Origin of the sequence: Lysinibacter sp. HNR (assembly GCF_029760935.1) — a bacterium.
Lineage (GTDB): Bacteria > Actinomycetota > Actinomycetes > Actinomycetales > Microbacteriaceae > HNR.
The window spans coordinates 2,534,502-2,592,172 of record NZ_CP121684.1; the positions used below are offsets into that span (position 1 = coordinate 2,534,502).

46 protein-coding genes, 2 tRNA genes and 1 other RNA gene (2 of these 49 cut by a window edge) are annotated in these 57,671 nt (G+C 57.1%); 16 read left to right on the forward strand and 33 right to left on the reverse strand.

Annotated elements, in window-relative coordinates:
* Together FrondiHNR_RS11550 and FrondiHNR_RS11555 are read left to right on the forward strand one after the other, a co-directional pair.
* Positions 1-971 carry the 3' portion of an LCP family protein gene (locus tag FrondiHNR_RS11550; protein WP_279352924.1) on the forward strand. It extends 412 nt beyond the left edge of the window, so the window shows 971 of its 1,383 coding nt (coding positions 413-1,383); its start codon lies beyond the left edge, outside the window; its stop codon occupies positions 969-971.
* 21 nt (positions 972-992) lie between these two features.
* On the forward strand, positions 993-2,183 hold the full coding sequence (locus FrondiHNR_RS11555) for a putative peptidoglycan glycosyltransferase FtsW (protein WP_279352925.1): 1,191 nt from the start codon (positions 993-995) through the stop codon (positions 2,181-2,183).
* A 32-nt stretch (positions 2,184-2,215) separates the two neighbouring features.
* On the opposite strand, the gene aztD is transcribed toward FrondiHNR_RS11555, so the two are convergent.
* From aztD to aztB, 4 genes are read right to left on the reverse strand one after another with little or no spacing between them, the layout of a single operon-like run.
* Positions 2,216-3,418 carry a zinc metallochaperone AztD gene (gene aztD, locus FrondiHNR_RS11560; RefSeq protein WP_279352926.1) on the reverse strand — a complete coding sequence of 401 codons (1,203 nt, stop codon included), beginning with the start codon at positions 3,416-3,418 and terminating at the stop codon, positions 2,216-2,218.
* A gap of 22 nt (positions 3,419-3,440) precedes the next feature.
* On the reverse strand, positions 3,441-4,427 hold the full coding sequence (locus FrondiHNR_RS11565; protein WP_347567103.1) for a metal ABC transporter substrate-binding protein: 987 nt from the start codon (positions 4,425-4,427) through the stop codon (positions 3,441-3,443).
* A complete protein-coding gene (locus tag FrondiHNR_RS11570) occupies positions 4,427-5,761 on the reverse strand; it encodes a hypothetical protein (RefSeq protein WP_279352928.1) in 1,335 nt (444 codons plus the stop codon). Before FrondiHNR_RS11570 ends, FrondiHNR_RS11565 begins: the two co-directional genes overlap by 1 nt.
* The gene (gene aztB, locus FrondiHNR_RS11575) at positions 5,745-6,617 is read right to left on the reverse strand and encodes a zinc ABC transporter permease AztB (protein WP_279352929.1); all 873 of its coding nucleotides are present in this window, start codon (positions 6,615-6,617) and stop codon (positions 5,745-5,747) included. The genes FrondiHNR_RS11570 and aztB overlap by 17 nt, the downstream gene beginning before the upstream one ends.
* A 48-nt stretch (positions 6,618-6,665) precedes the next feature.
* Between aztB and aztA the strand changes: the two genes are divergently transcribed.
* Positions 6,666-7,358, forward strand: a complete 693-nt coding sequence (gene aztA / locus FrondiHNR_RS11580) for a zinc ABC transporter ATP-binding protein AztA (protein ID WP_279352930.1) — start codon at positions 6,666-6,668, stop codon at positions 7,356-7,358.
* Positions 7,359-7,392: 34 nt separating this feature from the next.
* On the opposite strand, the gene FrondiHNR_RS11585 is transcribed toward aztA, so the two are convergent.
* The 3 genes from FrondiHNR_RS11585 to FrondiHNR_RS11595 all read right to left on the reverse strand — a co-directional run bounded on the left by FrondiHNR_RS11585 (position 7,393) and on the right by FrondiHNR_RS11595 (position 10,610).
* Positions 7,393-8,871: an FAD/NAD(P)-binding protein gene (locus tag FrondiHNR_RS11585; RefSeq protein WP_279352931.1), complete on the reverse strand. Its 1,479-nt coding sequence runs from the start codon at positions 8,869-8,871 to the stop codon at positions 7,393-7,395.
* Between the two features lie 592 nt (positions 8,872-9,463).
* Positions 9,464-9,536, reverse strand: a tRNA-Thr gene (locus FrondiHNR_RS11590).
* 81 nt (positions 9,537-9,617) lie between these two features.
* Positions 9,618-10,610: an Lrp/AsnC family transcriptional regulator gene (locus FrondiHNR_RS11595; protein WP_279352932.1), complete on the reverse strand. Its 993-nt coding sequence runs from the start codon at positions 10,608-10,610 to the stop codon at positions 9,618-9,620.
* A gap of 143 nt (positions 10,611-10,753) precedes the next feature.
* Here FrondiHNR_RS11595 and FrondiHNR_RS11600 point away from each other — a divergent pair, with 143 nt between their 5' ends.
* Genes FrondiHNR_RS11600 through FrondiHNR_RS11610 form a run of 3 tightly spaced genes read left to right on the forward strand, consistent with a single transcriptional unit; the run spans position 10,754 to position 14,906 of the window.
* Positions 10,754-12,241, forward strand: coding sequence for a DUF3100 domain-containing protein (locus FrondiHNR_RS11600; RefSeq protein ID WP_279352933.1), 1,488 nt, complete (start codon positions 10,754-10,756; stop codon positions 12,239-12,241).
* Between the two features lie 56 nt (positions 12,242-12,297).
* Positions 12,298-13,569, forward strand: coding sequence for an amidohydrolase (locus FrondiHNR_RS11605; protein WP_279352934.1), 1,272 nt, complete (start codon positions 12,298-12,300; stop codon positions 13,567-13,569).
* The gene (locus FrondiHNR_RS11610; RefSeq protein WP_279352935.1) at positions 13,566-14,906 is read left to right on the forward strand and encodes an L-serine ammonia-lyase; all 1,341 of its coding nucleotides are present in this window, start codon (positions 13,566-13,568) and stop codon (positions 14,904-14,906) included. The genes FrondiHNR_RS11605 and FrondiHNR_RS11610 overlap by 4 nt, the downstream gene beginning before the upstream one ends.
* A 97-nt stretch (positions 14,907-15,003) precedes the next feature.
* On the opposite strand, the gene FrondiHNR_RS11615 is transcribed toward FrondiHNR_RS11610, so the two are convergent.
* The 10 genes from FrondiHNR_RS11615 to FrondiHNR_RS11660 form a co-directional block, all read right to left on the reverse strand.
* Positions 15,004-16,542 carry an alpha/beta hydrolase gene (locus FrondiHNR_RS11615; protein ID WP_279352936.1) on the reverse strand — a complete coding sequence of 513 codons (1,539 nt, stop codon included), beginning with the start codon at positions 16,540-16,542 and terminating at the stop codon, positions 15,004-15,006.
* A 17-nt stretch (positions 16,543-16,559) separates the two neighbouring features.
* Positions 16,560-17,711, reverse strand: a complete 1,152-nt coding sequence (locus tag FrondiHNR_RS11620; RefSeq protein ID WP_279352937.1) for a DNA polymerase III subunit delta' — start codon at positions 17,709-17,711, stop codon at positions 16,560-16,562.
* Between the two features lie 64 nt (positions 17,712-17,775).
* Entirely contained in the window at positions 17,776-18,399 is a 624-nt protein-coding gene (tmk, locus tag FrondiHNR_RS11625; RefSeq protein WP_279352938.1) for a dTMP kinase, read from the reverse strand.
* Positions 18,396-21,284 carry a type I DNA topoisomerase gene (topA, locus tag FrondiHNR_RS11630; RefSeq protein WP_279352939.1) on the reverse strand — a complete coding sequence of 963 codons (2,889 nt, stop codon included), beginning with the start codon at positions 21,282-21,284 and terminating at the stop codon, positions 18,396-18,398. Before topA ends, tmk begins: the two co-directional genes overlap by 4 nt.
* Before the next feature lie 152 nt (positions 21,285-21,436).
* On the reverse strand, positions 21,437-21,787 hold the full coding sequence (locus FrondiHNR_RS11635; protein ID WP_279352940.1) for an Rv3654c family TadE-like protein: 351 nt from the start codon (positions 21,785-21,787) through the stop codon (positions 21,437-21,439).
* A gap of 73 nt (positions 21,788-21,860) precedes the next feature.
* A complete protein-coding gene (locus FrondiHNR_RS11640) occupies positions 21,861-22,196 on the reverse strand; it encodes a TadE family type IV pilus minor pilin (RefSeq protein WP_279352941.1) in 336 nt (111 codons plus the stop codon).
* A gap of 36 nt (positions 22,197-22,232) precedes the next feature.
* Positions 22,233-22,559 (reverse strand): DUF4244 domain-containing protein, encoded by a 327-nt coding sequence (locus FrondiHNR_RS11645; RefSeq protein ID WP_279352942.1) that lies wholly within the window; start codon positions 22,557-22,559, stop codon positions 22,233-22,235.
* Positions 22,560-22,753: 194 nt separating this feature from the next.
* The gene (locus FrondiHNR_RS11650; RefSeq protein ID WP_279352944.1) at positions 22,754-23,734 is read right to left on the reverse strand and encodes a type II secretion system F family protein; all 981 of its coding nucleotides are present in this window, start codon (positions 23,732-23,734) and stop codon (positions 22,754-22,756) included.
* The gene (locus tag FrondiHNR_RS11655) at positions 23,724-24,719 is read right to left on the reverse strand and encodes a TadA family conjugal transfer-associated ATPase (RefSeq protein ID WP_279352945.1); all 996 of its coding nucleotides are present in this window, start codon (positions 24,717-24,719) and stop codon (positions 23,724-23,726) included. Before FrondiHNR_RS11655 ends, FrondiHNR_RS11650 begins: the two co-directional genes overlap by 11 nt.
* Before the next feature lie 109 nt (positions 24,720-24,828).
* Entirely contained in the window at positions 24,829-25,899 is a 1,071-nt protein-coding gene (locus FrondiHNR_RS11660) for a hypothetical protein (protein ID WP_279352946.1), read from the reverse strand.
* Positions 25,900-26,553: 654 nt separating this feature from the next.
* Between FrondiHNR_RS11660 and acs the strand changes: the two genes are divergently transcribed.
* Positions 26,554-28,527 (forward strand): acetate--CoA ligase, encoded by a 1,974-nt coding sequence (gene acs, locus FrondiHNR_RS11665; protein ID WP_279352947.1) that lies wholly within the window; start codon positions 26,554-26,556, stop codon positions 28,525-28,527.
* A gap of 13 nt (positions 28,528-28,540) precedes the next feature.
* On the opposite strand, the gene FrondiHNR_RS11670 is transcribed toward acs, so the two are convergent.
* Positions 28,541-29,014, reverse strand: coding sequence for a RidA family protein (locus tag FrondiHNR_RS11670; protein ID WP_279352948.1), 474 nt, complete (start codon positions 29,012-29,014; stop codon positions 28,541-28,543).
* On the reverse strand, positions 29,011-29,202 hold the full coding sequence (locus FrondiHNR_RS11675; protein WP_279352949.1) for a DUF4177 domain-containing protein: 192 nt from the start codon (positions 29,200-29,202) through the stop codon (positions 29,011-29,013). Before FrondiHNR_RS11675 ends, FrondiHNR_RS11670 begins: the two co-directional genes overlap by 4 nt.
* Positions 29,203-29,342: 140 nt before the next feature.
* On the opposite strand from FrondiHNR_RS11675, the gene FrondiHNR_RS11680 reads away from it, so the two are divergent.
* Positions 29,343-31,862, forward strand: a complete 2,520-nt coding sequence (locus FrondiHNR_RS11680) for a transglycosylase domain-containing protein (protein WP_279352950.1) — start codon at positions 29,343-29,345, stop codon at positions 31,860-31,862.
* Between the two features lie 44 nt (positions 31,863-31,906).
* Positions 31,907-32,821, forward strand: coding sequence for a metallophosphoesterase (locus tag FrondiHNR_RS11685; RefSeq protein ID WP_279354552.1), 915 nt, complete (start codon positions 31,907-31,909; stop codon positions 32,819-32,821).
* Position 32,822: 1 nt separating this feature from the next.
* Here FrondiHNR_RS11685 and FrondiHNR_RS11690 read toward each other — a convergent pair whose 3' ends face one another.
* The 7 genes from FrondiHNR_RS11690 to ffs form a co-directional block, all read right to left on the reverse strand.
* Complete coding sequence (locus FrondiHNR_RS11690; protein ID WP_279352951.1) at positions 32,823-33,875, reverse strand: aspartate-semialdehyde dehydrogenase; 1,053 nt, start codon at positions 33,873-33,875, stop codon at positions 32,823-32,825.
* Between the two features lie 93 nt (positions 33,876-33,968).
* The gene (locus tag FrondiHNR_RS11695) at positions 33,969-35,246 is read right to left on the reverse strand and encodes an aspartate kinase (RefSeq protein WP_279352952.1); all 1,278 of its coding nucleotides are present in this window, start codon (positions 35,244-35,246) and stop codon (positions 33,969-33,971) included.
* 177 nt (positions 35,247-35,423) lie between these two features.
* The gene (gene recR, locus FrondiHNR_RS11700; protein WP_279352953.1) at positions 35,424-36,020 is read right to left on the reverse strand and encodes a recombination mediator RecR; all 597 of its coding nucleotides are present in this window, start codon (positions 36,018-36,020) and stop codon (positions 35,424-35,426) included.
* 8 nt (positions 36,021-36,028) lie between these two features.
* Complete coding sequence (locus tag FrondiHNR_RS11705) at positions 36,029-38,614, reverse strand: DNA polymerase III subunit gamma and tau (RefSeq protein WP_279352954.1); 2,586 nt, start codon at positions 38,612-38,614, stop codon at positions 36,029-36,031.
* 10 nt (positions 38,615-38,624) lie between these two features.
* Positions 38,625-39,833: an acetate kinase gene (locus tag FrondiHNR_RS11710; protein ID WP_279352955.1), complete on the reverse strand. Its 1,209-nt coding sequence runs from the start codon at positions 39,831-39,833 to the stop codon at positions 38,625-38,627.
* 5 nt (positions 39,834-39,838) lie between these two features.
* Complete coding sequence (gene pta, locus FrondiHNR_RS11715) at positions 39,839-42,031, reverse strand: phosphate acetyltransferase (protein ID WP_279352956.1); 2,193 nt, start codon at positions 42,029-42,031, stop codon at positions 39,839-39,841.
* Between the two features lie 81 nt (positions 42,032-42,112).
* Positions 42,113-42,209: signal recognition particle sRNA small type (gene ffs, locus FrondiHNR_RS11720), an RNA gene on the reverse strand.
* A gap of 238 nt (positions 42,210-42,447) precedes the next feature.
* On the opposite strand from ffs, the gene FrondiHNR_RS11725 reads away from it, so the two are divergent.
* Positions 42,448-42,535 (forward strand) — tRNA-Ser (locus FrondiHNR_RS11725).
* Positions 42,536-42,740: 205 nt separating this feature from the next.
* Here the strand turns inward: FrondiHNR_RS11725 and FrondiHNR_RS11730 are convergent.
* Both FrondiHNR_RS11730 and FrondiHNR_RS11735 read right to left on the reverse strand, forming a co-directional pair.
* Positions 42,741-43,601 (reverse strand): serine protease, encoded by an 861-nt coding sequence (locus tag FrondiHNR_RS11730; protein ID WP_279352957.1) that lies wholly within the window; start codon positions 43,599-43,601, stop codon positions 42,741-42,743.
* A 195-nt stretch (positions 43,602-43,796) separates the two neighbouring features.
* Positions 43,797-44,393, reverse strand: a complete 597-nt coding sequence (locus tag FrondiHNR_RS11735) for a hypothetical protein (protein ID WP_279352958.1) — start codon at positions 44,391-44,393, stop codon at positions 43,797-43,799.
* 215 nt (positions 44,394-44,608) lie between these two features.
* Between FrondiHNR_RS11735 and FrondiHNR_RS11740 the strand changes: the two genes are divergently transcribed.
* The 3 genes from FrondiHNR_RS11740 (at position 44,609) to FrondiHNR_RS11750 (ending at position 49,427) form a co-directional block, all read left to right on the forward strand.
* Positions 44,609-45,832: an MFS transporter gene (locus tag FrondiHNR_RS11740; RefSeq protein WP_279352959.1), complete on the forward strand. Its 1,224-nt coding sequence runs from the start codon at positions 44,609-44,611 to the stop codon at positions 45,830-45,832.
* 153 nt (positions 45,833-45,985) lie between these two features.
* Positions 45,986-48,550, forward strand: a complete 2,565-nt coding sequence (locus FrondiHNR_RS11745; protein ID WP_279352960.1) for a helix-turn-helix transcriptional regulator — start codon at positions 45,986-45,988, stop codon at positions 48,548-48,550.
* Positions 48,551-48,761: 211 nt separating this feature from the next.
* Entirely contained in the window at positions 48,762-49,427 is a 666-nt protein-coding gene (locus FrondiHNR_RS11750) for a lipase (protein ID WP_279352961.1), read from the forward strand.
* 40 nt (positions 49,428-49,467) lie between these two features.
* Here FrondiHNR_RS11750 and FrondiHNR_RS11755 read toward each other — a convergent pair whose 3' ends face one another.
* The 3 genes from FrondiHNR_RS11755 to FrondiHNR_RS11765 form a co-directional block, all read right to left on the reverse strand.
* Positions 49,468-50,238: a hypothetical protein gene (locus tag FrondiHNR_RS11755; RefSeq protein ID WP_279352962.1), complete on the reverse strand. Its 771-nt coding sequence runs from the start codon at positions 50,236-50,238 to the stop codon at positions 49,468-49,470.
* Between the two features lie 48 nt (positions 50,239-50,286).
* Positions 50,287-51,465 (reverse strand): multidrug effflux MFS transporter, encoded by a 1,179-nt coding sequence (locus FrondiHNR_RS11760; RefSeq protein ID WP_279354553.1) that lies wholly within the window; start codon positions 51,463-51,465, stop codon positions 50,287-50,289.
* A 195-nt stretch (positions 51,466-51,660) separates the two neighbouring features.
* Positions 51,661-53,775, reverse strand: coding sequence for an FAD/NAD(P)-binding protein (locus tag FrondiHNR_RS11765; protein ID WP_279352963.1), 2,115 nt, complete (start codon positions 53,773-53,775; stop codon positions 51,661-51,663).
* A gap of 192 nt (positions 53,776-53,967) precedes the next feature.
* Between FrondiHNR_RS11765 and FrondiHNR_RS11770 the strand changes: the two genes are divergently transcribed.
* Genes FrondiHNR_RS11770 through FrondiHNR_RS11780 form a run of 3 tightly spaced genes read left to right on the forward strand, consistent with a single transcriptional unit; the run spans position 53,968 to position 56,807 of the window.
* On the forward strand, positions 53,968-54,942 hold the full coding sequence (locus FrondiHNR_RS11770) for an amino acid ABC transporter permease (protein WP_279352964.1): 975 nt from the start codon (positions 53,968-53,970) through the stop codon (positions 54,940-54,942).
* The gene (locus FrondiHNR_RS11775) at positions 54,939-55,766 is read left to right on the forward strand and encodes an amino acid ABC transporter ATP-binding protein (protein WP_279352965.1); all 828 of its coding nucleotides are present in this window, start codon (positions 54,939-54,941) and stop codon (positions 55,764-55,766) included. Before FrondiHNR_RS11770 ends, FrondiHNR_RS11775 begins: the two co-directional genes overlap by 4 nt.
* Before the next feature lie 36 nt (positions 55,767-55,802).
* Positions 55,803-56,807, forward strand: a complete 1,005-nt coding sequence (locus FrondiHNR_RS11780; RefSeq protein ID WP_279352967.1) for a transporter substrate-binding domain-containing protein — start codon at positions 55,803-55,805, stop codon at positions 56,805-56,807.
* Here the strand turns inward: FrondiHNR_RS11780 and FrondiHNR_RS11785 are convergent.
* Together FrondiHNR_RS11785 and FrondiHNR_RS11790 are read right to left on the reverse strand one after the other, a co-directional pair.
* Positions 56,779-57,366, reverse strand: coding sequence for a GNAT family N-acetyltransferase (locus FrondiHNR_RS11785; RefSeq protein ID WP_279352968.1), 588 nt, complete (start codon positions 57,364-57,366; stop codon positions 56,779-56,781). The two genes, FrondiHNR_RS11780 and FrondiHNR_RS11785, sit on opposite strands and share 29 nt — an antisense overlap.
* Before the next feature lie 31 nt (positions 57,367-57,397).
* Positions 57,398-57,671 carry the 3' end of an NtaA/DmoA family FMN-dependent monooxygenase gene (locus FrondiHNR_RS11790; protein ID WP_279352969.1) on the reverse strand. 1,091 nt of this gene lie beyond the right edge of the window, so 274 of the gene's 1,365 nt are visible here — the last part of the coding sequence; its start codon lies beyond the right edge, outside the window; its stop codon occupies positions 57,398-57,400.

Below are 57,671 nucleotides of genomic sequence, written 5' to 3' on the forward strand. Positions count from 1 at the left end.
CCGCGGGCGGTGGTAAGGCGGTGGGGATATCCATCCCTCGCGATAACTATGTTGAGCTTGTGGGTGCCCCGATGGGGGTGACTAACTCAAAAATTAAAGAGGCCTATGGCCTGGCGCTTAACGAAAAGCTGGGTGAACTCCAGTCGAGAACCGATATGACCGACGAGGAGGCCTACCAGGAGGCACGCGCCGCCGGTCGTCAATCGCAGATCTCCACGGTGTCACGTTTTCTTGGTGATGTTCGTATCGATCACTTCATCGAGGTAACCATGGGCGGCTTTTATCGTATTGCCGAGGCAGTGGCCCCCATCCAAGTGTGTCTGAATCAGGCAACGGAGGACATCTACTCTGGCGCAGATTTTCCAGCGGGTATTCAAGATATCAGCGCGGAGCAGGCCATTAGCTTTGTTCGCCAACGCCGTGACACGGGTAACGCTGAAATAGAGTTCACTGACTTTGACAGGACCCGCCGCCAGCAGGCATTCCTCGTTTCGCTAGGACTTAAGCTCAAAGACAAGGGAACTCTGAGCGATCTGGGAACACTGCGCTCCCTTATCGACGTCGCAAAAGAACACGTTGCCCTCGATAGCAGCTTTGACCTGCTCAGCTTTGCATCCGTTGGATACAACCTTTCTTCCGGAAATATTAGTTTTGTTACGCTGCCAATCGTCGAGTTCGGTACGATCAACGGCAGTTCAGTGAACATTGTCGATCTCCAAGAAATACACAGCACGGTGGCCGCGCTCCTCAATCCGGAAACGTCCGGGGCAACGGCAACCCCCGATGCACCAGACGGAGCGGACCCCGGCGACAGCGTCGACTCAGACGAGAGCACCGATAAAAAAGACAACCGGGAGCAGGGACCGTCCGCACCACCCTCTGCCAACGACGGCCCTTCAGACAACGGCCCCACCGTTTATGAAACATGGGAGACACCGCTTAACGCAGGATCTGTACCGTGTGTAAAATAGCGAAGTAGTGGACTCCTCACCATGAAAGCTACAATCGCCCGGTTGCGACTGCCGCGCTCGGAATCCCCCCTTCCGGTCGCCTACTTTCTGGTGACAAGCGCAACCATAGTGCTGGTGGTTCTCGGGGTTATCATGGTTCAATCCTCCACCGCCGTCACCGCGCTCACGACGGGCAATTCTCTCCTCACCGGCCTCAAACGCCAGGGACTCTTTGCCCTCATCGGCGGCATAACCATGGTGGTACTCAGTAGAACACCACAACACATCGTAAAAAAATACGCCTGGGTAGCCCTGGCGGCAGGACTTTTCCTACAGTTGCTCGTCTACAGCCCCCTCGGATACGAAGCCGGGGGTAATCGCAACTGGATCAGGATAGGCCCTATCTCGGGGCAGCCGGCGGAACTTATGAAGTTTGTATTGGTTATCTGGATCGCCACGATACTCTCCAACAAAGAACGATTAATCAGCTCTTGGAAACACGCGCTCATACCGGTGGTTCCGGTTGTTATTCTCTCGATTTTCATCAATATTGTTGGTGGAGATTTGGGAACCATATTGGTTATTGTCTGTTTGCTCTTTGGCGCGCTATATTTTGCACAGATCAAAACCCGGATACTGCTTGGACTCAGCGTATTCTTTGCCGCCGGGGTGGCGGTCATGACGGTCATAAAACCCAATCGGGTGATGCGAGTTATTCACTATCTTGAGACCGACTGTGTCACCGATGTCGAAAGCTATCACGGGCTCTGTTGGCAACCGTTACACGGCCTCTGGGCGATGTCCCACGGCGGAGTTTTTGGTGTGGGCGTGGGGAACTCAATAGCAAAGTGGTCGTGGCTTCCCGCCGCCGACAACGACTATATTTTTGCAATTATCGCTGAGGAGTTAGGCTTGATCGGCGCTCTCTTTACCCTCGGAGTTTTTGTTCTCCTCATTTTTGCTATGGTATGGGCCCTGCGAAAGAGCCGGGATCTTTTCTCCACGGTTGTTTTGGGGGCCGCCATGGTGTGGATCGCCTCCCAGATGATCGTTAATATCTCTGTTGTCCTGGGATTTATCCCCGTTTTGGGCGTCCCCCTCCCCTTTGTTTCCTCCGGAGGGACATCGCTTCTTGCCGCTATGGCCATGATGGGGGTGGTGCTTTCCTGTATCAGAAACAACGCGAGGGCCGACGACGATTTTTCTATGGGATCGGGAGTGCCACTTCGCTAAAGATGTGCTGGCGACCCCGTGGAATATACCGGCTATAGTCTCGCTATGCTGGTGGGGGCTTTCTCGAGCGTGGCGGAAGCAACAATCTCACCCGTAACCAGGTTGATCGAGTGAACCGACCTGGTCTCCGGATCCATTACATAGGCGGTTCCATCGCTAATGGTCAGTGCGGGGTGCGCTTCTTGCCAATCAGAGGGACCCTCCCAGGAGCCAATCACCGCAAAGGAGTCTGTGAATTCACCGGACTGCACATCGAGCCGGTGCAGCGCACCGTCGGTTCCCAGGACGTACGCTTCGTCTCCGGTACCGCGGTCAACACCACGCCATGTGTATTCAACCCCGTCGGGCAGGGTCAACAGCCGAGAGGTTTTTAGGGCGGTGTCTATGATAACAAGCTGATCCCTCGCCATGGTCTCGGCATCCGGGTTGCTACTGTAGTCTCCCACCGTGAAGGTTGAGGTTTCACTGGCGTATTGATCGCTCGTTCGGCCGTGCTCGTCGGGTGCGGCTACCTTGGTAAACTCGCCGCTGTCGTAGATAAGCACCCCGTCTCGGCACCCAAATACGGCCCGCTCTCCCGCGGCCACCCCCTCACCGTGGATGCCCGGGCACTCCTCGCTCCGGCTTATCTCCGTCCGAGACGGGTCGAGAGCCCGCACCCCCACACGGTTCTCCGAGTCTCCTAGCGTGGTTAGCAGGGTACCGTCAGACAGGGGAACAGAAACACCGTGGTGAGGTGCAGCGGAGGGAACGGTCTCAACCCGAGGAAGAGAATCTCGAGACTCCCCCAGCTCACCCGAGTTAAAAACGGTGGTGTCGCCCGTCCCGTCGGCAAAGAGCGCAGTCTTACCCTCGTGATGCACAACGTGAGCTCCTCTCTCGGCCGCAAAAACGAGATCCGTCAGGCGCGGCCCCTCAGAGGTTCCGGTGCCGGTGTCTAACACACGAAACCCCTCGCTAGTGGTCACCAATACGTGTCGACCATCCCCCGCCGCGTTGACCGAACTGAACTCATCAAGAGGTATATCTTCCCTGACCACCAGGGTATCCGGGTCCAATAAGTAAAGCCCTTCCTCGTGGGGGAGGATTAGCGCGGTGTCGCCCAGCCTCGGTTCGGGTGACGAGGGAATAATCGCACCGGGATTCTCCCCCGGCGTGGAACAGGCCGCAAGTAAGATCGTACTCGCGGCAAAAAACGCAGTGGTAGCGGAGCGTATTAAGTGTAGGTTTTTCATCGTTGCTTTCATTGATCGGGGCCTACTCGGGGGGAGACAAGCCAGTGACGATGCGCTCCGTGTTGGTGCGCATCATGGCCAAGTAGGTATCGGCAGGACTCCCTTCGACATCCAGCGATTCCGTATAGAGTTGAATGATTGTGACGTCAAGGTTGACCTCATCCGCGAGCACACGAATGAGCTTGTCCGACTGCGAAGATTCCGCAAAAATCGTCTCCACCCCGGCATCGTTGAGAACCGAAGTCAGATCGTGCAGATCAGCAGCGCTGGGTGCGGCCAGAGTTGTTGCGCTGGGAATCACGGCACCCACGAGGGTAAAGCCAAATCGATCGGCAAAATACCCAAACACGTGATGGTTTGTCACAAGTTTGCGTCTTTCCGGCGGTATCCGTGAAAATGCCTCTCCCATCTCCCTGTCGAGGGCAACAAGTTCAGCGGTGTACGCGTACTCGTGATCACGAATTGCGCGCTCGTTCACGTCCCGCACGTTCTTTCGCACACCCTCTGAAATTGCGCGAACAACCGTGATCATCTGCTGCGGATCCGTCCAAAAGTGTGGATCGGGCATCGCCTCGGCGCTCTCGTCCGGGTTACCCGCACCGCCTTCATCCCGAGGTGGGGGCCCGTGCGCATGTCCGTGATGCGCCTGCGATCCTGGCGCCGGAGGCTCTAGGGCGTCCCCCACCGCCAGCATCGGGACACCCTGCCTGCGCGCGGCGTCGAGGTGATGCTCCAGCCCCACTTCGAGGCCGAGACCGTTGTGAACAATCAGGTCGGCGGAAAGAATTCGGGAGGCCTCACGGGCCGAAATCTGAAACGAGTGCGGATCCGCTCCGGGCTTCATGAGGGTGACCACCGTCACCTCATCCCCCACGACGTTTTGCACCACATCACCCAGGATGTTGGTGGTGACCACCACCAACGGCGGCTGATCTTCACCGGGGGAACACGCGGTAAAACCGGCGAGAAGAAGGACAGAGGCGCTCAGCGCGGTAAAAAGACGACGCATCATCCCACCCCGACCAGAAAACGCGGATCGCTCATATTATCGATGGTGCGCGAAATTCTTGCGGAGTCCTCATAGTCAATCTCGTAGATTACCCCCTCCGCGGGAGCATTCACATAGGCTCTCTTCTCCAGGATAATGAGGTTGGGTAGGTGTGCAAGTTCCCTTTCTCCCATGGTCTCGGCAAGAATCGGCTCGGTGCTTGCAAGCACCGCTCCCGTCAGCGCGTCGAGAACCTGAACCGTTCCATCCGAGGTCAGGGCCACGAGTTGTCCCCCGCTATTGTCAGCAGCAACCACCTGGAGCAGGGGCTGCTCAGTGGGGATCAGGGAGAGCTCTCGAGTTCTCACATTGATAACCCAAGCCCCGGAGTCACCCGCCACGGCGGCAACTGTGGGACGGCCCGGTCTCCCGTGAAATTCGCGAACCCTGTGCATCTTGGAGGTTCCCTCGGGGTAGGGAAGAAACCCAAACGCGACGGGTTCTCCCGTTCTTACCGTGGCAAAGAGCACACCGTTTTCACATCCAAAAACCGCTCCCGCGCGCGTGGTGATACCGCCCTCCAGCGCGAGGCATTCAGCCTGCTGACCGGGGAGTTCGTTACCCGCATCGTCGTAGGCTTGAACACCGTTTATCTCACCCGTGGCGGAGGGTACACCGGCAAGTATCCGGGAGGAAAGGACAGACACCGCTCCCCCGCGCGACTCCGATCCTATGCCCGGCTCCCCGCCCGGCTCGAATGATTCGTTCATACCCGACGAGTTATCCGAGCCGGAGGCCCCATCTTGTTTTATCTCGGCAACCCGCTCTATCTCTCCGCTCCCCAGGGCAGCCGAATCGAAAAGAGTTACCTCGCCACTCGCCTCAGACTGCACGACGGTGAGAACCGAGGATGAGGCCACACGGGCAGCACCGGCCCCCAGACCCGCGACGCTTCCAACGGTTCTGGGCTGAGCGAGATAGTGATGAAGGTGATCCCCGTGATCCACCGTCCACGCCCCGGAATCCAACACGGTGAGCTCGTTACGTGAGTCCGCAGCAAAAATATAACGCCCATCCGTTGTTATCGCGGTGATACCGGAGAGATCTCCGAGAGGTTTTATCTCCTCCGTGGCCAGGTCAAAAAGACTGAGAGAGTTGGCACCATCAACAACCACCAGGTGCAACTGGGCCTCAGGTTTCTCTTGCGCCCCCGCGACATACCCGTGCGTATCCTCCTGCGAGCTTTCTAAGCCTTCCTGAGGTTCCTGAGCCGCACACGCCGCGCCGAGGAGCAGCACACAGACCGCCACTAGAGATCCGAAGACGACATATTTTTTTCTAGGATATCTGGTCACTTTTTATACTTTCCATTGCAACTTTGCGAGTTGAACTCGGGAGAGAGCGAACTGCTCGCTTTACCAGGCTGGAGAGGATACCCACCAGGATGGAGCAGATAACTATGGTGGCTCCGGCCGCCGTTTCCCAGTACCACGAAACGAGGAGTCCCGAGACAACCGCCAGGCATCCCACAATCGAGGCGAGAAGCATGATGTGCGGGATACGCTTTACCCAGTAACTCGCAGCAATAACCGGGGAAACCAACAGTCCCACAACAAGAAGCGACCCCACTGCTCCATAGGAGAACACAACCGCGATGGTCACTAAAACCACCAACATGACGTTGGCCGTTCGTGGGCGCAGCCCCAGGGTGTGAGCCACTCTCCGGTCAAAAGTCAGGGCTACAAAAGCGCGATGCCACCGCAGGGCAACCACGCAGATCACGGCGAGCGCAATCGCGAGCAGCAGGATGTCGTTGTTTGAGATAGCTAAAATATCGCCAAAGAGGATGCTCGTCAGATCGATAGCCGCACTGCGCGAGTGCGATACGATAATCACGCCGAGAGCAAGCATTCCCACAAAGAACAGTCCGATGCTCGTGTCCTGCGAGTGTCTACCCCGACGGGACATGTAACCGACCCCCAGGCTCATGACGCTGGCGCTGATGTAGGCCCCGATAATGGCTGGCAACCCCACAATTCCGGCGAGGGCTACGCCGGGGAGAAGCCCGTGAGCCATTGCCTCGCCCAGAAATATCATGCCGCGAATCACTGCCCAGGTTCCCACAATCGCGCAGATAACCGCCACAAGCATCCCACCGAACAGGGCGCGCATCATAAAGCTTGTGGAGAGGGGTTCAAAAAATTCAAACACCCTTCTAGGGTATACGAAATCGATAATGATTATCAATAAAATAGGAGAATGAAAATAGATCCCGCCGAATCGACAACAATACCCAATGGCCCCGTGCTCACAGCAACAGACATCACAGTCACTTTCGGAAACACCACCGTAATCGAAAACATCTCACTTGAGATACGAGCAGGGACCACCACCGCCCTGGCAGGACCCAATGGCTCCGGAAAATCAACGTTCCTCGCGGTACTCACGGGAACACTCCAACCAACCCGCGGAACGGTAACTCGCCCCACCAACACAAGAATCGGCATCATCCCGCAGCGCAGCACAGCCCCCGACAACCTCCCCCTTAACGTCTACGATACAGTCGCCATGGGAAGGTGGGGCATCCGCGGAACATGGCGCCCGCTTCGCCATATCGACCGCAGCGCTATCATTCAGAGCATCAAAACCATGCATCTCACCCACCTCACCAAGCGATCACTCCGCACCCTCTCCGGCGGGGAACGCCAACGCACCCTTATCGCCCAGTGCCTCGCCTCGGAAGCTGACATCCTCCTCATTGACGAACCCGCAACCGCCCTCGACGAGAACTCACAACAGCTCATCCGCCAGGCAATCAACTCCGAGCGGCAGCGCGGCGTTGCCATCATTCACGCCACACACGACCCCTCGGTCATCGCAGAAGCCGACTATCTTCTCCGTCTTGCACCGCCAACCACCGACGCCCCAGATTCCGCAAAAACCACACAGTGAGAGTGCCTGGCGGGCGCGGTCACGGGTCGGGTAGCTACTCACCCCGCAGGATCTTATGGCTTGTGGAGCTTGCGGAAGAGGTGCAATAAAATCGCCGAGGTGCTGCCGCAAGAAACCGTGATTTAAGGTCGTGCGCCTGTAATACCGATGTGCGTATGGCATTAACAATTGGGTATCGTCCGCGGGTGGTATTTCCAACAGCCCAAATGTGCGGTAATGGTTTTCCGCTGGATCGCTCCACCGCTAGACGTCTACTCACGGGGAGAGCGCCCACCTCTTCGTCATCTCCAGCAAGTTCAAGAACGCTCCGGCCATCAAATTTCCAGTTTGAACTTTTGAACCCAGCAGCCCACACAAGAGCGTCAAGCTCCTCTATTTTTCTCCCGGGACCGTGGAGTTCAAATTTTTTATCGCCGCGATGAATAAAGTGATCACTCCCGTGCACAACAAGACTCCCCTCCCTGAAGGCAAGGTCAAGAAGGATTGCATTTTCTAGCGGCATCGCAGAAACGTATCGCACTATCCAACGGTATATCGCCTTCTTCAGAGCAAACATCTTACGCGACGACAATTCGCTCCAATGCTCATTAGCAAGGTCAACAAACTCCCCTACGGCAAGCTGCCAATGAGATTTCCCCTCGCTCGCCGCGACGATGTCACTCCTCAACTGCGAGCTCGCCGACTCTTCAACCCGCTCTCCCAGGAGCTCGGATTTACCGTAGTTTTCCCCAAACTGTGCCAGATAATTGCTGAGCCCTTGACAGAACCTTTGGGGCGAAGAACTCCAGTCTTTAAAACGTCGAATCCCTATGGGAAAAGGGGAACCAAGCGGATTCTCCTTTCTCACAGCCGGGAGCTGACCACTCGGGCTCACCATGACGACTCGTGACGACGCAGCTAAAACTGACCTAGCCGCGTCGATGGCGCTGAGCTTTGTGCCGAGAACCCCAACAACACTTCCCGGGTGTTCTTGAAGAAAACGTTGAAACCCCGGGTCATATGGCGAATTATACTCACGCAAACTAGTTGACCGGTCAGTAATACCGCTCGGACGGTTTAGTGCGCTTAACCCAGGAGCCAGAACCACCTCATCAAACTCATGCGGGTTTTGCGAACTTCCAACCAGGGCAACACCCGTATCCCGGATAAATATTTTGGAAACTTTTTCGTTTGTAATGTTAACCTGCTGACCAGAGTTTCCCAGCCGAAGGTTTTCTAAAGAGGATCTTAAATAATTACGATATAACTGACGAGGCACAAACTGTTCTTGGAGCGGGGAGTTGTTGTTACCGCCTAGCCAGCGCGAGAAGTGAAAATCATCATCCGCGCGAAGCGACATTCCAGCCACGCTTGTGTTGCATAAGTGACCCTGATCCGGGGTATCAAAAGCTTCCCCTCCGATCCCACCCTTTTCTTCAAAAACTTCAAGATGCTCGACGTCGGGCAGATCTGCAAGCGCAAGCGCCGCAGCAGTTCCGGATCCCCCCGCACCAATGATTGCAATTCGAGTCACTCTATTGTCCTCCCTCTGATCGAAAAGAATTTTGCACCGGTCTCGTGCTCGCGGGCCTCAGCCAAGTCGTTTGAGACTGTGTTTTCTTGCACCACCCAAAAATCAAAGTCCACCCTGTCCATTTGTCGTGGGATTTCCAAGAGAATCTCGCCTCCCGACAAAAACACTCTCACCGTGCCCGAAAAAGGCGAAAAACCTCAAGGAGGTTCGCGTTGTTGTCGGAACAAGTCCAGCCCGTTGGCGGACAGCCCGCGTCTATCAGCAACAACATTGGAAAATGAAACTGAATCAACAGTGAGCATCTTCAATGGTTTAATCTTTGAGGCGGGTTGCATCTGACTCCAACTTGTCAAATCACTCCATCGGGCATCACGTTTTCTAGAGTCTGTTCAGATTACGTCCGCTCGAACGGTTCAGTTGATTGCTACTGCGCGACGGCCAGCATTTTCAATCATGTAAAGCGGCAATCGACACATATTTAGCTTAGCTTAAGATTATATTGCCTTAGTTTTCATATTCTAAATAAAGAGTTAATTTAGAAAAAAGGCCACCCGGCAAGATTTCTCAGTATCTTGCCGGGGCCATCCATGGGAGCCGCCTGCGGGAATCGAACCCGCGACCTTTTCATTACGAGTGAAACGCTCTGCCGACTGAGCTAAGGCGGCCTCTAGTGTCACGCACAAGTTGTGCTGCACAATCAACTAGCATAGCGGAAGTTTTCACCTCCTCCGAAACCCCCTTCCCGACTAGTCGTTAGCATCGGAAAAATGTCGCCCATGGGCATCGAGGTTTCGCCGGAGATGAAACGGCGTACGAAGCACAATTGACCGATCAAGAACCGTTACCGAGGGGAAAGCCGTGGAAAGATACACCTCAAACCTGTCAAGATCAGTGATCGACTTCAGCCACACGGCAAGAACAATGTCGTAGCGCCCAAGGATGGAGGCGACCAGGCGCGACTCCCGGAGAAGAGTGAGCTGCTGCGCGGCCTCCGCCCGGTGCTCAGGCGGGACCCGTAGGAAAAACCACGCGTATACCGGCCACCCGGAATACGGTCTTGCTATTTCGGTGCGAAGAACCAGGTTGCCGCTAGAGAGCTCACCGTGCAGGAGGGCCCGGGCCCTTCCCTGCGTAACATCTAACTCGATGGCCAGGGACTTCATAGTGATCCGAGGCTCACGATACAGCGCTCGATACAGCGCTGCTTCCTCCTCGAGCGAAGCGTTGGCAACACCGTGAGGTGGCTCCTGACCCTCGCTCAGCACATCAACTTCGGACGGGGTAAGCACGCGGAGCCTCCAGTTACGTGCATCGACAAACGCCGTGGTGATCATCTGGGTGCGCAGGGTGGTGATGCCGGGGAGCGACCCCATCCGTTCCAAAACGTAACCGCTCAGCTGATCGACGCTGTCGCACATGACCGTGACCAGTAAGACCCGCTGTCCGGTGGTGAGGTCAATCGACAAAACCTCTGGGTCACGCGCAAGCTGCCTGGCAATATCAAGGGTGGACGCGGGAGGACACTCGATTTCGAGCAGGGCCGCGCTGGGCCGCCTCATCACCGAATAGTAGGCGGCGATCCAGGCGATGCCCTGCTCACGGAGTCTTTCCCAACGGCGCGAGAGGGTTACCGGATCCGCCCCCAGACTACGACCGAGCAGGAGCCACGAGGCGCGAGGACGAACCTGCAGCGCATTGATCAGTCGAAGATCATCGATTGATAATTCTTTTTTCTTCATAGAGAAACCCTAGATCTAGCTTTTCCATCAATTTACCAAGAAATTCACGATAGATACGTTACTTTGCTTTAATTGAACAACCGCATCCTGAGTGTCGCGATTTTAAGGTTCTTGTAGATGTATCGTCGAAGGAGACGCCCACCATGTCCAATCAACACACAGTTCCACAGAAAGAACAGACAGCCACCACGCAGATGACCACTCCCACAATCCGCCCCAGAATGCTCTGGGCACTGGTTGGTCTAATTCTTCTGCTCGGAGCGGGTGCTCAGCTCATCGGCCCCGCGGTAATTCCGCTGGGCTTTGCCTCCCTCACCATACTCCCTATGGTGTGGGGGCTTGTCGCTGGCGCGGTTGTCTCCGGTCAGCGAGTAAAGCCAATGCCCCTCGTCGCCCAGTATGCGGCCAGCACCATCATGTCGATTGCCGTGCTCCTACTCTGCGCGCGCCTCGCTTTCACCATCGGCCCTAACCTGGGGCTGCTTTTCGAGGCGGGACCGGCGCTGTTACTCCAGGAGGCCGGGCACCTCTTCGGGACGATACTCCTAGCGCTTCCGCTGGCCGTTCTTCTGAAGATGGGCCCCGCCACCATCGGAGCCACCTTCTCGATTGATCGCGAGGGATCGTTTGCCATGGTGAGCGAACGCTACGGCCCCAACTCACCGCAGTATCACGGTGTGCTCTCAATGTATGTTTTTGGTACCGTTTTTGGGGCGATTCTGATCAGCCTTTTCGCCTCGATCGCCACTTCGCTGGGCATATTTGACCCCCTCGCCCTGGCCATGGGGGCCGGTGTAGGATCGGGCTCCATGATGGCGGCCGGGGCGGCTAGCGTTGCCGCAGCGCATCCCGAACTCAGCGACCAGGTGCTAGCACTTGCCGCAACCTCGAACCTGATAACAAGCATTCTCGGAATCTACGTTGGCATGTACGTAGCGCTCCCACTGGCCGGGAAGCTCTACGGTTTCCTCACCCGGCGTTCCGTCGCCCCACGGACGACCGCCGCAGCAACCGCAACAGCACAGGCAGCCTCTCCCGTAAGAACCACACAGGCCACAGCCGAGGGCACCACCCCAAATGTCGAAGCTGCACGTTCCGCCACGGATTCCAAGACCACGAGCACCACCCCAGGAACTGAGGCCGCGCCGCCGGCTCCCTCCGCATCCGTAATCGGATTCCCCGAAAAAATGGATGTCACGATCCCCCTCTGGACAACCCTGATCGCCCTCCTTATAGTAGGCATCCCCATCTCCTCCATTGCGGCGGGGCAGTTCTCGCTACAGATCGTTGGGGGCTACCTCATCATGGCGGCCCTGGTAGCTATCGGGGTTTTGATCTCCCGAGTAAGCAGAGGTAAAGTTGCTGCAATCATCAGTGTCATCACGATCGGAGCCCTCGCCAGCAGCTCCCTCTCTCCCATTGCGGGCGTGCTGGGCGAGATGGTGGCAACCATCGACTTCCTCTCGGTCTGCACAGTGGTGCTCACCGTTGCCGGCCTCAGCCTAGGTAAGGATCTGCCGATGCTCAAGACCATCGGATGGAAAATCATCCCGGTGGGCATCGTATCAATCGCGGCCTCATATCTCCTCTCCGTCTTCATCGCCGAGTTTGCGCTCGGCTTCTGGGGCTAGGTTCACGTACATATTTACAGCCCCTGCCTCCCACACCCTATAGAAAGAGACAAAATATGCCCACCCGCGCGATCAACGTTGAAGACAGCGTGAGCAGAATAAGCGAGCGCCTCATCGAGGTAAGCCACACCATTCATCAGAACCCCGAGCTTGCGTTTGAAGAGCATCAGGCGATGGCTGTTCTTGCAGCCGAGATTCAGACACACGGTTTTACGGTAGAACGGGGCGCCTACGGCCTACCGACCGCTTTTGAGGCCGTGCGAGGAACTGGAGACTTTCGGGTGGTGATCTGCGCCGAATACGACGCCCTCCCCCAAATCGGGCACGCGTGTGGCCACAATATCATTGCCGCAGCCGGGCTCGGAGCGGCAGTCGCCCTCGGCGAGGTGGCTGAGGACTATGGGCTCACGGTGGTGCTTCTGGGCACACCGGCAGAGGAGCACGGCGGGGGAAAGGCCCTCCTACTCGAACGTGGTGCGTGGAACGGAGCCACAATCTCGCTTATGGTTCACGGCGCGGCGGGCGAAAACGACGTGAGCTGCTCGCTGGTGAACACCCAAGCGGTAGACAGGTTTGATGTCACGTACACAGGTCGAGCCGCCCATGCCGCTGCGGCCCCCCACGAGGGAATCAACGCGGGAGACGCCGCAACCGTAGCGCTGGTTGCTATCGGACTGCTCCGGCAACAGCTCCGGGACGGCATCCGCCTGGGAGCTTTTGTCGACCACGGCGGAGAGGCTACAAACATCATCCCCGCAATAACCCGATTGCGAGCCGAGGTAAGAGCATTCGACAGCGTCACGCTTGAGGATGCCAAGGAACGTATGCTGGCCTGCTTTGAGGGTGGAGCCATTGCGACGGGGTGTCAGTGGGACGTACAGCGGTCTGAGCCGAGATACGAGGAGCTTGCTCAGAATCAGGTCCTCGCGGAAATCTGGGACGATCAGCTTCGTGCTCTTGGCCGCACCGTTGTGAGCGCTCACGCTCTCACCGGTGGTTCTACCGACATGGGAAACGTATCGCAGGCAGTCCCGTCGATTCACCCCATGATTATGGTGCGGGGAGCAACGGGTGTTCCCCACACTGAACAGTTTGCCCGTGACGCCGCAACCCCGGCGGCGGATGAGGCGATGCTACACGGTGCGCTAGCCCTGGCAAAAACCGTGCTCTCCGCCGCGTCCGAACCGTCCCGGTCACAGCTCATCAAGGAGGCCGCCCGGCAGCGGGACACAAACGCACGGCAACAGGAAGCAGGATCATCGCGGCAGCAAATAAACTCACAACCAGAAGATTTTACTGGCAACCATCAGGCATGCCCTATAAAATGACAGCCGTGTATGTCTCTGCGCTTGAGCTCTTCTCCATAGGGATCGGACCGTCAAGTTCGCACACCGTGGGGCCTATGCGGGCCGCGGCGGCATTTATCGAAGAGCTTACACCCCTGGGATTACTGCCCGGGGCATCCCGGATCGTCTGCCGGCTACACGGCTCTCTTGCCGCAACGGGCGTTGGACACGGCACTCCAGATGCCGTCATCGCGGGTCTCCGACTTCTTCGCCCGGAGAGCTGCAACCCCACCGAGGTTCACGGACAGTGGGCTCTCCTTGAGCAGGGCGAAAGCGTTCTTACAAGCGGCATCCGACTCACGCGCGAAGATTTTGTTTTTGAACCGTTTGAGCGAAGCTACGGTCATCCCAACTCAATGACTCTCCAATTGTGGGATGAAACGGGTCGCATCTTTGAACGCACCTACCTCTCAATCGGCGGAGGATTTATCGCCAGGGCGGGCGAAGAAGAAAAACCGCAGGACTCTTCTCGCATCCCCCAGGCACGCTACAGCAATGCCTCGGAACTTCTTGAACTCACCATCGACACAAGCATCGCCCAGGTAGCGTTCACTGACGAGGTGGCTTTTCACGGGAATGACGCGGCAATCGCGGGTTTGGACGCCATTTGGAATGCCATGGAGTCCTGCATTCAGACTGGGCTGAAGGGCGAGGGGGTTCTCCCGGGTAGTCTCCGGGTTCCGCGTAGAGCCGCGGGGGTTATCGCCCAATTACAAGGTAAGAAGGGCACCACATCTAGCGAAAGACTGATGGCGTATGCCCTGGCCGTAAACGAAGAAAATGCGGCCGGGGGGCGCGTGGTAACAGCCCCCACAAACGGTGCGGCGGGGGTTATCCCGGCGGTGCTTTATCAATACGTCACCGAGCACAACGCAGAACCAGAGAAAATTCGTGAGTTCTTGCTCACGGCAGCCGCCATCGGCTCCATCATCAAGGCAAACGCGTCCATTTCGGGGGCTGAGGCCGGCTGCCAGGGTGAGATCGGCTCCGCCTGCTCAATGGCGGCGGCGGGACTGTGTGCCGTTCTCGGAGGAACACCGCAGCAGGTCGAAAACGCCGCAGAGATTGCAATCGAGCACCACCTGGGGCTCACCTGTGACCCGGTAGGGGGTCTGGTACAGATCCCCTGTATCGAACGCAACGCTATCGCCGCCTCAACCGCGGTTACTGCAGCCCGCATCGCACTTTTGGGAAATGGGCAGCACGTCGTCTCGCTCGACACCGTTATTGAGACTATGCGCCAGACCGGCGCCGATATGTCCTCTCGCTACAAGGAGACAAGCCAGGCGGGACTTGCGGTTAACGTTGTTGAGTGCTGAGCGACGAGGTCACCTCCGGTAGTCACCTCGGCTGCATAAAACCCTATTTCACGGTCGGACTATGCAGAACACGCTATCCCGTGCACACTGCGACGACTCACTGCGACTCGCAGCGGGGGTCGGTGTCGGGCACCGTTCCCCGCAGAAAGTAGCTCTCTACCACGTCCGCGACACACGCATTCGAGGAGCTGTAAGCGGTGTGCCCCTCACCTACGTAGGTCACCAGCACCCCGCTATCAAGCTGCTCCGATAGCGCTACCGCCCACTCGTAGGGTGTTGCGGGGTCGTTGGTCGTACCAATAACCAGGATGGGGTCGGCACCCTCGGCATGCAGTTCACCCCGCGGAGTGGTGTTTTTGTAGGGCCACTGAGCACAGCCGATATCGCCATACCCTTGGAAACGCCCGAAGGTTGGTGCTGCCGCCGCCAGTTCCGAGGCCTGGGCGCGCATCACGGAGACATCGTCGTTGTACTCGTAGTCGAGACAGTTAATCCCCATAAAGGCCTCAAACGAGTTGTCCTTGTATTTTCCATCCTCGCGACCGTGGTAAAGGTCGGCCGAGAGAAAGGCGAGGTCGGCGTTACCCGCAATTGTTGCCGTGAGAATTTGCTTGAGGGCGGGCCATGCTTCCTGACTGTAGAGCGGGGTGATGAGTGCGGTAAGCAGCGTTCCCGAGGATAGCCTGCGCCCGTCGGAGGCCGTGATCGGGTTGTTCTGCACCGAATCGAGAAGAGATCCCACCTGCGCCATTGCCTCGTCTACCGTACCGCGATAGGGGCAACCGGAGGACCCTATGCAGTCCGCGAGGAACGCCTTCATCGCGTTCTCAAAGCCGATTGTCTGTGTTTTGATCACCTCAAAGTTGCTCGTGGCGGGATCGATAGCCCCGTCGAGCACCAACCGTCCGACGTTCTGCGGGAAGAGTTCGGCGTAGTGAGCCCCAAGGTAGGTGCCGTAGGAGTAACCCAGATAATTGAGCTTGGAGTCTCCCACAACCGACCGAAGCATGTCGAGGTCGCGCGCCGCACTCACCGTGTCCACGTACTGCAGTAGCGCTCCGGTATTTGTCTGACAGGCCTCTCCCAATTCGCGGGCCGATTCGCGGGTTTCCTGAATCCACGCGTCGGTTCCCACGGGGTTATCGGCAACACCAAAAAGATACTCGTCCATACGCTGAGCATCAAAGCAGGCAACCGCGGAGGATTGTCCCACGCCCCGCGGGTCAAATCCGATCACGTCAAAAGCCTCTTGAAGGGGTTTACCTACCGCCCCGCTAATATTTTGGCTGATGTAGTCCACTCCCGAGGCTCCGGGACCGCCAGGGTTCACAAAAAGACTACCCTGTGCCGTGCCACCCAGGGCGCTCTGCCGCACGAGGGCCAGTTGAATCTTCTCCCCGGAGGGTTCTGCCCAGTTAAGCGGGGCTTCTGCCAGCGCGCACTCCATATCGTCGTCACAGGACGTCCAGGTGAGTTCCTGGCCGTAATATTCCTGCAGCTCTGCGGGTACGGAACTGTCTGCGGCGGGGGTTGATGTGCGTTCCACCGGGGCAACGCTGACGCATCCCGCCAGAAAGGTAGCAACAACACCAAACGCAACAAGGACTCCTGCGCGACTAAAGCGGGTTGGGTACATCGGGGTCCTTTCGAGACTTAGTGAACGAGTGAGCAGAGCAGTGCTTCCAGGGACAGCAGAGGGGTGACGTTGCTCGAGATTCTTTTTTGAGCGATAGCTATCTCCTCGATAAACACCAGCACATCGTCGGGTCGCATACGCTGGGCTGCGCTACGAATCTCTGTGTTAAATTCTCTGTTAATCAGCTCTTGTTTTCCACCCAATTGGATAACCAACACGTCTCGATATGCGGAGAGCAGGTCGGTGAAGATACGATCAACCCCGTCGCGAACACTGCGGGTTGCGCGTCTTTTTTGGTCTTCTTCTAATTGCCTCACCTGTGACCGGAGGGCCGGGGGGATAGCCGCGCCGGGCGTCACCCCCAGGTTACGCAGCGTTTCCTCGCGCTCTCGTTCGTCTCGCTCTGCCGAGACGGCTTTGGAGTCTTCGACGGCGATGTCGCTGAGTTGGCGCGCAACCTGCATGGCATCGGCCACACCGCGAATCCCAAATACGCGTGAGAGGGTTTGTTCTCGGCGCTGCCGAGCCTCTTCGTTGGTGGCCAAGCGACGGGCCATCCCGATGTGGCTCTGTGCCTGGCGCGCGCTCCGCTCTGCGGTTTCTGCGTCGATGCCGTGTGTTTCAACCAGGAGCCTGGCCACATCGTTCACTGCGGGAACCCGGAGTCGGACACTGCGCACCCGCGAACGAATGGTTGGTATCACATCGGCTTCACTCGGAGCGCAGAGAATCCACACGGTGCGGGCGGGCGGTTCTTCAAGGGCTTTGAGCAGCACATTTGAGGTGCGCTCCGGCATACGATCCGCGTCTTCTATAACCATGACTCGGTAGCGACCGACCGAGGGAGAAAAATGAGAGCTGGTTACGAGCGAACGCACATCCTCAATGCTGATGATAACCTTTTCGCTCGTGAGTGTGCCCAGGTCGGGATGCGTTCTGGCCTTTACCTGTGCGGTGGTGAACTCAATATCCGCAGGGCCTCTGGAGAGCAGCGCCGCTGCAAAGGCAAAGGCCAGGTTAGAGCGTCCAGACCCTGCGGGTCCGGTGACGAGCCAGGCGTGTGTCATCCCGTCAGAATCGTCGTGGGAACCAATCAATTCAGACTCCGCCGCTTTTTGTAGAACGCGGACAGCGTCGTCTTGGCCCACCAGTCCCCGCCATACGCTCATCTCTTTAGACTACCCGTCACGTTCCGGGGAGAACACGGAAAACGGATTTTCCTCTCGTGATTGTTCATGACCGAAGAAGAGGCTCGACCCTCTCCCGGATTTTTTGTGCAATGTTTTTGATGGGGAGGCCTGCGTCAATCGTGAGAAACCGCCGGGGATGGGCCGCCGCACGGGCACGGTAGGCCGCCCTAACCCTCTCGTGAAATTCAAGTTTTTCCGATTCCAAACGGTCAAGAGCGGCACCGGTGTTGGTGATTCGTTGACGCCCCACGGAGGGGTCTAAGTCGAGCAGGACTGTCAGGTCGGGAACCAGTCCACGAGCCGCCCACAATGAGAGCTTTTCAATCTCTTCGGCCTCAAGAACCCGACCCGCGCCCTGGTATGCCACGGAAGAATCGATATAGCGATCCTGAATCACAATCTCACCCCGCTCAAGTGCGGGCTGCACCAGCGTTTCGATGTGGTGTGCACGATCCGCTGCATAAAGGAGGGCTTCCGCACGGGGGGAAACGTCCCCCTCTCGGTGCAGAAGAATCTGACGAATCTCAAGCCCCAGATCTGTGCCGCCCGGTTCCCGAGTGAGCAGCACGGTTCTGCCCCGTTGCGTCACCCACTCACCGAGAAGGCGCGCCTGGGTTGATTTACCGCTCGCGTCCCCTCCCTCAAACGTGATAAACACTCCGGTCACTCTGCGCTTCCCTCCACATCAGCTTTTTTTGTTGCTGGCTTTTTTGTGGTGGAGGTCTTTGTGCCAGCGGTTTTTGCGGCACTCGCCTTTGTCGTGGTCTTCTTTGCCGGAGATGCTTTTGCCGCCGTCGCCTTTTTGGCGGTGGTGGCCTTTGCCGCGGCTGTTTTTGTAGCCGTTGTTTTTGCCGCCGGTTTCTTAGCCGTGGTCTTTTTTGCCACCGCTTTTTTTGCCCGGGGTTTTGCCGGACCTTTAGCACGCTTAATCTCTAACAGTTCAACGGCACGTTCAAAAGTAATACCATCGACGTCATCGCCCCGGGGAATGGTGGCATTGGTTTCACCGTCGGTGACGTAAGGGCCAAAACGACCGTCTTTCACCTTGATTGGTTTACCGCTCACCGGGTCCGCCTCGAATTCTTTGAGCGCGCTGGAAGCCTTGCGTGCACCATATTTGGGCTGCGAGAAGAGTTCAAGCGCCCCGGGCAGATCAATGCTGAGGATGGCGTCTTCATTGGGAAGAGAACGAGTATCGGTTCCTTTTTTAAGGTAGGCACCGTAACGACCGTTTTGAGCGGTGATGTCCTCACCGCTCTCGGGGTCTTGACCTACCGTTCGAGGCAGATTAAGCAGGGTGAGTGCTGTCTCCAGATCGATAGTTTCTAAATCCATGGATTTAAACAGCGATGCGGTGCGCGGTTTGGGAGCCGTTTTGCTCTTTTTAGCGGGCGCCTCCTCAGGTTCTGGTTCGACCTCGGTGATGTAGGGGCCAAAGCGTCCGTCTTTGGCCACTATATTTTTGCCCGTTTCTGGGTTAACCCCAATCACGCGGTCCACGACCACGGGTGCGTCCACCAGTTCTTGGGCTTTGGCCGCGGTAAGCTCATCGGGAGCAAGGCCCTCGGGAATGTTCACGCGGCGAAGGGCCACGCTCCCCTCCTCGGTAAGGGTACCGTTCTCATCGGGAACTTCAAGGTAGGGACCGTATTTTCCAATACGAAGCGTGATGGTGTCGGTTACAGCAATTGAGTTGATCGCTCGGGCATCAATCTCACCCAGGTTATCAACAATGCTTCGAAGCCCCGGATGTTCTTCGTTACCAAAGTAAAAACCGTTTAGCCACTCGTTACGATCCTCAGAGCCAGCCGCGATACGGTCTAGATCGTTCTCCATGGTGGCGGTGAAATCGTACTGCACGAGTTCCGTAAAGTGCTCTTCGAGGAGCCGCACCACCGAAAAGGCGATCCAGCTGGGCACAAGCGCCTCGCCTCGCTTACTCACATAACCACGATCCATAATGGTTGAAAGGATTGCGGTGTACGTTGAGGGCCGTCCTATACCCAGCTCTTCGAGCTTTTTTGTGAGGCTGGCCTCCGTGTAGCGAGGTTTGGGAAGGGTGTCGTGTCCCTTTGCCTCGATCTCTGCGAGAACGAGTTTCTGGCCCGTCTCAAGAACGGGAAGCTTTTCGTCAGAACCGGAAGAGACCGCGTGCCTTTTTTCATCGGTGCCCTCTTCGTAGGCGAGCAAAAATCCACGGAACGTAATAACAGTTCCGCTCGCTGTAAACTCGGCGGTTTTTTTCTCAGAGGTGGGGCCCGCAGCAACCGTAACTGTTGCCGTGGAACCTTTGGCGTCCGCCATCTGCGAGGCAACCGTTCGCTTCCAGATCAGCTCGTATAGCTTAAGCTCGTTTCCGGTGAGTGATGATGCTGCCTCAGAGGGGGAACGGAACGTCTCCCCGGCGGGGCGAATTGCCTCGTGAGCCTCCTGTGCTCCCTTGCTTTTACCCTTATAAAGACGCGGGGCCTCGGGAACGGTTTCTGCTCCGTAAAGCTTAGCGGCCTGCGTTCTCGCGGCATTAATAGCCTGAGCAGAAAGGGAGGGAGAGTCCGTACGCATATAGGTGATAAACCCACGTTCGTAAAGAGCCTGCGCGGTTGACATGGTTTGACGCGACGTAAATCTGAGCTTACGGGATGCTTCCTGCTGAAGTGTCGACGTGGTGAAGGGAGCGGCGGGACGCCGCGAGTAGGGTTTGGTCTCGAGAGAGGTAACCGCTATGGGAACCTGCTCCTCGCGAAGCTGATCCACCAGTTCCGTCGCAGCGGTCTCGGTGAGGGAGACAACACCCGCTTCGGATGCCTTTTTGGTGAGTTCCCCCCGGTCATCGTAGTCTCGCCCGGTGGCAATAGGGCGACCGTCAAGACGTACCAGCCGCGCAGAGAATGTGTCATCCACACCGTCACGCGCCGTGTCAAACATACCCGTGAGATCCCAGTAGTTTGCGGAAACAAACGCTAGTCTTTCGCGCTCGCGATCAACAACAAGCCGTGTCGCCGCTGACTGTACTCGCCCGGCAGAAAGCCTCGGCGCAACTTTGCGCCACAGGACGGGCGAAAGATCGTATCCGTAGAGGCGATCGAGAATACGGCGAGTCTCTTGCGCATCTACGAGCGAGAGATCAATATCACGCGTGTTCTTCTTTGCGTATTCGATAGCCTCCTGAGTGATCTCGTGGAAGACCATGCGGCGTACCGGAACTTTGGGTTTGAGAACCTCTAGGAGGTGCCACGCAATTGCTTCACCCTCGCGGTCTTCATCAGTTGCGAGCCACACCTCATCCGCGGCCTTCAGCGCCCGCTTCAGTTCGGAAACCGTTTTCTTTTTATTTTCCGCGACAACATAGTACGGGCTGAAGTTATTCTCAATGTCCACGGCAAACTTACCAAACGGACCTTTTTTCATGTCTGCCGGAAGCTCAGACGGCTCAGCCAAATCACGAATGTGACCGACCGAAGCGACAACCTCATACTCGTCACCCAGGTAGGCCCCAATGGTTTTTGCCTTGGTGGGTGACTCGACAATCACCAACTTCTTCGTGCTCGGCACGCGACTCCTTACTCATAAGCTATGTGAGCGATATTAGTCTCACACAAAACAACACTGGCGGTTACACCCCGCGCTTCACACATAGGAAAAACGCACGGCCCTAGCCGACACATTACACAGTTTCGGTGGAAACATACTCATTTTCTGTGATTTTACAAAGGATGCGGAGGACCGGCGTTGGCCGATACCCGAACCGTAATTCCCATAATGTAGCGAGAAACCGAAACATGAACGTGAAATCCGTCAACAGTACAGCTCTCTATTGTGGCACGATTCCTGATCGCTATCTGCGCAGCACTCTCGCAGGGACTACCGAACACAAACCCCGCCGCCACATCCGCAGCTGCAAGAGCGGCGTTATCTGCGGTACCAGCGACCTGACGATGTGTAACAAAAAGCGCATGAGTCATAACAAAAGCCCCCGTGAGCAGCGTAACAGCAAGAACTATTGCGATAGCAACTACGGATGCCCCACCCTCCTCTCTCACGAATAAAATTCGCATAAGCCTCTCCCTAAAACAAAACACCGTTTTAGCCAGGCCCTCACCTCGTGCTTTTCTCAATCCGTCACAGACTTTATTCGGGCCAGGCAAGAGCACACGCTCGAGCAAAAATGATCACAGAGTTTAACGGGGGAGAGTCAAACCCGGGAGCACTAAGCTCCACGCACACAAAGCCTGATTCACGACTCTGCTGCACAGAGACATCACCCCCTATCGCAGCGAGTCGTCGAGTGATCAAAGTTGGGTCGTCGTGGCGGGCCAGGAGCCGCGCAACATCCGCCGCAGCGTCTGTGAGCCGAACCTGACTTGCGATGAGTGCCACCACGGCTAAGCAAATACCCAGAACAGCAATTGCCACAGGCAGGACAATCGCAAACTCAGCCGTAACGCTACCTCGATCTGATGGCACACCGATCGTTCGAAGGCTTACCACACGAGCACTCTCTCAGCCAGCCGAGTTAAGCGCCCGTGTAACCAGGTCTGTCAATAAGTTTTTAATCGCGTTGCCTTTGAGAATTACCACCAGCAAACCCGCAAAACCCACCGCAGCCATGATCACCACCGCATACTCGGCAGTTGCAGCTCCGGCCTCATCGCGTAACAGTTCTTGCCAATGCTTGCGAACGGCACGGACAATCGCTCTTACACGGTGGGTACTATTCTGTGGCGCCAACTTGTCGGCTGCCCCGACGTCCTGCACGGTGGCAGAACTTTCACAGACACCCCTACTGGGATGGTCAAAATGTGGTGAAGGAAAAGGAAGAAGTGACACGTTAACCCCGGCTCTCTGGAGAGGCTCTCTCTATCAGAATTGGCAAATGTAAGAAGATCGGGCACAAGTTCTTAGGTTCTATTCTGCTAGCCAATCCCCGACGAATAAACGACGGACCACAAGTCTCTGGATAACTCGCAGGCTCTGCACCATGTGGAGGAGCATCGAGAGAAAGCCAGAGCGTGCCAAACCCGCTAAACAACCACCGACACGATGGAGAGTATGAGGGGTACCACACCCAGAAGAACAAAAGCCGGCAGCGTACACACTCCCAGCGGCAACATAAGCCTCACCGCCAATTGAGCGGCCAGCCGTGAACCCTCTGAGCGCTTTTCTGCCCGCACCAGATCGGCATCAGCGTGCACGAGATCTGAGGCAGGGATACCCGCGGTCGTCGCCAAATCTAACGAACGCTGAGCTCGCGATAATTCGTCATGCTCTTCCACATCACAGCGTTCTATAGTATCTGCCACGAGCATCTGTGAACGCTCCAACGAGCCCCCTCCGCTCACCGCCAATGCAATGAGATCGAGCACCAAACCGGGAGTGTGACACCGAGGCTCGGCACGCCGAACCAGGCCCGCACTCCACAGAACAGCCACGAGGCTCAGGATCACCCCCAGGACCCCACAGGCGATACCAAACCCGGTGCCAATGAGTATTCCCACAGAGTTAAAACCCAACAGTGTACTCATTCCCAGACTTGCTACGGGAAGAACAGCCATAAGACCGGCGGTGGAACGGGGCGCTGCGAGCGCCGCACGAACAGCCCTTCTATGAGAGCTGTTATCGTCGTAACTACGGGCAAGGCGCGTGAGGCAGGTGGCAAGGGGTGCTCCACACTCCTGGGCTACCGTGAGCGTGGCGGCAAGTCCTAGCCAGGATGCGTAGGCTGCACCAGAGGGGGCACCCCGCACTGCAACTACACCCCCGTAGCGCATCATAAAGTGGTGTTTCACAGAGGCACGCATCGCTTCGGCGATATCGTTTCCCACCCGAGCGGCATCATCACAATCCCTGATAATGGAAAGCGCACGAGGGGAAAGATCGCCCGCTCCCGGCACGTGTTCCCAGACACGAGAAGCCGGTAGCCCGGCACTCACCATAACGGCGATGCGACGCACAATTGTAACCACCTCGTGCGCCTCCTCGGTGTCTTTCAACCTACGTCGCACTGAGCTTTGAGCCTTCAAATCGATATTCCCTCACACCGAGAACACCCGTCTCATCACAAAAGAAACTGCCAATTCCGCTAATACTGCGTACACCGCCGGTGCGTTCTAGCTGAACCACCAGGTGAATCGCACTCACCACCTGGCGAGCAAGCGTATGAGGGAGAAAACCGGCAACCGCCCCCAGGGCCTCAAGCCGGGCTGGAACATCGGCAAGTGAGTTTGCGTGAAGGGTACCCGCCCCGCCATCGTGTCCAGTGTTAAGGGCCGAGAGCAACTCCCGTAACTCTGGCCCCCGGCACTCACCCACAACAATGCGGTCCGGTCTCATTCGCAGAGCCTCTCGCACGAGTTGGTCAAGGCCCAGACCACCCGCACCCTCTAGATTTTTTTGCCGCGCCTCCAGGGAAACGCAGTGGGGATGGTGGATGTTCAGCTCTGCCACATCTTCGATGGTGATGATGCGCTCCACCGCTGGAACACAACCCATCAGAGCGGCCAGTAGCGTGGTTTTCCCACACCCGCCGGCACCGGTAATCAAAATATTTTGTCGATTCTGAATGGCTCGAAGCAACACTGCACGTACAGCCTCCCCAAACATACCGGCTGTATAAAGGTCGTCCAGGCTCAAAGCGCGCTCCCGGGGAACACGGATAGAAAGCAGTGGTCCCTCACGCGCGATTGGCGGAAGCACAGCGTGGACCCGAAGCCCCCTCCCGAGCCGAACGTCAACACACGGGGTGGTCTCATCAACGTGCCGCCCACCCCGGCTAATGAGCCGCACCGCAAGACCACGCGCTTGCTCCCGATTGAGGGTGAGCGAAGACTCACGAACCGCGCCCGCTCCGCGATCAACCCACACCCCAGATCCACCGTTCACAAAGATATCTGTGACCTGGGGATCGTCTACTAAGTAAGCTAACGGTCCCAGAAGCGCTAGAAGTTCATACGAAGAAGCCACCATGGGTTTGACGATAGACCAGAGCATACCGGGCGGTCAGTGGCGGCGTCGCGTTGTGGACAAGGTGTTCTCGCACCTCGTCTGTGGAGGTGTTGTTTGTGCTGTGCACCCTCACCCGATGGTGTGACACACCACCTCAATTGCCCAAACGCACACCCGGGGTTTTAAAAGGAAGCTCAATAAGGTCACCGGGGCCGTGAACGGTCCAGGCGGGTAGTTCAGCAAGCTGAGCAAGAGTTCGGGCACGTTGTTCGCTCTGCTCCGCCCGGCGATCCGGAATAAACCGCATCCAATCGGCGTGCTGACCGCTAAACGCCGATTCGTCGTGCGTGTCAAACTCCTGAACCCTCTCCGAGACCGATTGCCGCAACAAGCACACAACCGTATTTTCCCCCGGCCCAATACTCGCGTGGAGTATCCCCCGAGGAACCCACGACCCGTTACCCAGCGCGCTCGGAAACCTCGCCCGAAACCCCGCCGGGTCAACCGCGTATTTATTGTAGGGAGAGAACTCGTGCCCCTCGGGAGCCGCCGCCGCGGAGATCCCGGCGATAGCGGACAACCCCGGATATTTCATGATGGTGGCGTATCCCAGGTGTGGATAGTCGGGCCAGCCCCGAACGCTGAGCCCCCGCTCACCCTCGGTTACGAGCGTCTTGTCACCGCTTAGAATCTGGTACCCGAAATGCTCGACCAGTTCGAGCAGGATAGTGCTTTTGCCCGCCCCCTTCGAACCGCTCACGAGCATCACCTCACCCGCGTGCGCGGCAGCCGTTGCGTGCAGGATGACCGCTCCGCGATTCTCCTGGTCCCGCAGAACAAGGTCACGGATAAGCTCCACCAGGTCAAACCATCCGTCAGACCCAATCTCAACGTCGATGTGTCTCTCGGTTTGGTCGAAGCGAAAAGTCGTTTGGGTACGGTCACAGATCACCGTCTCCGTACCGCCTATTTCTCGCCAGCGTTTCGCGGCAATTGTAAAGAATTCTCCCGCGCTCTTTCGCATGTACACGGACTCCCCCGCGCTCTCTGGTACGTCTCTTCGCAGCGGGGTCACTCGCAGGGTAGCCAAGGGGGTGCTCAGCATATCCGGCTTCTCAACCCAAAAGTGTGTGTCGAGAAAACGAAGCGTCTCACCAAGATCAACACCGGGGACAAGATGAAAACGTAAGCGAGAACTCGCATAAACCAGATCAAAAATTTCCACCCTTACTCCTCATCATTGCACCGGTTATCTTGTACAACAGTCATCTTCGATCAACGCATGATATCAAGATAGCCGTCTTCTGTTACTCCTGACCGGTGCACTCAGGGCCCAGGTGAGCTCAGCCCATAATCACTCACAGACTAGCGCTTTACCGCCAAGAAAGCGCAATAACCACCGCTTATGCCACAAAAGGAAGCAATAAAAATGTGATGGGAAGAACCAACCAAGAGCTCAATCGGTGGAGAGAAAGTAAGGGGAGGCGGTACCGGTTAGGGGCTCGGTACCGCCTCGACAACGCCGGACTTTGGGGAAATCCTAGAAAGCGTCATCTTTCTATCGCGCAAAGAATAGCGCGATTACCACCATTCTAATCATTAAGGTCAACAATCTGCTAGCGGTTCGGACAATTTTCAGCCTATTTTCATCTGTCAGTAAACCTCAAAGATATTTCCGACTCATACTTCCGTGCAATACGCCCAAAATCCGCACCCGTTATATTGCTGTCATTTTTGCCCCTATAAGCCTTTTCCCCTACCGTGCAGTCACAAACTTCGGGCTCACCCTCACGACGTGTCAATTAAAAGGTCACACACCGAACAGAATTTGCTACGCTACAGGAATCAATTAAAAATCTCACGTACAGATTGGATAACGGTGTCCCCAAACAACAAGACCCCCGGCGTTATCGAAAGCCTCCAAACCGAGGTGGAAAATTTTCCCGCGCCCCCACATTTTGTTGAAACCGCACAATTTGGTCCAGAGATTTATCAGCAGGCCACACAAAACCCCGAAGAATTTTGGGCAGAGCAGGCACGTGCACTGCACTGGCATAAGCCCTTCACCCAAACCCTTGATTGGAGCAATGCTCCCTTTGCCTCGTGGTTTGGAGACGGTGAAATCAACCTCTCATACAATTGCCTTGATCGCCATGTTCTCGCGGGTAATGGCGACCGCGTCGCCATTCACTGGGAGGGTGAACCGGGAGATACCCGCACCATCACCTACCACCAACTTCTGGGAGAGGTCAAGAAGGCCGCAAACCTACTCACCAGCCTCGGGGTCACCCGGGGAGACAGGGTCGCTATCTATCTGCCCATGATTCCCGAGGCCGTCATTGCGATGCTTGCGGTTGCGCGCATCGGAGCCATTCACTCGGTTGTTTTTGGCGGATTCAGCGCAGAAAGCCTTCGCGCCCGTATCGATGATGCCCAGGCAAAAATTATCATCACGGCTGACGGCGGGTGGCGTAAGGGCAGGGTCTCACCCCTCAAACCCGCGGTGGACGAGGCGCTTGCTCTCGCCACAGAGACTCCCCTGTCGGTAGAACACGTGCTAGTGGTACAGCGCGGAGAAAACGATATCGCCTGGGAGGAGGGCCGCGATCTCTGGTGGCACGAGGAAATCGCTCAGGTCGATGATCAGCACACCGCCCAGGGTTTTCCCGCGGAGAACCCCCTCTTTATCCTCTACACTTCCGGCACCACGGGAAAGCCCAAGGGGATCCTGCACACCTCTGGCGGCTACCTCACGCAGGCAAGCTTTACCCACCGCGCGGTGTTTGACCTTCGCCCCGAAACAGACGTGTACTGGTCAACGGCCGATATCGGCTGGGTCACCGGTCATAGCTACGTCGTCTACGGTCCGCTGAGTAACGGAGCCACCCAGGTGATGTACGAGGGCACCCCCGAAACCCCCACCTGGAGCAGGTGGTGGGAAATCGTGGAGCGCTACGGCGTCACCATCTTCTACACGGCACCAACAGCCATTCGATCCTTCATGAAGCAGGGCCGAGAGGTTGCCCTTAAACACGACCTCTCCACCATCCGCCTCCTGGGAACCGTGGGTGAGCCCATCAACCCCGAGGCGTGGCTGTGGTATCGCGAGGTTATCGGAGCGGGCACCGCTCCGATCGTGGATACCTGGTGGCAGACAGAAACCGGGGCAATCATGATCTCCCCCCTACCGGGTGTTACCGCAACCAAACCGGGCAGTGCGCAGGTGCCCATCCCCGGGATCAGCATAGATGTGGTTGACGATAACGCAGACCACGTTGGCAGGGGTAATGGCGGCCTTCTCACCGTCACTAAACCGTGGCCCAGCATGCTGCGAGGCATTTGGGGCGATCCCGAGCGTTTTATTGCTACCTACTGGCGCACATTTGGCGATAAGTATTTTGCCGGCGACGGAGCCCGTCTTGATGCCGACGGTGACATCTGGCTGATGGGTCGAGTCGATGACGTGATGAACGTCTCCGGACACCGCCTCTCCACCACGGAGATTGAATCGTCACTCGTCTCACACCCGTCGGTGGCGGAGGCCGCGGTTGTGGGGGCCCAGGACGAGGTCACGGGTCAGGCGGTGGTTGCATTTGTCATCCTCAAGAAAAACCAAACGCTCATTGGGGATTCAGACCAGGCTTCAGCCATACTCACTGCCCATGTTGGCAATCATATTGGGGCAATTGCCCGTCCCCGCCAGGTCTTTGTTGTGGGCGAGCTCCCCAAGACCCGTTCGGGAAAGATTATCCGCCGACTACTTAAAGACGTTGCCGAAGGGCGTGAGGTGGGAGACACCAGCACGCTCGCCGACACCAACATCATGCAGCTCATCACGGAGAAGCTGCGATAGACAAAAACGGTTGCTAGTCCCTTACCTCAAACACAAACTCAACCTCCACCGGGGCGTTGAGCGGAAGAACCGCTACCCCCACGGCGGATCGAGCGTGGACACCGGCATCCCCAAATATTTCTCCCAGCGCGAGAGAGGTACCGTTGATGACCCCGGGCTGCCCAAAAAAATCTGGATCTGAAGCGACAAATCCCACCACTTTAACCACGCGGATAATTTTGTCAAGATCCCCGAGAATACCCTTGGCGGCAGCAAGCCCGTTCAGGGCACAGACCTTAGCGTAGGCGTTGGCGTCTTCCGGACTCACCAGGCCCTCACCCTCACCCACCTTTCCGGCGGCTGGAAGCTCACCCTTTACAAAGGGAAGCTGCCCCGAAGTGTAAACGTAGTTCCCGGTACGCACAGCAGGCACATAAGCAGCTACCGGAGCCGCAATAGCGGGAAGTTCAAGACCCCGTTCTGCTAGGCGCTGCTCGATCACACTCATGCTTGCACCGCCTGACGCTTCATGTAGGCGACGTTACCGCCCGCAGGCCCGGCCACCACCTGAACCAGCTCCCACCCCTCGGCACCCCAGTTATTCAGGATCTGTGCCTCAGTGTGCAAAATAAGCGGAGTCACAAAATACTCCCACACGGGCGGTTTTTCTCGGTTATTATCAGGAATTTCAGTCATTATTTCTGCTCCTTAAACAGTAATCTTCGGTGATCTACGGGGTAATAATAGGGCGTTTTTCAGATTTGTCACTTATGTTTGATTCTATGATGACTTCTCCCTCCTCATATAAACGCGTTTTAAAAGGTAGAGTGAATCCCGTGAAATCTCGTACAGCCAGCGGTGCCATGGGAGGAATTCTCGGGTTTGTATCAATGAGCGCGGTGGCCGGAGTGCTGGTTACAGCCTCCGTTGTTCCCGTGGTTGCCCTCAGTAGCAGCGGAGCCGACAGCGTGGTGTCAATTTTTGACAATCTGCCTGAAAATATGCAGTTCGGTCAGCTCGCTCAGGCATCCACGCTGTATGCAAAACAGGGTGAGGACTACATTCCCTTCGCCACATTCTTCGACCAGGATCGTATTGAGGTCGGCGCCGAACAAATCCCTCAGGCGGCTAAAGATGCTGCGATCGCGGTGGAGGACCCCCGCTTTTTTGAACACGGCGGCGTTGACATGATCTCGATGTCCAGGGCTCTCGTCACAAACGCCCTGGGTGTAGGCAAGGTGAGTGGGGCTTCAACCATCACCATGCAGGTGGTGAAGAATATCCTGGTGCAGCGTGCCGAGGGAGAAACCGATGAAGAAGTACGAGCCGCAGCGTACAAAGACGCCACCCGCAACGACGCTGATCGCAAGCTTAAAGAGATGAAGCTCGCGATTGGTCTTGAAAAAAACTACTCTAAAGACGAAATCCTTCAGCAATACCTCAACATCGCCCTCTTTGGGCGCCGCGTTTACGGCATTGAGGCTGCAGCGCAATATTACTATGGCATACCGGCGGCGCAACTCAGTCTGGAGCAATCAGCAACGCTGATAAGCATAGTAAATAACCCGGAGAATCTTCGGATCGATAGGGAAGAAAATCTTCCACAAAGCACCGAGCGTCGAAATAACGTTCTCGCAGCCATGCTCACAAACGAGAAGATAACCCAGGAAGAGTACGATGCGGCAGTGGCTACCCCCATCGTCCCTAACCTCCACCCAAGAACCAGCGGTTGTATGGCGGCCGGGGGACTTGCGTTCTTCTGCGACTACGTTACTCGAGTCATTAAAAATGACCCCAAGTTTGGTAATTCGCAGGACGAGCGGATTTTCAACTTCAGCCGAGGCGGCTTGGACGTATACACAACCATTGATCTTGAGTTGCAGGGCGCGGCCGAGCAAAGCGTGCAGAGTCGGATCCCCGCAACTATGCCGGGGATTGATCTTGGTGCAACCGCGGTAACCACCGATAATCAGACCGGAAATATTCTCGCCATGACGCAGAACAGACCGTTCAACGATATAGAGGAACTTCCGGATCACACCGCAATTAACTACAATACGGATCGTCTCTACGGGGGTTCCAGCGGTTTCCAATCGGGCTCAACCTACAAAGCGTTCACACTCGCGGAGTGGATCAAACAGGGCTACTCGCTCAACGAAGTTGTCAATGTCAGCCCCCGAGAAGTAAATATGGCGCGTTACAAAAACCGCTGTATGCCGGGAGGCGTAGCGGGTGGTGGCAAGTTTAAATTTGACAACGCCACCAACACACGGGGCAACAGGACCGTTTTGAACGCCACCGAGCAGTCCATCAACGGTGGTTATATGAGCATGGCTGAGCGGCTCGACATCTGTGACATCACTGAGCTTGCCCAAAGTATGGGTGTTCACCGCGCCGCTCCCTTCCCCAACCGTGGAGAGAGCCTTGACCTCGAGAACAACCTCTCCTCCATCTTCAGTGGTACCGACGAAGTTGCTCCGATGACAATGGCCCTCGCCTACGGTGGCTTTGCCGCCGAAGGTAAGGTGTGCCAGCCCAACTCAATTGAACGTATCGTTGATTCTTCGGGCAAGGAGAAAGACTTCACTCGCGGAACCTGTTCCCAAGCCATCGACCCCCCGGTCGCTGCGGGCGTTGCCTACGCTCTGGAAAGCGGCGTGCACAACGGGCTCTCACGGGCAGCCCGCAGTAGTTTGGGCACCCCGCACCTCGCCAAGACCGGAACCACCGACGACTACGTTGACAACTGGCTCGTGGGCTCAAGCACTAAGGTATCCACCGCAGTTTGGGTAGGAAACGTGAGCGGTAAGGTTGATACTCGCAACTTCCGGGGAGTGGAAAATGCTAAAAACCTTATCTGGCCGGACATTATGAACGTTGCCGATCGAAAGTATGGCGGCGAAGCTTTCCCCCAACCCACTAGCTCAAGCAGAACAAGGACAGCGGTAACGATTCCCGACACGGTAGGAAAAACCTACGAGGAGGCGGCTGCTCTCCTAACGCCCCTCGGGTTTACCGTGGCCGATGGTGGGGAAACCGACTCCAACCAGCCGCAGGGAAGGGTCGCGGGAACAACACCGGCGGCAGGCACAAGCGCTCCCGAAAACTCCACCGTGACCATTCTACGAAGTAACGCGATGCTGACAGAGATTCCAACGCTCTACAACAGGTGGGATCGCAGTAGTCAAGAATTGCGAAACGCGGGCTTCACCACACCGCCTAATGCCCGCTGTGACGTTGAGGGCGGCACGCTTCCACAGAACGAGAACGAGCGCACCCTTGTAAGTTCAGAGCCCGCCCAGGGACAACTTGCACGAAAAGACAGTCAGATAACCTTTATCGTGAGCTGTCAATAGTGACCGGTTCGGAGTCTCGTCGCAGCTCTTCCCTCGCTACCACAATCCTCAAAGGTGCCCTGGTAGCGGGGGCTGCCGCTTTTGTGTGGGGAACCGTTATTGAGCGGCAACTTTTTACCCTGCGCAGAATTAACATGCCGGTTCTTCCAGAGGGTCGCACTCCCATACGAATACTTCACCTTTCGGATCTTCACTTAGCCCCCTGGCAGTTTCGTAAGCAGCGCTGGGTGCGTAGCCTCGCCACTCTCGCGCCAGATCTCGTAGTAACCACCGGGGACAACATGGGGCATGAGGAAGCCCTGTTTGCCCTCAAGCACACCCTGGAGCCTTTCGAGAATACCCCGGGCGTTTTTGTACACGGTTCAAACGACTACTACAAGCCCATGATCAAAAGCCCCCTGCGTTACCTGCGTAAACCGAGTCAGCGAAGCATGAAAAACCCCACGCTCCCCATCGCTCCCCTCAATAACTTTTTTGAAGATTCTCTGGGGTGGGTATCCCTCAATAACTCCGCCGTTCGACTCTCAATCTTAGACAGCACGCTGGAGCTATTTGGACTGAATGATCCACACATCGGGTACGACAGGCCAGACGATATGCGATCGGCGCTTCACACGCTGCGCGGAGAATCCGCAGATGAAGATCCACAGGTGAGCCGAATTGGCGTCGTGCACGCCCCCTACCAGAAAGCTCTCAACACACTTGTTGATTCGGGAGCTTCTGCCCTAATTGCAGGTCACACCCACGGCGGACAGGTGTGTATCCCCGGATACGGGGCCCTCACCACAAACTGTGATCTGCCCCGAGAACAGGCCAAGGGGTTGTCTCTCTGGCATCACAAACAGCGCGCCGCTTTCCTCACGGTAAGCGCCGGGCTGGGACACTCAATCTATGCACCCGTCCGCTTTGCCTGCCGCCCCGAGGCAACGCTCATCACCCTCGTTCCGGCAGCCGTTTAGACTATCGAGAGTTACGTTCCGCCACGATCTCCGCGATCTGCACGGCGTTCAGTGCCGCCCCCTTGCGCAGATTGTCGTTCGAGACGAAGAAGGCCAAACCGTTTCCGTCCGCCGTCGACTGGTCTTCCCGAATACGACCCACATAGCTGGAATCCTGCCCCGCAGCCCCCAGGGGCGTGGGAACCTCACTCAGCCTTACACCGGGAGCGGAGCGCAGCAGCTCTGTTGCCTGCTCAGCAGAGAACGGCTTTGCAAACTCGGCGTTGACCGAAAGAGAGTGTCCGGTAAACACGGGAACACGAACGCATGTCCCCGATACTCGAAGGTCGGGAATCCCCAGGATACGACGACTCTCGTAGCGGAGTTTCTTTTCCTCATCGGTCTCGCCGAGGCCATCATCCACAATCGAACCGGCCAGGGGCAACACGTTAAACGCGATGGGCTTAGCGTATTTAACCGGTTCTGGGAAGTCTACAGCCGAGCCGTCATGTACAAGACACGTGAGGTCTCCCTGGGAAACCGCTGCCTGTACCTGCTGTGCAAGTTCTTCGGCCCCGGCAAGACCGGAGCCCGAAACTGCCTGGAAGGTGGTCACAACCAGGCGAACCAACTCGGCCCTGTTGTGCAGAACACTCAATACCGGCATCATAGCCATTGTTGTGCAATTGGGGTTTGCGATGATTCCCTTAACCGCCCGATCAATCGTGTGTGGGTTAACCTCGCTCACAACGAGGGGAACCTCGGGATCCATCCGCCAGGCGCTGGAGTTATCGATGACCATTGCACCGGCCTCCGCAAACCGGGGTGCATACGCACGCGATCCCGTAGCACCCGCGGAAAAGAGAGCGATCTGAATACCGGTGGGGTCTGCGGTGGCCACATCCTCTACCACAATCTCTTTCCCCTGAAATGTGATCGTTTTTCCCGCGGAGCGGGCGGAGGCAAAAAGGCGGAGGCTCGCAACGGGAAAGTCCCGCTGCTCGAGCAGGGTCAGCATTACCGTGCCAACCTGTCCGGTGGCTCCAACAATGGCAATGTGTTGTGGTGTAGACATGGTTCCTCTATTTTCCGTACCGCTGTGGGTTCATCCGGGTAGGCCGCAGCCGGGGTGCAATTAGGTTAGCAATAAAAAAGGTGTGAGGGCGTGTTAGCGTCCGGTTCCGGCGTGAACGATAGCCACATCATCAGCGTCAAGCTCAAACGCGGCGTGCAACACGCGTGCAGCCTCGGCCAGACTATCGGCTCGGGTAACTACAGAAATACGGATTTCACTTGTTGAAATCATCTCGATGTTAATACCCGCGTCAAAGAGCGCGCGGAAAAACTTGGCCGAAACACCGGCGTTAGTGCGCATTCCCGCCCCCACCACCGCGAGCTTGCCAATCTGGTCATCGTATTGCAGACTGAGGAACTCGATGCGTTCCCTCTCGGCCTCCAGAGCATCAATCACACGGGAGCCGTCCCCGCTCGGCAGGGTGAAGGAGATATCGGTGCGCCCAGTGGCCGCAGCCGAGACATTCTGAACGATCATGTCGATGTTGGCACCGGTCTTTGCGACAATTTCAAAGATTTCGGCTGCCTTACCCGGAATATCGGATACACCAACAACCGTAATCTTGGCCTCGCCAGAGTCGGTTGCTATACCGGTGATGATGGGCTCTTCCACACTACCTCCATTCGGAATGCCGTCTTCGGGGTTGTACACGATGGTACCCTCGTTGTTGTTAAACGAGGATCGCACGTGGAGTGTTACCCCATGACGGCGAGCGTACTCAACCGCTCGAATATACAAAATCTTAGCCCCAGACGCTGCCAGTTCCAGCATCTCTTCGCTCATAATAAAATCTATTTTCCTGGCGTTGGGAACGATCCGGGGATCCGATGTGTACACGCCGTCAACATCGCTGTATATCTCGCACACATCGGCGTTAAGCGCGGCGGCCAGGGCTACAGCGGTTGTGTCGGAGCCACCCCGACCCAGGGTTGTAATATCTCCGGTGCCGCGATTAAAACCCTGGAAACCCGCAACAATTGCTATCGCACCTCGATCAAGCGCCGCACGAACCCGCTTGGGGGTAACATCCACAATACGAGCAGCACCGTGTGTGGCATCCGTGATCATACCGGCCTGGCTACCCGTAAAAGAGAGGGCCTCATGTCCCATTCCCTTAATGGCCATGGCAAGGAGCGCCATGGAGATCCTCTCCCCCGCGGTGAGAAGCATATCGAGTTCTCTGGGTGCGGGTATGGGTGAGACCGCGTGAGCCAGGTCGAGCAGATCATCCGTGGAATCGCCCATTGCAGAGATTGCAACAACAACGTCGTTACCCTGGCGGTGAGTGTCAACAATGCGCTTGGCCACGCGTTTGATGCTCTCGGCATCAGCAACCGAGGATCCGCCAAACTTCTGCACGATTAATGCCATATAGCTCTCTCCGAATGTTTCCCGCTATTGATTTTACGCCCAAAATTCAATAATACGGCACAAAAAATGCGTTGAGGTGCATACACAGGCGACTCACGTGTAACTGCATCAGATCGGTTCGCACCGAACGTGACCCGGGCTTTGCCCCGTGAGTGGTTTACACCGTGATACAGAAGCCTAATCGATACTGCGCCGTCCCTCAAAAGCGCGTCCCAGTGTGACCTCATCCGCAAATTCGAGATCACCTCCCACCGGCAAGCCGGAAGCCAACCGAGAAACCGGAACATCCATCGATTTAAACAGCCGTGAAAGATAGGCTGCGGTTGCCTCACCCTCCAGATTGGGGTCGGTTGCCAAGATTATCTCGGACACCTCAGTGTCTGCGAGACGACGCATCAGCGACGCAATGTTGAGGTTATCCGGCCCAATCCCATCGATCGGACTGATCGCACCCCCGAGCACGTGATACAGACCTCGAAACTGTAGGGTTCGTTCAATCGCCACAACATCTTTAGGCTCCTCAACAACACAGATAAGAGTGGAATCACGCCGCGGGTCACGACAAATGGAGCAGAACTCCTGTTCCGACACGTTTCCACACTGCACGCAGAATTGAACGCGTTCGCGGACGGTCGAGAGCAGCTCGGCTAGGCGGGAAACATCTGCGCTCTGCGATTGAACGATATGAAAGGTGATTCGCTGCGCAGATTTTGGCCCGATTCCAGGCAAACGCCCGAACTCCTCAATAAGGTCCTGAATAATTCCCTCGTACACCGTTCACCTCACCCCGTCTCCTCGGGAAGATCCTGTTCTTCCAAAAATGTCGCCCCCAGCACCTCACGCACCACAGACTCACCGTAGCGGGTGCTCTCCGCGTGGTTTTCCTCCACCTCGGGTGTGGACGCTCGCGCACGAAGAATAGCGGCTGCGCTGGAGGAGGGCTCTGCCAATGATCTGCCCGGCGCGGCAGAATCCTCGGGAACACTCTGTGTCGGCAGGTTTGACACCTGTGAGTTTGGCACAGGGTTTTCCGGCGGCGGGGGTGGACTCCAATCCTCTTCCGGAGGTACCTCGTCATCGCTCACGCGGGGATAGTCCTCAATCTCACTCCGGGTGGGCGCGGAAACCTCGGGAGTTTTTGAGGAAGGTTCACTCTCAAAGGTTTTCGGGTCTTCACCAACCTCCGGCTTCTCACGGACCGCTGGGCTTTCACGAGCCTCCGACTCTACAAGCACCTCTGGGGTCTCGGGCGACACGGACACTCGGGGCACGTCGCGACCGATGGTCGTTGGCAGCGAGGGTGCTGAGTCAGCACCGGGAATAGCCACCACGTTCCACTCGGTGACGGGAGCAACCGGCGTAGAGCCCTGCGGAGCGCTCACGTTCGCCTCGGATGTTTCCCCGGGCACCGCAGCCACCCCCTCCCGGGACGACGCAGCCGGCCTCTCCCCGAACGGTACGGAGTTCACCGGTGGCGGAAACGAAGATTGCTGCTCACTCTCAACCCGTGCCATAAACCGAACCCGGAAACCCAACACGCTTTGAATAGCGCTGCGGAGCTGTTCACTTACGCTCTCCGGGCCGGACGTTGCGCCCCGAAAACTCGAAACGTCATTGGCGCTGGGAAAGGAGAGCACAAGAACGTCGTCGTTGAGTTCACGCACCGTTGCGGTATATGCCGCCATCCAGGCTCGACGATCAACCCGCATGAGAACGTCAAGAATCTCCTGCCAGGAGTGTTTCATCTGTTCCAGGGTAACCGGGCTAATCTGAGCTTCCCCCGTCACGGCTGCTGCGGAAGGGGGCGCTGCGGCGGGAGATTTCCCGGTCACGCGAGCTTCTTCTCCCGAACGTAGTTCCTCAGAAGCAAGCGGTTGCACGGAAGAACGAAGCGATTCATCGGGGCGAGACTCAGCGCTGGAATCAGCCTCATTGATCAAGAGTGACTGTTCCGCAGTACGGGACTCGGGTACAGGCTCAGATTCTGGGGCGGCGCGAGGCGGCTCCACAGGGCCCGCAGGCTCCGCAACACGAGGTTCTGGGGCAAGGCCGGGCGTCTGAGTTGCACGGGACGGCTCCGCAGCACGAGGCGGCGCTGCCAGCGTTGCGCCCGCGACTGGTTCAGATCGAATCTCAGCAACCGTGCGCTGGGGAGCGCGCGCGCCCGTACCGCCACCCTCTGCAGCAGCCGACACGGGCCCGGATACGCCAATACGACGCTCAATGCGTTCCAGCCGTGTGAGAGCACCTCGCTCTGCATCACCAAGACTCGGAACAAGCGCCCGGGCAACCATAAACTCGAGGTGCAGCCGGGGAGAGGTGGCACCCGTCATATCGTTCAGCGTCTTGTTCACTACCTCGGCCGCGCGGGAAAGCTCTACCGGACCAAAAACCGCGGCTTGATCAAACATGCGTTGTAACTCATCCTCGGGCACACCGCGAAGAACCGCCGCGGCCCGCTCCGGGCCACTCGCAGAAACAACTATGAGATCGCGTATGCGCTCAAGAAGATCCTCCACAAACCTACGGGGATCCTGTCCCGTTTGCACCACCCGATCAACAGCGGCAAAAGCGGCGGCCCCGTCGCTACCGCCCAGCGCCTCAATCACCTCGTCAAGCAACTCCGTGTGGGTAAACCCAAGCAGGCTCACCGCACGCTCGTACTCAACCGTGTCACCCTCGGAACCAGCTATGAGCTGGTCGAGCAGAGAGAGGGTGTCCCGGGCCGAGCCACCGCCCGCCCGTACCGCCAACGACAACACACCAGGTTCGGTTTTTACCCCCTCGCTATCGCAGAGCTGCTGGGTATACTCCAGGAGTTGAGCGGGCGGGATCAAGCGAAAAGGATAGTGATGCGTGCGCGATCGGATCGTGCCAATCACCTTGTCCGGTTCCGTGGTGGCAAAGATAAATTTGACGTGCTCCGGCGGCTCTTCCACAATTTTGAGCAGGGCGTTAAACCCGCCCGACGTGACCATGTGGGCCTCATCAATAATAAAAATCTTGTAGCGATCGCGGGCCGGGGCAAAGATCGCCCTCTCGCGCAGGTCACGCGCATCCTCCACACCACCGTGGCTAGCGGCGTCGATCTCAACCACATCGAGCGACCCACCACCGCCACGGCTCAGTTCCACACAGCTGGGGCAACTGCCGCAGGGGGTATCCGTGGGCCCCTCCGCGCAGTTGAGGCAGCGCGCAAGAATACGGGCGGAGGTTGTTTTACCGCACCCACGAGGGCCACTAAAAAGATACGCGTGATTAACCCGATTGGTACGAAGAGCGGTCATGAGGGGGGCGGTCACCTGAGACTGACCGATCATCTCAGCAAAACTCTCTGGCCGATAACGGCGATACAGTGCGGTAGCCACCCTTGTGATTCTACAGGGTACCGCTGATCGTCTCGCGGGCCTGACGAGCAATCTCCAACTCCTCGTCGGTGGGGATCACCAAGACCTCAACCGCAGAGTCGTCCGCAGAAATTCTGCGTGCACCGCCGCGAACAGCATTGCGTTCAGCATCTAGTTTGATGCCCAACCACTCCAGACCCTTGAGAATTTCCTCACGCAACGGAGGGGCATTCTCGCCCACCCCCGCCGTGAAAGTGATCACATCAGCCCCGCCCAGGTGCACCAGATAGGCCCCCAAATAGTGCCGCACCCGGTGAACATACACATCAAGCGCGAGCTGCGCCTCCGCGTTCCCCTCCTCAGCCATGGTCTCAACATCTCGCATATCTCCGGTGCCGACCAGCCCCATAAAACCACTCTGACGATTGAGGAGACGATCAAGGTCATCAATGGTGAAGTCGGCGGTGCGGGCCAGGTGAAACAACACGGAGGGATCAATATCGCCGGACCGGGTTCCCATCACTAGACCCTGAAGCGGCGTCATCCCCATTGAGGTCTCCCGAGACACTCCCCCGTCAACAGCACAGACCGAGGCTCCGTTGCCCAGGTGCAGCACCACCTGCTTCAGGTCGGCCAGGGGTCGACCCAAAAATTCTGCGGCGGCCTGCGAAACATACTTGTGGGAGGTTCCGTGAAAACCATACCTGCGCACCTGATGCTTCTCTGCCAGCTCGCGATCAATCGCGTAGGTGTAGGCCTCAGCAGACATCGTCTGGTGAAAAGCGGTGTCAAAAACAGCCACGTGGGGCACCCCGGGAAAGGCCTCACGGGCGGCAACTATTCCCTGGTAGTTAGCCGGGTTGTGTAGGGGAGCAAGCTCCGAGAGATCGTTAATGACGCGCGCAACCTCATCGGTGATGATGGTGGGCGCAACATAGCGCTCGCCGCCCTGAACAACGCGGTGGCCCACCGCGCTGAGGGGGGTCTCCGCGAGGGTGGTTCCCGCGGTGGCAAACGCGTCCATCATGACCTGGAAGCCCTCGCCGTGGTCACGGATGGGGCGTTCAATCTCTGAGCGAACGCTCTCTCCTCCCTCGATAACAGAGGTGTGAATAGCTCGCCCGACCGGCTCGCCAATTCTCTCCACAAGACCGGACGCTATCCGAGACTCACCGGCCATGTTAATCAATTGATATTTAAACGAGGAGGAACCACTGTTTACAACAAGTACGTAGGTCATATGGACTATCCGTTTCGCTCGGGGGTTGCGGGTTCGAGGCCGGTGATCTCGGGTTCGGTGGGTTCAGCATCCGCTTGAATCGCCGTAATTGCCACAGTATTCAGAATGTCTTCCACAAGCGCCCCGCGCGAGAGGTCATTAACCGGTTTACGTAAGCCCTGAAGCACTGGCCCCACGGCGGTTGCTCCCGCGGAACGCTGAACGGCCTTATAGGTATTATTGCCGGTGTTCAGGTCGGGAAAAATAAACACCGTGGCTCGCCCGGCCACCTGCGAGTCGGGCAGCTTTGAGGCCGCAACGGCCACATCCGCCGCCGCGTCGTATTGAATCGGACCCTCCACAAGAAGGTCGGGACGCCGCTCCCGCACGATGCGGGTGGCCTCACGCACCTTCTCCACGTCGGCACCGGAACCGGACTCCCCCGTGGAGTACGACAGCATGGCAACACGGGGCTCAATCCCAAACTGGGCCGCCGTGGCCGCTGACGAAATTGCGATATCCGCCAGTTGCTCGGAGGTGGGGTCGGGGTTGACCGCACAGTCACCGTAAACGAGCACACGATCCGCCAGAGCCATCAGAAACACGCTCGACACGATCGACACTCCGGGCTCAGTTTTAATAATTTCAAAGCTCGGTCTGATCGTGTGTGCTGTGGTGTGGGCAGCACCGGAAACCATCCCGTCTGCAAGACCCAGGTGGACCATCATGGTACCGAAATAAGAAACATCAGTGACCGCGTCGGTCGCCTGCTCCAGGGTGGCCCCCTTGTGTGCACGCAACCGCGCATACTCCTCAGCAAATCTGGGCAACAAATCGGAGTGGGCCGGATCGATAATGCTGGCTTTGGTGATGTCGAGTCCCAGGGCAGCGGCTCGATGATGGATAAGGTCGGGATCACCCAGAATAGTGAGGCGCACAACCCCCCGCTTCAACAGAGTGCTGGCCGCACGCAAAATTCGGTCGTCGGAACCCTCGGGGAGCACAATATGTTTGTTGGCCCGACGAGCCCGATCGAAGAGCCCGTACGCAAACATGATGGGCGTGAGCACCTGAGAAGCGTGCACCTGCATGGCTTTTACCAGGCGCCCCCCGTCGACATGATCTTCAAAGAGAGAAAGCGCGTTATCGAATTTGCGCGGTGAATCAGCCGCGAGGCGACCACGGGTGTGGGTGATCCGTAGCGCGGTGTCGTAGGTACCGAGTCCCGTCGCGATGATGGGAAGGGGCGAGTTAATACCGTCGAGCAAGCTCTGCACACTCTCGGGAAGGGTAAAACCACCATTGAGGATGACTCCCGAGATACTGGGGAACGTTGCCGATTCGTTTGCAAGAAGAACCGCCAGAAGAACCTCGGAACGATCCCCCGGAATCACCAGAATCGACCCCTCTAAAATTCGGGGAAGAACGTTTTCCATCGACATGCCCGCCACAACGATGCTGAGCGCTTCGCGTCCGAGCATCTTCGGATCCCCCCGCAGCAGGGTTCCATCAACGGCCTCCATCACGCTACCGACACTCGGGGCAACCAGGTATCTGTCCTCGGGAATTGTCCACACGGGAACCACGTTTGATTCGTGTCCGGGGACAGTCTGCTGAGAGTTCAGAGCCTGCTCAACTGCGCTTTTGATGGGTTCTAATTGATCGGTATCGGCACGGTTGACAATCACCGCGAGCAGGGTGGCGTGCTCGTGGCGCAATTCGCTGGCGGCGACCTCCGCGACCAGGTTCATGTCGAGTGCTGAACGCGGTTCTGATTGTCCCAGCGTCTCGTTGCTTCCCTGACGTTTGCGTCCTCCGAGAACCAGAAGGACCGGGGCGCCCAGGTTCGCGGCGATCCGAGCGTTGTAGGAGAGTTCGGTGGGGCTTCCCACGTCGGTGTAGTCCGATCCCAGGATAATAACGGCATCACTGCGAGCTTCGACCGCTTTAAATCTCTCTACGATACGTGAGAGGGCTTCTTCCGGGTCTGCGTGCACCTCTTCATAGGTGGTTCCCACACACTCGTCGTAGGGAACTCCCGCGGTGGCGTGGGCATTGAGCATGTCTAAAACATAATCTCGCTCGGAGGTAGAACGAGCGATGGGCCGGAACACAGCCACTCTAGGTGTTGAACGAATCAGAGTGTTCAAGATGCCAAGGGCCACCGTAGATTTTCCGCTGTGCCCTTCGGCGGAGGTTATATAAATGCTGCGAGCCACGATTACACCTACAATTTATCTGCGCAAGCGCTAGGGAGGTGGACGGTAATCGCAACTATACATACGGGCACCGCCCATAATTATAAAGGCCCCTCACGCACCCGCCAGAGCCCGGTTACCCTTGCTACGTTTCCGTCCTGGGGGAGTTGGCCTGGATGGCGCCACGCGAGGAGCCAGTACCAGTCTATCCGGTTCCACGAGCTCCGTCCTATTCGAGGAGATAAGACTCATCAAATCCACACCTTATACACACGGATATCACCCGATCACACTAGGAATAATCTCTTCGCCCTGCCGGGGAATAACCTCGTTTGATTCTGGTAGTTTGAGGTTTAGTCCACCGGTTAAGTTGGGATAGCGACCACTTTCCAGGTAGTATTCATGAGGTTGGCTCGTGCACGCACGGAACAACACCTGGAGGATTCGCCTAGTGGCCTATGGCGCACGCTTGGAAAGCGTGTTGGGTGCAAGCCCTCAGGGGTTCGAATCCCCTATCCTCCGCCATGTGATGAGTCGGGACATGGGTCTCACCTGAGTCGCAACATAGGTTATAGATGAATCGCGACAGGTGCCATCTGCCAATCACGTGCATCGTTTACGCATGATGAACCGCTACCCGGCATCGCTTGTGAAAAACGCGGCCGAGAGGGGCGATAGCACGATACTTCCGCCCCTATTTACATAATTGATAATTCTTAAATTCTGGCGCCTAGGGCAGAACGAGTTTTTCCACTCCTGTAGGTTCAGGGTAAATTTGAACCAGGTCATCTAAGAAACCCTTATGCGATGTTGAGGCGTAAACACCGGGTTTTCCCTGCTGTGCGCAGCCCTCACCGCGACTGACAACTCCAATCTGAATAATCACACCGTCAATCTTTTTGAAGAGAGGTCCACCCGAGTCTCCCTGACATGAATCGACGTTGGCTCTTCCTGCGCAGATATCTGCGTCAGTAAGAGTAATGGGACTATCCCGGAAGGCTAGTTTGCATTCTGTTTGACTCAGCAGGGGGACGTCGACTTTTTGGAGAATTTCTGGACTATTCCATCGTTTGGGATCGGTGTTTCCCCAACCGATAACCGTTGCCAGACTTCCCGGGCGGAGAAGCGCATCGGTGCCCGGGGTGGGGAACTCGACCGGCAGGATGTCCGTGACGGGGCGGTCAAGAGTGATAACAGCCACATCGTTTGATACTTTGCTGTCAATATATTTTATATTACGAGTTTGCCCAAGAGCCTTATTGGCGATGTTATTGCTACCAATCACTACGGTCATGTCCTTTACATCAGTGATGTCCGTAACACAGTGCTCAGCGGTAAGCACTTCCAGGTCTCCTATGAGCGACCCTCCGCACAGGTGTTTTCCACCTTTTTGGAGCGAAACCATGAAGGGAAACTCTCCCGCCCGGGCATCACCTCCTCCGATGATGTAGGAGGTGACCTCTGGAAAAGTTGCCGCTTCTCCGCCAGGGAAGGTTGGACCCCCCTGTGCATGAGCTCCGGAAACAGCGGCGGTGACAGAGAGAAGGGTAATCGCCACGGAGGCGAATCCCGTAATCAATGGCTTAAACATTACATTCTCCTTAGTTCATTAATTTAGGTTTTAATAAATTAGCATTCCTAAGGAGCAATTTGTATACTTATTTATGTTAAATAATCAAGTAATAATTAATTATTACTTGCCTCTAAATACTTTTCACCGACGACCCCCAGACAGGCATAAAGCCCCACCTTGATCTCCCGAAAACCACGCTCACTCTAGAAAAGCTCATCGGATGACCAAGTAAACAAGAAAAACGACCAGCCCTGCGCCCACGCCAGCAAGAATCTGCGCAACCGTGTGCGCCCCGAGCACAAACCTAGACCACGCAAGAGCAAGTAGTCCACACACAAGAAGGAGCACCGCCCACAAGGCGGGAAGAAGCGTGAACTGGTAAAAAGCAGCAAAGGTTGCCAGCGCCAGGTGAATAGAGAGCTTCCAGAACACATTGACAAGCATCACCACAGTCAAACCGACAGTCGATGCAATTGTTACAACGATCAAAGACCCCGGAGCCCGGGCGACAGCCAGAACAATGACCACGGCAACGGCGAGGACCAGTACCGCTAAGAGAATAGGAAGTCGCTGGGTTCGTTTTGAGATAAATCGTCCAGAGACTTTTCCCTGACGCGCAAGCAAGACCAGTGCCACGTAGGGGAGGATCGCGACACAGGCAATCGGTAGTAGCGCAAACAGAACCCCCCGCGTGCCTTCGGCCAGTCCCGCTTGCAGATAAACAAGGGAGAGCAGGGGTGCTGGGCCAAGCACTTCCGATACCGTCTCAGCAACCAATCGAACGGGACGGTTATTGGATGACGTCTTCATAGTCCTCCGCTCTCTAGACGTCGTCATGTATGAGATGACCGGCATTCAAACCCGTTGTATACCATCCCTGATTCTACAAGAGACGTATCGTACGAGATATGTTAGGCTGCGATAGCCATGCCGCAATCAAGACAACAATACTGTTGTCGCATAGAAACTTCACCCCACGGTATACGCCTGTGAAGGGCGTGAAATTCGGGAGGAACAGAATTCTGATGCCTGACTCTCCTCAAAGCCCCAGCCTTCTCGCAACAATTCGTTCGATGCCTCCCACCCTGTACACCATTGGTGCGGCGGCATTTATCAACCGCTCCGGCGGATTCCTCGCAATCTTCGGTTCGATCTACCTCACCTCGCTTGCGATCAGCAAGGAGCAGGTCGTCCTAGTTCTCACGGCTGCGGGGGTTCTAGGAATGTTGGGATCAATCGGCAGCGGACATCTTGCCGACCGCTTCTCCCCCAAAACCATTCTGGTTCTCTCTTCACTCGCCAACGCAGCGGCCCTAGCACTTTTGGCTACAGGCCCAAGCTTGATTATTTCGATTATTGTCACGATCGCGGCGAGCGCCCTCACGCAGGTTTTTCTCCCACCTGCGGCCGCGACGGTTGCGATGTTAGCAACCTCACTACCACAGCGGACACCGTTTTTTGCCCTGTATCGAATCTTTCTTAACATCGGTTCTATCTCAAGCCCGCTGATCGCCACTCTGGTTGGCGAAACGCAATTCTCTCGACTCTTCCTCTACAGCGCCATTGCAAACCTAATCGTTGTGGTCATCCTGTTAACGGGGGTGCGGGTGCACGCCCCACCGACAATCCGACTCACAACCGCTCGGACGCGCGGCGAGCTTCGCACAAGCCCCCGCACACGGGTGGCTTTCCCCCTCTTTATCGTATTTGCGGTCGTTGCGGGGATCTACGCACAATACCAATCAACACTTCCCCTGCAAATACGTGACATTCACGGTTCCCTCGGCATCTATAGCGGATTGATCCTGCTGAATTCAGCACTCATTCTTTTCACCGCCCTTCCCATCAGCGGCATCACCCGTCGATTACCGCTCTACGTCCCTCTTGCCATGGGCGCACTAATGATGGCGCTGGGGGTTTCTCTCTCGGGGCTCTTTGCAGGCACGACAGCACTCCTCTTTGTCTTTGCAGCCGTCTTCACCCTGGGAGAAAACATTTTTGGACCCATCTCCAACGCCGCCGCAACGGCCCTTGCGCCGCCCGGACGTGTTGCGACGTATCAGGGATACCTAGGTTCGGTGCAGGTGTTGGGCATCACTCTTGGCCCCGCAATCGGTGTGGCCGGCTATTTTCAATTGGCGGCGGGGGTCTGGCTAGTGATTATTGGGGTGGGAGCAGCCTGCAGCGCACTGTTTATAGTGCTCTTGCGACACAATCTCGCGGCACGTCCCGGCCCTCAGCATGAGTAGAAAATATCATCAGCTCCGATAAAGAATTCCCGTAAATCATAGGTGTTGATAATATTCCCTATCACATATTCGATGTTTCTCCTCATGTGGGAGTATTGGTAAAATTCATACTGTTGTTATTAATATCCGGCGTCGAAACGAAAGGTTTAACCCGTGGCTCATACCTTTCAGGTTCACACCGGTATCCGGCGAATCATCATGACCAGCCTTCTGAGCGGCACAAGCGTGTCCCTGGTGGGAGTCCGCGGCTCTGGTCGCTCCAATATTCTTTCCGACACCGTACAGCAACTCGAGCAAAACGGCTACAACGTTATTCGAATCGCGGGTATCCGTCCGCTCAAAGACCGCCCTCTTGAGGCCCTACACCTTGCCGGCATCCTTGCTAATCGGGCGGGAAGATCGGGTTCCCTCATCTCTAACACGGTCGACGACCTGAGCGAGGCGCTCTCCGGCGCCAAACCTATTATTGTTATTGATGACTTTGATGAGTTAGACGACGCGTCCATAGGTGTTATCGCGGCAGCCCATCACCGGCTCAAGTTTCCCGTCCTGAGCAGCATGCTTCCGGGACCTCGACACCTGGCCGCGGCCAAGGTTCTTGAGTTCACCCCCAACACCCGGCTCAGAATGGAACCACTCCGCTTCGACGATATCCATGCCCTCCTGGCCAATCATCTCAGGGGCACCATCGACACCGAGGTGGTCAGCCGGGTCAATGCAAAATCGGGCGGTCTTCCCGGGTTGGCGCTCGCGATTGTCGACACGGCCCAGCGAGAAAACAACTTTGTATACGGCAATAAAATCTGGACGGCGCAGCGGAGTCTCTGGTCGGAGTCCCTCGTTTCAACAATAGAGCCGCTGTTCGAAACACTCAGCCCCCAGGCTTTCGAGGCGCTTAATAAGCTTGCGCTCGTGGGTCACAGCGAGGTAGAGACAACAGTACGATTGATCGGATGGGAAAACCTACAAGAGCTCGATGAAGCGCACTTATTGGTGTTCCTTCCCTCACACGGAAGTATGCTGACGGCAATCTACCCACCGCTTGTTGCCGAGTATTTTCGCCGCTCCTCCATCGGTGCCCAGCGTCTACGCCTCCAAAAAGAAATTACAGACGCCCTCGGTAACGATGCCAACCTCATGAGCGCCCACGCCGATGCGCAGCCCGACCGCAGCTCCCCCTCAATCCGCGAATCTGATGCCGTGTTTAACCTACTCCTCAGCGAACACTGGAACTCACGTGTGCTCCTGCGACGAGTGGAGTGGGAAAAGTCTCCCACCTGGGAAACCGCGGCACCCTATCTGGAGGCCCTGCTCACCTGGAGACACTCTGCAGAAACAGTTGAGCACGTACTTGCACACACTCGACAGATCGGAGACTCCGAATCCCAGATGAGCTACCTCCTGTGGGAGGGACGCTATCAGGCAATCGAAAAACACGACGTTGCCGAGACCCTCCGACGCCTTAAAGATGCTGAAGCACGCTTTGGCGATCGCGGGCACCTGTTACGACTCGAGCGAATCTATCTCGACGCGGTGCTCATTGGCATGCCCCACAACCACAGTAAACGCATTGCCTCATCCTCTGAACCGATGTCTCTCGAGAGTGAGATGTCGCGGGTGTACCAGGCCGGAACCGCGATCGTCCAGGGGAGACCGGTGCAGGCATTAGCGATGCTGGAGAGGCCCGTCACGGTCACGTCGGCGCTCTCTCGCTATCGCAACGTTGTCTACGCAATCGCACTGGTGTGTGCGGGGCGATTGGAGGAGGCTCTTGAATGGTCCCGCTATCACCTGGTTGAGAGCCGATCACAATTTGAGCTCGACAATATCCACGCACACTCCTGGACCATATCCTTTGCACTGAGCCTTCAGGGTCGGACATCTGAGCTTCAAGATCACCTGAGCACTGCCCTTTCTATCGGGGTGGTTCCCCTCATGTCTGCGCAGTTCCAAACCGGCAACCTCGCCATCGCAGCGATTGTTGCAGCCAGGCAGGGACGTTCCGAATCATCACACACCCTTTTGGAGGAGGCGGAGCGCCCGGGATTTCCTCACGGACATCTTCCTTCAATGTCACCGATCTGGGCACGATCCGTACTGCGGTCCCTCACCGGCGATCCGGCGGGAGGCGCTAAGACCCTCTGGACAGAGGCCGAAACGCTTATCAATCGTGGATACATTTTGGCCGGGGTCTTCTTTGCCACGGCCTCGCTCGAGATCCTTCCCCACACAGCACGCCTCCACACCCTGCACTTGTGGGCAGAAAACGTGGACAGCCCCCTCTTTGCCACCCTCATCGCCTACGTTGATGCTCTCTCCTCGGGCGATGCAGCGGCTCTCACCGAGATTGCAGCAGACATGACCCAGTCGGGGCTGATTCGCTACAGCATCCGCTCCTACCTGGCAGCGGCACGCATCCACCGCTCCCGGGGTGACACTGTTCTTGCAAACCAGGCCTACGCGGAGGCAAGCTCGCTGGTAGAACTTTCGAGTCAAGACTTTGGTGTGTGGCTCGGCCCAACCGAAACCGAGGTTGAGCTCACCTCACGCGAGATGGATGTTGCCCGGCTGGTTGTGGAGGGTCTCACCAACCACGAGATAGCCGAGAGGCTTGTTCTCAGTGTCAGGACGGTTGAGAGCCATCTTCACCGAATATTTCGTAAAATTGGTGCGGATAACCGACAGGAGCTCATCAGCCGTGTCGAACCCCTGCTCTAACAGGGAAAATACCCGTCGCGCAGGGGTGCGAACCCAATCTATACACTCGTCCATTCCTGGGAAAGTGGGGTTAAACCCCTCATAGAAGTAGGGCTACCCCCCGTGCCAGGTTGCCCTTTAGCGTATCGGGGTGCATACTTGTTTAGATCGACCCAAGAGGAATCTCTTGAGTCATTATTTATGTACGGTAGTGAAACAAAGGTATGGTGAATTGAAAGCTAGTAGAAAAAACGTCATCTTAGTCGTTATCTCAGCCCTCACCGTATCTCTCACCGCAAGCCCCGCACAGGCGGCAGAACCAACATTCGCTAGCTTCGAACCCAGCGCAGCTCTTATCAGCACACAAACCTTCGACACAGAAATCGAAGAAACAGGTCACAACTTCGCAGAGCAGTCTTTTGGGGTTGCGGTCAAGGTGGAGTCAAGCGCCGCTGGAGCACCCGAAATTGTCAACAATAATGCCGGCCATAACTTTGATGTCAACAAAGCTATCGCCACCGCATACTCCGAGGTGGGAACCAGGCGTGCTACCGGGTGGAGTGCACCCGGCGAGTGCATCATGAGCGCACAACGCTGGCTCCTTGCTGGCGGTGCAGCATGGACCGGGTCCGGAACCCCCGTTAATAACTACAAGGGGGCGGCACGCGTAGACCTGAATGCCCTTGCACCCGGAGACGTCATTCAATATCAGTACAACCCAAACCCTCACCTCTATGCAAATGGTGTTCATACCGTTTTGGTTGTGGGTAATAATCCAGACGGAACTCTTCAAATCATCGAGTCCAACAACCCGGCGGGTTCCGGACTTGTTCAGTACCAAAAGAGCTGGACCCCCAGCCCACCCAAAAACTTTACCGCTGTAGGATACCGTTTCTAACGTTTAGTCAAGACCCCGTCGAACGGTTACTCTTATAAAATCAGAGTTGATTTTCTTCGGGGATAAAAACGTAATTTCCCTCCGCGTCAACAAGCGGATGCAGTCCATCAGAAAATGCCCGGGTAAACACATCCCGTGAGACAGCACGCATCTTTGCGGCGGCCTCGGGATTCTCACGGCGTAGTACCTCAAAATCGCGCACCAATCGAAAGCCCATCTCGCCGACCGGGGGAGCGGGAGGAATCCCGCCGAGAGCGCGACGCACCCGCGCTGAGTTCAAACGCCAACGCACCTCAAAACGATCGGTCTCATCCTGACCACTAATCTCATCGTTAAGGATGCCGTAAAAGTTGGGAAGATAGCGAGACACCTCGGCTCCCAATCGAGCCAGGTGCAGCCGGGCGTGCCGCTGCACAAGTGGGTCGTATAACCACCTGATTTCGGTGATTCCCTGGTTCATACACACCGACCTCTGGTACAGCTTCATCGCTCGCCCAATGCCCAACGCAATCCGAGATTTCTCGACCGCTGCCATGTGTGAGTGTGAGTGAAGTCCCTCGTCCCACCCCAGAAAACCAAGGATAGCTCCGACAACATTGTTGCTCTCATCTATTGCAACAATGAGCGCGTTCCCCGCGTATCCGATTGATTGGACTAGGGCCGCATCTGGAGCACGACGGACGCCCCACACGCGCTCAAAAAGCTCCACAATCTGCTGATACTCACCCTCGTGCGCCAGGCGAACAAACACCCCCGCCTGTTCGGCGGCGCCCTGCGCTAGTTCATAGGCGTTAGAAACAATATCACTCATATTACGGTCTACTTCTTCCACGGGAGGCGCAAAAAACCACCAGCCCGACTAGTCTTCGAGGGCGGGAACGGTCCGTGGCTGTACAACAAACCACAGAACAATCGTAGCGAGTGCCGCAGTGGCCGTCATCACCGAGGCCATCGGAACGGCCGTGGCAATACCCAGCACCCCAACAACGGGCGAGATAATACCCGCCAGGCCAAAGTTGGTGGCTCCCAGAAGGCTGGCGGCGGTTCCGGCCTGTTTTCCGTGACGCACCAGCGCCAGCACCTGCACGGCGGGAAAACCAAATCCGCACGCCGCGATGTAGAAAAAGAGCGGGATGACCACCCCAAGGAGCCCGCCCCCAAACCACACGGCCATCATCATTGTGATTCCCGCCAGAATTTGCAAGATGGTAACGCCCGCGAGTATCCACTGCGGTCCCACACGGCGCATCAGATAGGCCGAGGTTTGCACCCCGATGAGGATGCCAATCGAGTTTATGGCAAAGAGCACTCCATACCCCTGAGCGTCGAGGCCATACACCTCTTGAAAAAGAAAGGGGGACGCTGAAATGTAGGCAAAGAGGCCGGAGAAGGAGAGTCCGCCAATCAGAGCCATCCCCACGTATACTCGATCTCCCAGCACGGATCGGTACCGACCCCACACGGTTTGTGATCCCCTCCCCCGCAATTCTCGGGGAAGCGTCTCTCGGACTCCGATAAAAACCGCTACCAGCACAAATGCGGCATAGAATGCAAGAACATAGAAGATACCGCGCCAATCCGTGACCAAAAGAAGCTGGGCCCCCACAACCGGGGCCAGGATGGGGGCAAGCCCGTTCACGAGGGCCAGTCGGGAAAGCATTTTGACCAAGGGTTTACCACCAAAGAGGTCCCGCACCATGGCCATCGCCACGACCGCCCCCGCAGCCGCACCTACCCCCTGAAGCACACGGAAGGCCGAAAGCATGGCAACACTATCGGCGAGCGCCGCCCCCGCAGAGGCCGTAATGTGTACAGCCGTTGCGAGGAGGAGCGGCAACCGTCGCCCCACCCGGTCGCTCCATGGACCCATCACTAATTGCCCCAGGGCAAATCCCAGGGTGGTGCCCGTGAGGGTCAGCTGAATCACAGATTGGGGAACCTGAAACTGCTGACTGATGAGGGGAAACGCGGGCAGGTACAGATCAACCGTGAACGGACCGAGGGCGGTCAGCATCCCCAACACGAGTATGTAGAGTATGCGTCTCCCCCTGCTGAGGGAGTCTCCGGGGTACCGCGGCGACCGGGGGGAGGGCTTCTCGGGAGGTGTTGCTGGGGGGTTGTTTAGGTCATCGGGATTACTCAACAGGAAATTAACGCTCGCTCTTCTTGCAGGGGTACCCGTCAAGCATACGCTGTATTTTAGGCGTGTTTGAGCGTTACCCTACGATACAGACTACACCGAGGCCTTATGCTCTCCGAGCAGAGAAAGTTGAGCCAGGACGGCACGAGCGATTCGGTCGTTCTGACGAAACGGCAGGGCGTTAATGCCTGGGCGGGAAAAGGCCCCGGCATACACGCCCGTGGTGAATGGCCCCACCGCAAAGCTGTGGGGGTGGGCACTCCCCTGGGGATTTACAACCCTCAGGTCCTCGGACCGCACCAGTACCCGACCCGTTGTTCCTCTGAAGGTTTCATCGATTGCCGCCAACTCAATCCCTCTTCCGCTCGTAACCAGATTGTGTAGAGCCGGGCTATCACTCCTACTCGCCCGCGATTCTGGAAGCCATGCATCAACACAGACCCTGGCCCGCACCTCTCCGGGATACTGTGATCCTCCCGCGATAAAGGAGGCTGTTTCGCCAGGCCGCGTCCCGGTTTCCCCCAGCTGTATCCCGGTCTCCCCCGACCCCACCACGGACTCGCGCAACCACATGCCTGAGCCCATAAACGTGAGGATGCCCGCTCCTGAGAGCGCAGCAATCTCCTCCAATCGATGTCCGGGAGGACCACTCGCGATGTAGCTAAAGAACGCCTGCCACCACACGGGAATGTCAACCGCCCGGGAACGTGCCGTCCAGAGTTCTTCCGGCACCTCTGCGACCAGAAGATAGGCGCTAAAAACGGCGTGAAACAACCCCAGCGTTGCGCTTCCTCGCCGTGTGGTTCGGTCGTAAAAGTCCTGAATAATGTGGGCACGCAACCGGATCTGCAAATCCTCACGAGACGATGCTGCCATGTCGCTCAGCGGGTTATTCAGCGAGAATAGATCACACCGATCCTCGCGGTGAGGAACGTATCGCTCAAGCACCTCACCAACCGCAGATGAATGAGCCAACGGATCAGGAAGAGAGTCAAGCGCCGCAATCAGTTCCGACCAGAAAGAGTCCCACTCGCCCCTCACCCGCTCAGGGTGTCCAACAAAAAGTTCGCGATAGTAACCCCACAGGAGATCGCGGGTAATGAGGGGCCACACCTCCGAGAAGAAGTCCACGGGTTGCGCCCGCCGCACCAGATCCGCAATCGTGTCCCGTGTAAAAAATCGAGGCCGCGGGGTTTCACCCCTGAGGGTGCTGCTAATCTTTGAACGATACGGCACTCCCCTTCGCGAACCCACAAAAAGACGCGGTTCCCGGCCGGAGGGTGCATATCGCAGTACACCACCGGCGTCTCGATAAAACCTTCCGCCTCGGCCCTCGCCCAGAAGAACAATAAGGTCGATCGCGGCGAGCCCAAATCCACGAACTATCACGTTTTCACCCGGACGAATTCCCCCAAGATCCGCGTCGGCGGTAAAGTCAGGAGGGATGTAGAGCAGGTTATACTGGCCCGCAAAACAAGCCCTCTCTTGCTGTTCCGTGTCAAGATCGCGTCCGTTGTGCCCCAGCGCATAGATAACAGTATCGGCGTCAATGTGGGTGTTGTTGGCCAAACGCACACGTGATCCTGCCGGCTCCTCCTGTCTTCGCCATGAACTCTCCGTTCGCTCTTCCACCCCGGTTGCGCAAACGGGATGCCAGATAACCTCCGCTAGTCCCTGCAGAGAGGTAACCACTCGGCGATAAAACCACTCAAGGTAGTAACTATTCAAACGCCTGGTGGGGAAGCTTGACCCTGTCAGGCTACACAGTTCCGGCCACACGTCAGTTCCCTCGGTGAGGGAATCACGGAGTTGTCCGCTTCTCACCAGCTCCGCCCACTCACTCAGAGAAGGACCCTCGGCTATGGGGCCCTCAATAATACTCGCCCGATCGGTGTACACAGTCACATCGGCCGCCATCGAGTTGAGTTTGAGCAGCGGTGACTGGTCTCGGCGCCAGATTCTCCCGGCACCGGGAGGATACGGGTCTATCAGGTGAACGATCAGGCGAGAGTGCCCCTGCTCTCCCCCGGGAGCTAACGAGGACGATACACGAAGGTTCTGGGCGATCCGCTCCAACACCCCAATGCCTCGGGGACCAGCCCCGATTATCGCGATGACCCGGGATGGTTGGCCCCCCAGGCCAGTCTTGCCGCGCTGACGCCGCGGGGTCGTGCTGTGATCCTTCCCTTTATCGGCTGTGCTCCTCATGGGAAAATTCTGCACTCTCCGAGCCAAACACACATCCTGTATGACGCATCATGACGCTATTTTTCGAAACGTTAAGGGAGCCCTTGCCTCACGCCCCACATCGCCCTACTCTTCAAAACACTTACCCTTTTACAAGCGGCACGGGTGCACACTCAAACGCAACAGCACGGCACATCCTCGGGAGAATCAGGAATGAGCGAAACCGATACACCGCACAACCTTGTGGTTGTCCACACCCGTCACTGGTGGCGGTGGATATTCAGCGCTATCGCACTCTTTGTGGTGGCACAGTTCGCCTGGTCCCTCCTCACGACGGATCGCTACCAGTGGGACGTTTTTGCCGAGTATTTCCTCTCACCCTCGGTGCTCAAGGCGCTTCAGCTCACCCTCTGGCTCACGGTCATCTCGGGCAGCATCGGCTTTATTCTGGGCGGAGTGCTGGCAATTGCCCGTCTCTCACGATCAGCCCTCCTCAACTCGCTGGCCTACGGTTTTATTTGGTTCTTCCGCTCCGTTCCCCTCGTTGTGCAGCTTCTTGTTTGGTACAATCTGGGTTATCTGTACCCCACGCTCGGCCTCGGGTGGCCCTTCACAACCGACTTTTGGATTCACGAGTTTGACACGGTAACGCTCATCTCCTCTTTTGCGGCCGCGGTGCTCGGTCTCTCGCTCAATCAGGCGGCCTATTCGGCCGAGATCATCCGGGCTGGAATACTCTCGGTGGATCAGGGGCAGCTCGAGGCCGCCGCCGCACTGGGGCTGCCCCGCCGGGTTCGGTTTTTTCGCATCGTGCTGCCGCAGGCGGCACGCGCTATCATTCCCAACGCGTTTAACGAGATCATCAGCCTCGTGAAAGGCACCTCCGTGGTGTTTGTGGTGGCGCTACCCGAACTTTTTTACACCGTTCAGGTCATCTACAATCGAACCCAGCAGGTCATTCCTCTGCTTCTTGTTGCCGTGGTGTGGTACGCCATCATCACAACCGTGCTCGGCATCGCGCAATTTTATATCGAACGATATTTTTCGCGCGGTTCGACGCGGGTCTTGCCCCCAACCCCCGTTCAAAAATTCACACGCTGGGTCAGGGTTCAGTGGGCCCGGCTCGATGACAAACCGGCCCCCGAAGAAAGTACAGCCATCCAGACAGCAGCGGGAGGAATCCGATGAGCACGCTCCTTCCCCCGTCATTTGACGGCACCGCAGGAATCATACCCCGCACCGCGGCAACAACGGGACTCATCACGATTGAGGGGGTGAGCAAGGCCTACGACGGAGTCCCCGTGCTGAACGATGTTAACCTCACCGTGTCGCCGGGAGAGGTCGTTGCCCTTCTGGGCCCCTCCGGGTCGGGAAAGTCCACCCTCCTGCGCGTCATCAACCATCTGGAGAGTGTTGATCGCGGGGCGGTGACAATCGACGGCGAATTTATTGGCTACGAGCGCAGGGGCAATAAACTCCACGAACTTCACGAACGAGAGATTCTTCGCCGCCGCACGAGCGTCGGTATGGTCTTTCAAAACTTTAATCTCTTCCCCCACCTCACCGCCCTCGAGAACATCACCACGGCCCCCATCGCTCTCAGCCGGGCCACGCGCGCGGAGGCCGTTGAGCAGGCGCACACGCTCCTCGCGCGGGTGGGGCTTCGCGACAGAGCAGATCACTACCCCCGGCAGCTCTCGGGAGGGCAACAGCAGCGGGTTGCGATAGCTCGCACCCTGGCGCTTCAGCCCAAAGTTTTGCTCTTTGACGAACCTACCAGCGCACTTGACCCCGAATTGGTGGGGGAAGTTCTCGACGTGATCAGGGGCCTGGCGCGGGAGGGAAAGACCCTACTCATCGTTACCCACGAGATAGGCTTTGCCCGCGAAGTGGCACACCGCGTGGTGTTCCTCGATCGGGGCCGTGTGCTTGAAAGCGGGCCACCCGGACAGGTTTTGGTCTCCCCCCAGCATCCGCGCACCCAAGAGTTTCTCCGCAAAGTGATTTCATAAACCCCAGGACGATCGACCCCAAGGAAGCCACCCCTCATGCTCAACAAAAAGAAAATCGCCGTCATAGCCGCAGGAATCGCCATTCTGGGACTCGCCGGGGCCGGTATTTCCGCCGCGGTGGTGACAACCAGCTCGAATCAGAAAGACAATCGCTCCTCCGCTACCAAAACAGACCCCACGGTGGAAAGTGCATACAACCTGGGCCCCGACCAGGACAGGGTGCGGATAGATCCCGTAACCGATGCCGTTGCCGAGCTTCACGACAGCGGTTTCACACCCGTCACACCGGGAACGCTCACCGTTGCGGTGAGCCCCTTCTCACCACCGCTCTCCTTTATCGCCACCGACAACGTCACCCCCGTGGGTAGCGAAACCGACGTGGCTCAGCTGGTGGCCGACGGCCTCGACCTGCAACTCTCGCTCGTGGCGGTCAACTGGGCAGACTGGCCCCTCGGGGTTCAATCGGGCAAATACGATGCCGTGATCTCAAACGTTGGTGTTACGGAGGAACGTAAAGAGCTCTTTGACTTTGCCAGTTACCGCCGTGGGCTCCACGCCTTTGCGGTACTGAACACCTCCCCCATCGACTCTCTCTCAGAGGCAAAAGACGTTGCGGGGCTCTCGATCGTGGTCGCCTCCGGCACAAACCAGGAGAAAGTTCTCCGGACCTGGAGCGAAGAAAACGTGGCCGCGGGTCTCGAACCGGTTGATCTCGTTTATTTTGACGATGAGGCCGCCGGAATTCTCGCCCTGGAATCGGGACGGGTTGATGCCCTCTTCGGGCCAAACCCCCAGGCAATCTACCGGGCCGCAACCGGCAAGAGCACCAAGATCGTAGGCACGGTTTCCGCCGGTTGGCCCGCCATCTCAGACGTAGCAGTGGGAACTGCCCGGGGTAACGGCCTCATCGGCCCGGTACACACCGTGCTCAAGGCCGTTATCACAGACGGTACCCTCACACGGGCGCTCACGCTGTGGGATCTTTCCGGCGAAATTCTGCCCGCCTCCGAGATTAATCCCCCGGGGCTGCCCAAGCCCTAGGAACCTCGCTCAGGTCGTAGCTATAAACAAGAAGGTAAATCAGCTCACCTTCCCCATTGAGGAACTCTGTTTCGCGCTCACGCACCCGAGTAAAGCCAATTTTTTCGTAGAGCCGGTGCGCCCCCAGCATCGTGGCACCACTGTTGAGAACAACCCGACTGTCGCCGCGTTCCCTGGCTAAATCAATCACAAACCGGGTCAGGAGTTCACCGATGCCCTCTCCCCGCGTACGGGGAGACACCGCAAGCAGCCTCAGGTCGAGTTCACCGGGCCTACCCAGTTCAGAGATATTTTTGCCGGGGTGCGGGGTGGTAACGCTGGCTACAATCTCCCCGGTTTCGGAACGCTCGGCAACCCAGACCAGACTGGTTTGCGCCCGAGCAGCAACGCCCCGAATCACCTGCCGATATTCGTCGCCAATCGGATAGTCGTGGGCGTAAGCCTCCTCGCAAAAGTCTGCCAGTTTCTCGTACTCGTCGGGTCTTACCAGACGCAGGGTAAGGGGACTTCCGTCCCGCGCCGTCACAGCGTATTCGCCGTAGTCAATCATGCTACTCATCCGCTCACCTGGGCCCGCGCTCAATGACCTCTCACCCCTCGCGGCGGTTCAGAGGAGGCCTGAGCCCAAGGTTTTCCCGGAGGGTTTCTCCCGCGTACTCCGCGGGGTAGATCCCTCGCTCTTGCAGTTCGGGAACCAGGCCGTTCACAATATCGTCGATGCCCGCGGGGATGAGGTACGGAGTAACGTTAAACCCGTCCACCACGCCCGCGTCGGAAAAGCGTTCAAGCTGGTTGGCAACGCTTGAGTAGCTTCCCACAAAACCGGTTCCCGAGTTCAGATGGATCACCAGTTCACGAATACTC

Excerpts from the sequence above, each read along its gene's own strand:
- FrondiHNR_RS11555 (WP_279352925.1), top strand. The coding sequence starts at position 993 with ATGAAAGCTACAATCGCCCGGTTGCGACTGCCGCGCTCGGAATCCCCC.
- aztD (WP_279352926.1), bottom strand. The coding sequence starts at position 3,418 with ATGAAAAACCTACACTTAATACGCTCCGCTACCACTGCGTTTTTTGCC.
- FrondiHNR_RS11565 (WP_347567103.1), bottom strand. The coding sequence starts at position 4,427 with ATGCGTCGTCTTTTTACCGCGCTGAGCGCCTCTGTCCTTCTTCTCGCC.
- aztA (WP_279352930.1), top strand. The coding sequence starts at position 6,666 with ATGAAAATAGATCCCGCCGAATCGACAACAATACCCAATGGCCCCGTG.
- FrondiHNR_RS11595 (WP_279352932.1), bottom strand. The coding sequence starts at position 10,610 with ATGAAGAAAAAAGAATTATCAATCGATGATCTTCGACTGATCAATGCG.
- FrondiHNR_RS11600 (WP_279352933.1), top strand. The coding sequence starts at position 10,754 with ATGTCCAATCAACACACAGTTCCACAGAAAGAACAGACAGCCACCACG.
- FrondiHNR_RS11605 (WP_279352934.1), top strand. The coding sequence starts at position 12,298 with ATGCCCACCCGCGCGATCAACGTTGAAGACAGCGTGAGCAGAATAAGC.
- FrondiHNR_RS11610 (WP_279352935.1), top strand. The coding sequence starts at position 13,566 with ATGACAGCCGTGTATGTCTCTGCGCTTGAGCTCTTCTCCATAGGGATC.
- FrondiHNR_RS11615 (WP_279352936.1), bottom strand. The coding sequence starts at position 16,542 with ATGTACCCAACCCGCTTTAGTCGCGCAGGAGTCCTTGTTGCGTTTGGT.
- FrondiHNR_RS11620 (WP_279352937.1), bottom strand. The coding sequence starts at position 17,711 with ATGAGCGTATGGCGGGGACTGGTGGGCCAAGACGACGCTGTCCGCGTT.
- FrondiHNR_RS11635 (WP_279352940.1), bottom strand. The coding sequence starts at position 21,787 with ATGCGAATTTTATTCGTGAGAGAGGAGGGTGGGGCATCCGTAGTTGCT.
- FrondiHNR_RS11655 (WP_279352945.1), bottom strand. The coding sequence starts at position 24,719 with ATGCTCTGGTCTATCGTCAAACCCATGGTGGCTTCTTCGTATGAACTT.
- FrondiHNR_RS11670 (WP_279352948.1), bottom strand. The coding sequence starts at position 29,014 with ATGAGTGTGATCGAGCAGCGCCTAGCAGAACGGGGTCTTGAACTTCCC.
- FrondiHNR_RS11675 (WP_279352949.1), bottom strand. The coding sequence starts at position 29,202 with ATGACTGAAATTCCTGATAATAACCGAGAAAAACCGCCCGTGTGGGAG.
- FrondiHNR_RS11690 (WP_279352951.1), bottom strand. The coding sequence starts at position 33,875 with ATGTCTACACCACAACACATTGCCATTGTTGGAGCCACCGGACAGGTT.
- FrondiHNR_RS11695 (WP_279352952.1), bottom strand. The coding sequence starts at position 35,246 with ATGGCATTAATCGTGCAGAAGTTTGGCGGATCCTCGGTTGCTGATGCC.
- FrondiHNR_RS11710 (WP_279352955.1), bottom strand. The coding sequence starts at position 39,833 with ATGACCTACGTACTTGTTGTAAACAGTGGTTCCTCCTCGTTTAAATAT.
- FrondiHNR_RS11730 (WP_279352957.1), bottom strand. The coding sequence starts at position 43,601 with ATGTTTAAGCCATTGATTACGGGATTCGCCTCCGTGGCGATTACCCTT.
- FrondiHNR_RS11735 (WP_279352958.1), bottom strand. The coding sequence starts at position 44,393 with ATGAAGACGTCATCCAATAACCGTCCCGTTCGATTGGTTGCTGAGACG.
- FrondiHNR_RS11740 (WP_279352959.1), top strand. The coding sequence starts at position 44,609 with ATGCCTGACTCTCCTCAAAGCCCCAGCCTTCTCGCAACAATTCGTTCG.
- FrondiHNR_RS11755 (WP_279352962.1), bottom strand. The coding sequence starts at position 50,238 with ATGAGTGATATTGTTTCTAACGCCTATGAACTAGCGCAGGGCGCCGCC.
- FrondiHNR_RS11765 (WP_279352963.1), bottom strand. The coding sequence starts at position 53,775 with ATGAGGAGCACAGCCGATAAAGGGAAGGATCACAGCACGACCCCGCGG.
- FrondiHNR_RS11770 (WP_279352964.1), top strand. The coding sequence starts at position 53,968 with ATGAGCGAAACCGATACACCGCACAACCTTGTGGTTGTCCACACCCGT.
- FrondiHNR_RS11775 (WP_279352965.1), top strand. The coding sequence starts at position 54,939 with ATGAGCACGCTCCTTCCCCCGTCATTTGACGGCACCGCAGGAATCATA.
- FrondiHNR_RS11780 (WP_279352967.1), top strand. The coding sequence starts at position 55,803 with ATGCTCAACAAAAAGAAAATCGCCGTCATAGCCGCAGGAATCGCCATT.
- FrondiHNR_RS11785 (WP_279352968.1), bottom strand. The coding sequence starts at position 57,366 with ATGAGTAGCATGATTGACTACGGCGAATACGCTGTGACGGCGCGGGAC.